The organism is Bacillus sp. NSP9.1 (assembly GCF_000465465.2).
Lineage (GTDB): Bacteria > Bacillota > Bacilli > Bacillales > Bacillaceae > Bacillus > Bacillus sonorensis_A.
Map to the genome: position 1 here is coordinate 1,952,280 of NZ_CP048273.1, position 57,671 is coordinate 2,009,950.

General features: G+C 45.7%; 61 protein-coding genes (2 of these 61 cut by a window edge). 40 read left to right on the plus strand and 21 right to left on the minus strand.

Annotation, left to right across the window (positions count from 1 at the left end; translation table 11 throughout):
• The 6 genes from M654_RS10135 to lepB all read left to right on the plus strand — a co-directional run.
• Positions 1–852 carry the 3' portion of an ABC transporter permease gene (locus M654_RS10135; protein ID WP_026586792.1) on the plus strand. The gene continues 342 nt to the left of window position 1, outside the view, so the window shows 852 of its 1,194 coding nt (coding positions 343–1,194); its start codon lies off the left edge, out of view; it ends in the stop codon at positions 850–852.
• Positions 853–1,060: 208 nt separating this feature from the next.
• Complete coding sequence (locus M654_RS10140) at positions 1,061–1,708, plus strand: YknW family membrane protein (RefSeq protein ID WP_026586793.1); 648 nt, start codon at positions 1,061–1,063, stop codon at positions 1,706–1,708.
• A gap of 281 nt (positions 1,709–1,989) precedes the next feature.
• A complete protein-coding gene (locus M654_RS10145) occupies positions 1,990–2,745 on the plus strand; it encodes a DeoR/GlpR family DNA-binding transcription regulator (RefSeq protein WP_026586794.1) in 756 nt (251 codons plus the stop codon).
• The gene (gene pfkB / locus M654_RS10150; RefSeq protein WP_026586795.1) at positions 2,742–3,653 is read left to right on the plus strand and encodes a 1-phosphofructokinase; all 912 of its coding nucleotides are present in this window, start codon (positions 2,742–2,744) and stop codon (positions 3,651–3,653) included. Before M654_RS10145 ends, pfkB begins: the two co-directional genes overlap by 4 nt.
• A gap of 13 nt (positions 3,654–3,666) precedes the next feature.
• A complete protein-coding gene (locus M654_RS10155) occupies positions 3,667–5,559 on the plus strand; it encodes a PTS fructose transporter subunit IIABC (RefSeq protein WP_026586796.1) in 1,893 nt (630 codons plus the stop codon).
• 164 nt (positions 5,560–5,723) lie between these two features.
• Positions 5,724–6,284 (plus strand): signal peptidase I, encoded by a 561-nt coding sequence (gene lepB, locus M654_RS10160; protein WP_026586797.1) that lies wholly within the window; start codon positions 5,724–5,726, stop codon positions 6,282–6,284.
• 37 nt (positions 6,285–6,321) lie between these two features.
• Here lepB and M654_RS10165 read toward each other — a convergent pair whose 3' ends face one another.
• Together M654_RS10165 and M654_RS10170 are read right to left on the minus strand one after the other, a co-directional pair.
• Positions 6,322–6,480 (minus strand): hypothetical protein, encoded by a 159-nt coding sequence (locus tag M654_RS10165; RefSeq protein ID WP_163170532.1) that lies wholly within the window; start codon positions 6,478–6,480, stop codon positions 6,322–6,324.
• Positions 6,481–6,653: 173 nt separating this feature from the next.
• A complete protein-coding gene (locus M654_RS10170; protein ID WP_026586798.1) occupies positions 6,654–6,923 on the minus strand; it encodes a hypothetical protein in 270 nt (89 codons plus the stop codon).
• 419 nt (positions 6,924–7,342) lie between these two features.
• Between M654_RS10170 and M654_RS10175 the strand changes: the two genes are divergently transcribed.
• Complete coding sequence (locus tag M654_RS10175) at positions 7,343–8,962, plus strand: ABC-F family ATP-binding cassette domain-containing protein (protein WP_026586800.1); 1,620 nt, start codon at positions 7,343–7,345, stop codon at positions 8,960–8,962.
• A gap of 55 nt (positions 8,963–9,017) precedes the next feature.
• Positions 9,018–9,392 carry a YybH family protein gene (locus tag M654_RS10180; RefSeq protein WP_026586801.1) on the plus strand — a complete coding sequence of 125 codons (375 nt, stop codon included), beginning with the start codon at positions 9,018–9,020 and terminating at the stop codon, positions 9,390–9,392.
• 162 nt (positions 9,393–9,554) lie between these two features.
• Here the strand turns inward: M654_RS10180 and M654_RS10185 are convergent, their stop codons facing one another.
• The 3 genes from M654_RS10185 to mreBH all read right to left on the minus strand — a co-directional run bounded on the left by M654_RS10185 (position 9,555) and on the right by mreBH (position 12,086).
• Positions 9,555–10,787, minus strand: a complete 1,233-nt coding sequence (locus M654_RS10185) for an aminopeptidase (RefSeq protein WP_026586802.1) — start codon at positions 10,785–10,787, stop codon at positions 9,555–9,557.
• Between the two features lie 89 nt (positions 10,788–10,876).
• Entirely contained in the window at positions 10,877–11,005 is a 129-nt protein-coding gene (locus M654_RS10190; RefSeq protein WP_142246127.1) for a protein YkpC, read from the minus strand.
• 73 nt (positions 11,006–11,078) lie between these two features.
• Entirely contained in the window at positions 11,079–12,086 is a 1,008-nt protein-coding gene (gene mreBH / locus M654_RS10195; RefSeq protein ID WP_026586803.1) for a rod-share determining protein MreBH, read from the minus strand.
• A 296-nt stretch (positions 12,087–12,382) separates the two neighbouring features.
• Here mreBH and M654_RS10200 point away from each other — a divergent pair, with 296 nt between their 5' ends.
• The 4 genes from M654_RS10200 to ade all read left to right on the plus strand — a co-directional run bounded on the left by M654_RS10200 (position 12,383) and on the right by ade (position 16,762).
• Positions 12,383–12,670 (plus strand): transcriptional regulator AbhA, encoded by a 288-nt coding sequence (locus M654_RS10200; protein WP_026586804.1) that lies wholly within the window; start codon positions 12,383–12,385, stop codon positions 12,668–12,670.
• A 188-nt stretch (positions 12,671–12,858) separates the two neighbouring features.
• The gene (locus M654_RS10205) at positions 12,859–14,190 is read left to right on the plus strand and encodes an ATP-binding protein (RefSeq protein ID WP_051290363.1); all 1,332 of its coding nucleotides are present in this window, start codon (positions 12,859–12,861) and stop codon (positions 14,188–14,190) included.
• Positions 14,191–14,260: 70 nt separating this feature from the next.
• Positions 14,261–14,923, plus strand: a complete 663-nt coding sequence (locus M654_RS10210; protein ID WP_026586805.1) for a potassium channel family protein — start codon at positions 14,261–14,263, stop codon at positions 14,921–14,923.
• Between the two features lie 120 nt (positions 14,924–15,043).
• On the plus strand, positions 15,044–16,762 hold the full coding sequence (gene ade / locus M654_RS10215; protein WP_026586806.1) for an adenine deaminase: 1,719 nt from the start codon (positions 15,044–15,046) through the stop codon (positions 16,760–16,762).
• Between the two features lie 36 nt (positions 16,763–16,798).
• On the opposite strand, the gene rnjA is transcribed toward ade, so the two are convergent.
• Together rnjA and M654_RS10225 are read right to left on the minus strand one after the other, a co-directional pair.
• A complete protein-coding gene (gene rnjA / locus M654_RS10220) occupies positions 16,799–18,466 on the minus strand; it encodes a ribonuclease J1 (RefSeq protein WP_026586807.1) in 1,668 nt (555 codons plus the stop codon).
• Between the two features lie 4 nt (positions 18,467–18,470).
• The gene (locus M654_RS10225; RefSeq protein ID WP_026586808.1) at positions 18,471–18,680 is read right to left on the minus strand and encodes a DNA-dependent RNA polymerase subunit epsilon; all 210 of its coding nucleotides are present in this window, start codon (positions 18,678–18,680) and stop codon (positions 18,471–18,473) included.
• A gap of 395 nt (positions 18,681–19,075) precedes the next feature.
• Between M654_RS10225 and M654_RS10230 the strand changes: the two genes are divergently transcribed.
• On the plus strand, positions 19,076–19,849 hold the full coding sequence (locus M654_RS10230) for a Cof-type HAD-IIB family hydrolase (RefSeq protein WP_026586809.1): 774 nt from the start codon (positions 19,076–19,078) through the stop codon (positions 19,847–19,849).
• 36 nt (positions 19,850–19,885) lie between these two features.
• Here M654_RS10230 and def read toward each other — a convergent pair whose 3' ends face one another.
• The gene (gene def, locus M654_RS10235; protein ID WP_026586810.1) at positions 19,886–20,440 is read right to left on the minus strand and encodes a peptide deformylase; all 555 of its coding nucleotides are present in this window, start codon (positions 20,438–20,440) and stop codon (positions 19,886–19,888) included.
• Between the two features lie 118 nt (positions 20,441–20,558).
• Positions 20,559–20,693, minus strand: a complete 135-nt coding sequence (locus tag M654_RS10240; protein WP_035428051.1) for a YjcZ family sporulation protein — start codon at positions 20,691–20,693, stop codon at positions 20,559–20,561.
• A gap of 261 nt (positions 20,694–20,954) precedes the next feature.
• On the opposite strand from M654_RS10240, the gene M654_RS10245 reads away from it, so the two are divergent.
• The 5 genes from M654_RS10245 (at position 20,955) to lpdA (ending at position 26,980) form a co-directional block, all read left to right on the plus strand.
• On the plus strand, positions 20,955–21,623 hold the full coding sequence (locus tag M654_RS10245) for a YkyA family protein (RefSeq protein ID WP_026586811.1): 669 nt from the start codon (positions 20,955–20,957) through the stop codon (positions 21,621–21,623).
• A gap of 402 nt (positions 21,624–22,025) precedes the next feature.
• Positions 22,026–23,141 carry a pyruvate dehydrogenase (acetyl-transferring) E1 component subunit alpha gene (gene pdhA / locus M654_RS10250; protein WP_026586812.1) on the plus strand — a complete coding sequence of 372 codons (1,116 nt, stop codon included), beginning with the start codon at positions 22,026–22,028 and terminating at the stop codon, positions 23,139–23,141.
• Between the two features lie 3 nt (positions 23,142–23,144).
• A complete protein-coding gene (gene pdhB / locus M654_RS10255) occupies positions 23,145–24,122 on the plus strand; it encodes a pyruvate dehydrogenase complex E1 component subunit beta (protein ID WP_026586813.1) in 978 nt (325 codons plus the stop codon).
• A 145-nt stretch (positions 24,123–24,267) separates the two neighbouring features.
• Positions 24,268–25,563, plus strand: coding sequence for a dihydrolipoamide acetyltransferase family protein (locus tag M654_RS10260; RefSeq protein ID WP_026586814.1), 1,296 nt, complete (start codon positions 24,268–24,270; stop codon positions 25,561–25,563).
• A gap of 4 nt (positions 25,564–25,567) precedes the next feature.
• Positions 25,568–26,980 carry a dihydrolipoyl dehydrogenase gene (lpdA, locus tag M654_RS10265; protein ID WP_026586815.1) on the plus strand — a complete coding sequence of 471 codons (1,413 nt, stop codon included), beginning with the start codon at positions 25,568–25,570 and terminating at the stop codon, positions 26,978–26,980.
• Between the two features lie 91 nt (positions 26,981–27,071).
• Here lpdA and M654_RS23890 read toward each other — a convergent pair whose 3' ends face one another.
• On the minus strand, positions 27,072–27,302 hold the full coding sequence (locus tag M654_RS23890; protein ID WP_236251229.1) for a hypothetical protein: 231 nt from the start codon (positions 27,300–27,302) through the stop codon (positions 27,072–27,074).
• A 561-nt stretch (positions 27,303–27,863) separates the two neighbouring features.
• On the opposite strand from M654_RS23890, the gene M654_RS10275 reads away from it, so the two are divergent.
• Positions 27,864–27,983 carry a GapA-binding peptide SR1P gene (locus tag M654_RS10275; RefSeq protein ID WP_077736891.1) on the plus strand — a complete coding sequence of 40 codons (120 nt, stop codon included), beginning with the start codon at positions 27,864–27,866 and terminating at the stop codon, positions 27,981–27,983.
• Positions 27,984–28,026: 43 nt separating this feature from the next.
• Here the strand turns inward: M654_RS10275 and M654_RS10280 are convergent, their stop codons facing one another.
• On the minus strand, positions 28,027–29,499 hold the full coding sequence (locus M654_RS10280; protein ID WP_026586817.1) for an aminotransferase class I/II-fold pyridoxal phosphate-dependent enzyme: 1,473 nt from the start codon (positions 29,497–29,499) through the stop codon (positions 28,027–28,029).
• Between the two features lie 230 nt (positions 29,500–29,729).
• Between M654_RS10280 and M654_RS10285 the strand changes: the two genes are divergently transcribed.
• Positions 29,730–30,002, plus strand: coding sequence for a UPF0223 family protein (locus M654_RS10285; protein ID WP_026586818.1), 273 nt, complete (start codon positions 29,730–29,732; stop codon positions 30,000–30,002).
• A gap of 25 nt (positions 30,003–30,027) precedes the next feature.
• On the opposite strand, the gene M654_RS10290 is transcribed toward M654_RS10285, so the two are convergent.
• Entirely contained in the window at positions 30,028–30,669 is a 642-nt protein-coding gene (locus M654_RS10290; RefSeq protein WP_026586819.1) for a YktB family protein, read from the minus strand.
• Between the two features lie 245 nt (positions 30,670–30,914).
• Here M654_RS10290 and M654_RS10295 point away from each other — a divergent pair, with 245 nt between their 5' ends.
• From M654_RS10295 to M654_RS10315, 5 genes are all read left to right on the plus strand, one after another.
• A complete protein-coding gene (locus tag M654_RS10295; RefSeq protein WP_026586820.1) occupies positions 30,915–31,103 on the plus strand; it encodes a hypothetical protein in 189 nt (62 codons plus the stop codon).
• A 135-nt stretch (positions 31,104–31,238) separates the two neighbouring features.
• On the plus strand, positions 31,239–32,033 hold the full coding sequence (locus M654_RS10300; protein WP_026586821.1) for an inositol monophosphatase family protein: 795 nt from the start codon (positions 31,239–31,241) through the stop codon (positions 32,031–32,033).
• Complete coding sequence (locus M654_RS10305; protein WP_026586822.1) at positions 32,026–32,490, plus strand: GNAT family N-acetyltransferase; 465 nt, start codon at positions 32,026–32,028, stop codon at positions 32,488–32,490. The genes M654_RS10300 and M654_RS10305 overlap by 8 nt, the downstream gene beginning before the upstream one ends.
• Positions 32,491–32,696: 206 nt before the next feature.
• A complete protein-coding gene (locus M654_RS10310) occupies positions 32,697–33,059 on the plus strand; it encodes a transposase (RefSeq protein ID WP_035428053.1) in 363 nt (120 codons plus the stop codon).
• Between the two features lie 212 nt (positions 33,060–33,271).
• Positions 33,272–33,526 (plus strand): hypothetical protein, encoded by a 255-nt coding sequence (locus M654_RS10315; RefSeq protein WP_026586823.1) that lies wholly within the window; start codon positions 33,272–33,274, stop codon positions 33,524–33,526.
• 102 nt (positions 33,527–33,628) lie between these two features.
• Here the strand turns inward: M654_RS10315 and M654_RS10320 are convergent, their stop codons facing one another.
• Positions 33,629–34,003: an ROK family protein gene (locus tag M654_RS10320; protein ID WP_236251230.1), complete on the minus strand. Its 375-nt coding sequence runs from the start codon at positions 34,001–34,003 to the stop codon at positions 33,629–33,631.
• Between the two features lie 95 nt (positions 34,004–34,098).
• On the opposite strand from M654_RS10320, the gene M654_RS10325 reads away from it, so the two are divergent.
• Entirely contained in the window at positions 34,099–34,653 is a 555-nt protein-coding gene (locus M654_RS10325; protein ID WP_277692907.1) for an MFS transporter, read from the plus strand.
• 439 nt (positions 34,654–35,092) lie between these two features.
• Here the strand turns inward: M654_RS10325 and M654_RS10330 are convergent, their stop codons facing one another.
• Positions 35,093–35,278 carry a YlaF family protein gene (locus M654_RS10330; protein WP_026586825.1) on the minus strand — a complete coding sequence of 62 codons (186 nt, stop codon included), beginning with the start codon at positions 35,276–35,278 and terminating at the stop codon, positions 35,093–35,095.
• A 157-nt stretch (positions 35,279–35,435) separates the two neighbouring features.
• Here M654_RS10330 and typA point away from each other — a divergent pair, with 157 nt between their 5' ends.
• Complete coding sequence (typA, locus tag M654_RS10335; protein WP_026586826.1) at positions 35,436–37,274, plus strand: translational GTPase TypA; 1,839 nt, start codon at positions 35,436–35,438, stop codon at positions 37,272–37,274.
• Between the two features lie 56 nt (positions 37,275–37,330).
• Positions 37,331–37,648, plus strand: coding sequence for a YlaH-like family protein (locus M654_RS10340; RefSeq protein ID WP_026586827.1), 318 nt, complete (start codon positions 37,331–37,333; stop codon positions 37,646–37,648).
• 246 nt (positions 37,649–37,894) lie between these two features.
• Here the strand turns inward: M654_RS10340 and M654_RS10345 are convergent, their stop codons facing one another.
• The 4 genes from M654_RS10345 to M654_RS10360 all read right to left on the minus strand — a co-directional run bounded on the left by M654_RS10345 (position 37,895) and on the right by M654_RS10360 (position 41,045).
• Entirely contained in the window at positions 37,895–38,392 is a 498-nt protein-coding gene (locus tag M654_RS10345; RefSeq protein WP_026586828.1) for a MarR family transcriptional regulator, read from the minus strand.
• Positions 38,393–38,463: 71 nt separating this feature from the next.
• The gene (locus tag M654_RS10350; protein ID WP_026586829.1) at positions 38,464–39,960 is read right to left on the minus strand and encodes a monooxygenase; all 1,497 of its coding nucleotides are present in this window, start codon (positions 39,958–39,960) and stop codon (positions 38,464–38,466) included.
• A 141-nt stretch (positions 39,961–40,101) separates the two neighbouring features.
• Positions 40,102–40,308 carry a YlaI family protein gene (locus tag M654_RS10355; protein WP_035428057.1) on the minus strand — a complete coding sequence of 69 codons (207 nt, stop codon included), beginning with the start codon at positions 40,306–40,308 and terminating at the stop codon, positions 40,102–40,104.
• A 125-nt stretch (positions 40,309–40,433) separates the two neighbouring features.
• On the minus strand, positions 40,434–41,045 hold the full coding sequence (locus M654_RS10360) for a YhcN/YlaJ family sporulation lipoprotein (RefSeq protein WP_026586831.1): 612 nt from the start codon (positions 41,043–41,045) through the stop codon (positions 40,434–40,436).
• 154 nt (positions 41,046–41,199) lie between these two features.
• On the opposite strand from M654_RS10360, the gene M654_RS10365 reads away from it, so the two are divergent.
• On the plus strand, positions 41,200–42,528 hold the full coding sequence (locus M654_RS10365) for a PhoH family protein (protein WP_026586832.1): 1,329 nt from the start codon (positions 41,200–41,202) through the stop codon (positions 42,526–42,528).
• 80 nt (positions 42,529–42,608) lie between these two features.
• On the opposite strand, the gene M654_RS10370 is transcribed toward M654_RS10365, so the two are convergent.
• Positions 42,609–43,091 (minus strand): hypothetical protein, encoded by a 483-nt coding sequence (locus M654_RS10370; RefSeq protein WP_026586833.1) that lies wholly within the window; start codon positions 43,089–43,091, stop codon positions 42,609–42,611.
• Between the two features lie 117 nt (positions 43,092–43,208).
• On the opposite strand from M654_RS10370, the gene glsA reads away from it, so the two are divergent.
• The 4 genes from glsA (at position 43,209) to pyc (ending at position 49,611) form a co-directional block, all read left to right on the plus strand.
• On the plus strand, positions 43,209–44,138 hold the full coding sequence (gene glsA / locus M654_RS10375) for a glutaminase A (RefSeq protein WP_026586834.1): 930 nt from the start codon (positions 43,209–43,211) through the stop codon (positions 44,136–44,138).
• A 118-nt stretch (positions 44,139–44,256) separates the two neighbouring features.
• Positions 44,257–44,538: an Fpa/YlaN family protein gene (locus tag M654_RS10380; protein ID WP_003181465.1), complete on the plus strand. Its 282-nt coding sequence runs from the start codon at positions 44,257–44,259 to the stop codon at positions 44,536–44,538.
• 336 nt (positions 44,539–44,874) lie between these two features.
• Positions 44,875–46,086, plus strand: coding sequence for an FtsW/RodA/SpoVE family cell cycle protein (locus M654_RS10385; RefSeq protein ID WP_026586835.1), 1,212 nt, complete (start codon positions 44,875–44,877; stop codon positions 46,084–46,086).
• 78 nt (positions 46,087–46,164) lie between these two features.
• A complete protein-coding gene (gene pyc / locus M654_RS10390; RefSeq protein ID WP_026586836.1) occupies positions 46,165–49,611 on the plus strand; it encodes a pyruvate carboxylase in 3,447 nt (1,148 codons plus the stop codon).
• A gap of 76 nt (positions 49,612–49,687) precedes the next feature.
• On the opposite strand, the gene M654_RS10395 is transcribed toward pyc, so the two are convergent.
• Positions 49,688–50,602, minus strand: coding sequence for a COX15/CtaA family protein (locus tag M654_RS10395; RefSeq protein ID WP_026586837.1), 915 nt, complete (start codon positions 50,600–50,602; stop codon positions 49,688–49,690).
• Between the two features lie 399 nt (positions 50,603–51,001).
• Here M654_RS10395 and cyoE point away from each other — a divergent pair, with 399 nt between their 5' ends.
• From cyoE to ctaG, 6 genes are all read left to right on the plus strand, one after another.
• Positions 51,002–51,928 carry a heme o synthase gene (gene cyoE, locus M654_RS10400; protein WP_077736885.1) on the plus strand — a complete coding sequence of 309 codons (927 nt, stop codon included), beginning with the start codon at positions 51,002–51,004 and terminating at the stop codon, positions 51,926–51,928.
• A 276-nt stretch (positions 51,929–52,204) separates the two neighbouring features.
• Positions 52,205–53,272 (plus strand): cytochrome c oxidase subunit II, encoded by a 1,068-nt coding sequence (gene coxB / locus M654_RS10405; protein WP_077736884.1) that lies wholly within the window; start codon positions 52,205–52,207, stop codon positions 53,270–53,272.
• A gap of 32 nt (positions 53,273–53,304) precedes the next feature.
• Positions 53,305–55,173, plus strand: coding sequence for a cytochrome c oxidase subunit I (ctaD, locus tag M654_RS10410; RefSeq protein ID WP_077736883.1), 1,869 nt, complete (start codon positions 53,305–53,307; stop codon positions 55,171–55,173).
• Positions 55,173–55,796 (plus strand): cytochrome c oxidase subunit III, encoded by a 624-nt coding sequence (gene ctaE, locus M654_RS10415; protein WP_026586840.1) that lies wholly within the window; start codon positions 55,173–55,175, stop codon positions 55,794–55,796. The genes ctaD and ctaE overlap by 1 nt, the downstream gene beginning before the upstream one ends.
• Before the next feature lies 1 nt (position 55,797).
• On the plus strand, positions 55,798–56,127 hold the full coding sequence (gene ctaF / locus M654_RS10420) for a cytochrome c oxidase subunit IVB (RefSeq protein WP_026586841.1): 330 nt from the start codon (positions 55,798–55,800) through the stop codon (positions 56,125–56,127).
• A gap of 22 nt (positions 56,128–56,149) precedes the next feature.
• Entirely contained in the window at positions 56,150–57,043 is an 894-nt protein-coding gene (gene ctaG / locus M654_RS10425; protein WP_026586842.1) for a cytochrome c oxidase assembly factor CtaG, read from the plus strand.
• A 53-nt stretch (positions 57,044–57,096) separates the two neighbouring features.
• Here the strand turns inward: ctaG and M654_RS10430 are convergent, their stop codons facing one another.
• A complete protein-coding gene (locus tag M654_RS10430; protein WP_026586843.1) occupies positions 57,097–57,456 on the minus strand; it encodes a YugN family protein in 360 nt (119 codons plus the stop codon).
• Between the two features lie 172 nt (positions 57,457–57,628).
• Between M654_RS10430 and M654_RS10435 the strand changes: the two genes are divergently transcribed.
• Positions 57,629–57,671: the 5' end (the start) of a CBS domain-containing protein gene (locus tag M654_RS10435; RefSeq protein ID WP_026586844.1), read on the plus strand. Its footprint extends 404 nt past the window's final position; only the first 43 of its 447 coding nucleotides appear in the window; it begins with the start codon at positions 57,629–57,631; its stop codon lies off the right edge, out of view.

A 57,671-nucleotide genomic window follows, 5' to 3' on the forward strand; every position in this document is an offset into this window, starting at 1 on the left:
GAGGAAACCGATTCATCAATTATCGGCATCAACAGCGGCTATATGAGTGTCAATTCATTACATATAAAAGAAGGCAGAGGCTTCACTGAAAATGATTTTCTGTCCGGAAAAAGAGCGGGGGTCATTTCCGAAAAATTCTCTGAAGAGCTATTTGACAAAAAATCACCGCTCGGCCAAGTTGTATGGGTCAACGGACAGCCGGTCGAAGTCATCGGCATCCTCGAAAAAGAAACCGGTCTGCTTTCGCTTGAGCAAAGTGAAATGTATCTGCCATTTACGATGATGAGATCGTCTTTTGGCAGCAGCAACTACAGCACGGTCTCCCTTCAGGTTGAATCGGCCGATGATATGAAGGCGGTAGGGCAAGAGGCTGCTCAACTGATGAATGATCATCATGACACCGAAGATTCTTATCAGGTGATGAACATGGAGGAAATTGCAAAAGGCATCGGCCAAGTCACAACGATTATGACGATGATCATCGGTTCCATTGCCGGCATTTCTCTATTGGTCGGCGGAATCGGCGTCATGAATATCATGCTTGTCTCTGTGACCGAACGCACAAGAGAAATCGGGATCAGAAAATCGCTGGGGGCTACGCGGGGGCAGATTTTATTGCAATTTTTAATTGAGTCCGTCGTTTTGACACTGATTGGCGGTCTTATCGGAATCGGGCTCGGGTACGGCGGAGCATCGCTTGTGTCTGTCATAGCCGGGTGGCCGTCGCTTGTATCCTGGCAGGTTGTCATTGGCGGGGTCTTATTCAGCATGGTGATCGGAGTCATTTTCGGCATGCTTCCGGCCAACAAAGCGGCCCGCTTGGATCCGATCGATGCATTGCGCTATGAATAGATTTGTCATTTGCAAAAATGTTTGGCTGGGATGCTGTGAACCCAAGGTCATGTGGTGGTTTCAATCTAAAGACCGATTTGATATCGGTCTTTTTTATTTACTTCCTTTCCAGTTTGGTAAAAATTTAAGCTAATTTTAATCAATCTTAAGTATGCGAAATGGTAAACTTGACATTGTGTAATTTTGAAAAAATGGAGGAATTTAAAAAGTGGAAGCAAATGTAGAAACAGTACAGAAACAAAAAAAGCCGTCACTGCTCGGCATCATCATAAGCCCTGTCCGGCAGTTTGAGAGGATGAGAGAAAGACCAGCCATTTGGCTGGCGCTGATCATTTCGCTGGCATTATCAGCCTTTTCTGTTTACTTGAGCTATTGGAAACTGAATGAGGAGTTGCTTTTTGAATTTAATCCTGGAATGTTGGCTGCTCGCGATATTTTTCGATCGATTATCTTCTATGTCCTCAGCGGATTGGTATTGTGGCTGATCGCCAAAATTGGCGGCGGAAAAACCAATTTTGCCTGCATGGTCTCATTGTCTGTATTTGGTACGTTTGTCGTCGTTATCAGAGATGTCATCATCAGTTTGATTTACTATTTTACAAATTCAGATATCGCGTTTTCGTTCTCATCCCTTGATGGATACATTCCGGCAGAGGAGCCGTTATCGAGTGTCCTGGCGTTGTTTGACATCTTTACAATCTGGGCGTTTGTATTGGTTGCTATCGGACTGCAAAAAGCAGCCGGCGCTTCAAAACGGGCGGCATGGATCGGCGTTTCTGTTTTATTTGTAGTATTTCTTTTGTTCTCTTATCTATTAGGCCTGTTTTTTTTATTTTTACAAAACCTTCCGAACTAAGCGGAACAGATATGAAAAACCTCATGCATCTGAGCATGGGGTTTTATTTTTTGGTTCGAATGAATATTCATCGAATAGATAATAATAATGTCACATATTTTTGCGGATTTTTATCGTTTATACAGTTTACAAATGATACATATCACGTTAAGATGTTGAAATGTGAAAGATTTTGATGGTTATTGAATGAATTTGAAAGATTTTTGTTGAGTTTTGTCGAAAAAGCGTTTACAATGAAATTGTAAGTTGAATGAAGGCGTTTTCAAAAAAGGGGTGATAATGTGTTGACTCCTGAACGGCATCAGCTGATCATCGACGAAATCGAAAAGCATGATGTCGTGAAAATCCAGTACTTAATGAATTTAACAAATGCCTCAGAGTCAACGATCAGAAGAGATTTGTCGACGCTCGAAGCCCGCGGATATTTAAAGCGCGTTCATGGAGGAGCATCAAAGCTGTCCGACATTCGAATGGAGCCGGACATGCTTGAAAAATCATCCAAAAACCTTCATGAAAAAAGAAAAATCGCCCAGGAAGCCGCCTCTCTGCTTAAAGAAGGCGATTGCATTTTCCTTGATGCCGGAACGACTACTTTGCAAATGATCGATTTTATCGATCAAGAGAAGGATATCATCGTAGTTACGAACGGAGTTATGCACATTGAGGCATTAATGAAAAAAGGGATTCCATTTTATTTATTGGGCGGATATGTGAAGCATAAAACCGGGGCGATCGTGGGAGGCTCCGCCTTATCGGCCATCAGCCAGTACCGGTTTGACAAAAGCTTTATCGGTGTGAACGGGATTCATACAGAAGCGGGATTTACAACCCCCGATCCCGAAGAAGCGCTCTTGAAAACAAAGGCTGTCAAACAGGCAAAAAAAGCTTTTGCACTCGCTGATGCTTCCAAATTCGGAGAGATGTCTTTTTCTGCCTTTGCAAGTTTAGACGAAGCAACTATCATTACAGCAGGATCTGCAAAACATTCATTTGATAACTATCAAGAAAAAACTGTCGTAAAGGTAGTGAAAACATGATATACACTGTAACACTCAACCCATCGGTCGACTACATCGTTCACGTAGAAGAATTTACTTTAGGCGGGTTAAATCGTTCAGCTTATGACACGAAATACCCTGGAGGCAAAGGAATCAATGTCTCGCGGGTGCTGAACAGACACCATGTGCCTTCTAAAGTTCTCGGTTTTATCGGCGGTTTTACAGGGGGTTACATCAAATCTTTCTTGGAAGAAGAAAAACTTGAGACGGCCTTTAATGAAGTAAACGGGGATACCCGAATCAATGTCAAATTAAAGACCGGTGATGAAACGGAAATCAACGGACAAGGCCCTGTCATCAGTGAAGACGATTTCGCGGCGTTTTTAGCCCGATTTTCCGCGATGAAAGAAGGAGATATCGTCGTATTGGCAGGCAGCATCCCGGCTTCAATGCCTCAGGACACCTATGAAAAAATTGCCGAAGCGTGCAGCCGGCAACATGTCCGTGTCGTCCTTGATATTTCAGGCGAGGCCCTCTTGAAAGCGGCTCAAATGCGCCCGCTTTTAATGAAGCCGAACCATCACGAGCTGGGAGAAATGTTCCAAACGACGATTACCACTCCAGAGGAAGCGGTGCCATACGGCAAAAAACTGATTGAACAAGGAGCGGAAAACGCGATCGTTTCAATGGCGGGCGAAGGCGCTCTCTTATTCACAAAAGACGGCGTATATCATGCGAATGTCCCTAAAGGAAAGCTCGTCAATTCTGTCGGAGCAGGGGATTCGGTGGTTGCCGGTTTTCTCGCAGGCATTGAAAAACAGCTCGACATCAAAGAAGCTTTTCGCTTAGGCGTTGCCTCAGGAAGTGCGACAGCTTTTTCTGAGGAGCTCGGAACAGAAGAGCTGGTTCACAAACTTCTTCCGGAAGTTCAAGTCAAAGCGATATAAAGGAGGAAAGGTTATGAAAATAACAGAGCTACTAACGAAGCATACGATCAAGTTAAACCTTGAGAGCAGCCAGAAAGAAAACGTGATTGAAGAGCTTGTAACCGTTTTGGACCAGGCCGGAAAATTAAATGATAAAGAAGGCTACAAAGACGCCGTGATCAATCGCGAAAAACAAAGCTCGACAGGAATCGGCGAAGGGATTGCCATTCCTCACGCGAAAACGGCGAGCGTTAAAGAGCCGGCCATCGCATTTGGCCGTTCAAAAGAAGGTGTCGATTACGAATCTCTGGACGGACAGCCGAGCCATCTCGTCTTCATGATCGCTGCAACGGATGGCGCAAACAACACACACCTTGAAGCGCTCTCAAGACTATCCACTCTATTGATGAGGGAAGAAATCCGCAAACAGCTGCTTGATGCGGAATCAGCAGAAGAAATCATCGATATTATCAACGAGCATGATAAAGACGATGAAGATGAAGAGCAAGGGGAAACGCCTCAAGCGCCGTCAGCCAAAGGAAAAATCCTTGCGGTGACAGCATGCCCGACAGGGATCGCCCACACGTTCATGGCTGCCGATGCTTTGAAGGAAAAAGCGAAAGAGCTTGGCGTTGATATCAAAGTTGAAACGAACGGTTCAAGCGGTATTAAAAATGGTCTGACAGCGCAGGAAATCGAAGATGCGGTTGCGATCATCGTCGCCGCCGACAAGCAGGTTGAAATGGATCGTTTCCAAGGTAAACACGTCATTGAAGTACCTGTGACAGCGGGAATCAGACGCCCGAAAGAATTGATTGAGCAAGCCTTGAAGCAAGATGCGCCAATCTATCAGGCGAAAGGCGGCGCTGCATCCGATTCTGAAGACGGAGCTGCCAAAGGAAAAGGCGGCGGCTTCTACAAACACCTGATGAGCGGTGTCAGCAACATGCTGCCATTCGTCGTCGGGGGCGGGATTTTAGTTGCGCTTTCATTCTTCTGGGGAATTAACGCAACCAAACCGGGAGATCCTACTTATAATGAGTTTGCAGCTGTTTTAAACAATATTGGCGGAACCAATGCCCTTGGATTAATCGTCGCTGTATTGGCCGGATTTATCGCTATGAGTATTGCAGACCGTCCTGGATTTGCGCCTGGTATGGTCGGCGGTTTCATGGCGACGCAAGCTGGCGCCGGTTTCCTAGGCGGGCTGATTGCCGGTTTCTTAGCTGGTTATATCGTTGTTCTCTTGAAGAAAGTATTTGCCGGACTTCCGCAAGTGCTTGACGGCTTAAAGCCTGTGTTACTTTATCCGCTGTTTGGGATCTTCTTTACCGGAGTCATTATGCATTATGTTGTCAACACGCCTGTCAAGATGATCATGGATGGCATGACACATTGGCTTGAAGGGCTTGGTACAGGAAACCTTGTTGTCATGGGTATTGTTTTAGGCGGTATGATGGCGATTGATATGGGAGGACCGATCAATAAAGCGGCCTTCACATTCGGTATCGCGATGATTGAAGCAGGAAACTTTGGACCGCATGCGGCAATCATGGCTGGCGGTATGGTGCCTCCGCTAGGAATCGCGCTTGCGACAACATTCTTTAAAAATAAGTTCTCAAAACGTGATCGTGAAGCTGGAATTACCAACTATGTGATGGGACTGTCATTTATCACTGAAGGTGCGATTCCGTTTGCGGCGGCAGATCCGGCCCGCGTCATCCCTGCATGTATGATTGGGTCAGCAGTCGCTGGCGGTTTATCCCAGTTTTTCCATGTCACACTGCAAGCACCGCATGGCGGAATATTCGTTCTCTTCTTTACCACAAATCATGCGCTGCTGTATCTCCTCAGTATCTTGATTGGTGCGGTTGTGACAGCTTTGATTCTCGGCGTTTTGAAAAAGCCGGTTCCAACTGAAAAATAAATGCTGAAAGTGCCACGGGGGAAACCTTGCGGCACTTTCTTTTTTCCTGTTTTCGGGTCTGGGCGTACACTGATTATGAATTCTCCCAAGACTTGTGATAAAGTATAGGAAAGCTTTATTTTCAACTTGTACATTGCAACAGACTGTTTTTAGGAGGAAGCGTTTTGACTGAAGAAAAATCCAAGAAAAAGAATAATTCTCTCTTTGAATGGGTAAAAGCCATCATTATCGCAGTCGCTCTGGCTTTATTGATCCGGGCGTTTTTATTTGAACCGTATTTAGTTGAAGGCACTTCGATGGATCCGACACTGCATGACGGGGAACGTTTGTTCGTTTATAAAACGGTTAAATACATTGGGGAGTTTGAACGCGGGGATATCGTCATCATTGACGGAGATGAAAAAAATGTCCACTATGTTAAGCGTCTGATCGGTCTGCCGGGAGATACCGTGCAAATGAAAGATGACACGCTTTATATTAACGGGAAGAAAGTCGCCGAGCCGTATCTGGCGGAAAACAGAAAAGAGGCGAAAGCGGTCGGCGTCAAACTGACGGGTGATTTTGGCCCTGTTAAAGTTCCGGAAGGCAAGTATTTCGTGATGGGGGACAACCGGCAGAGATCGATGGACAGCCGCAACGGACTCGGGCTGATCGATAAAAAACGGGTTGTCGGAACATCGCAATTCGTGTTTTTCCCGTTTAATGAAATCCGAAAAACAGACTAAAAAAAAGCCTGGCGTCCCCCGGGACGTCAGGCTTTTTTTAAGACATCACGGACGCCAGCACCGCGATAAACAGGACGGTGACGAACACTGACGCCATGATGACAAAGCCGGTCAGGCATCCCGCAGAAAACAGACCGAGTAATAAGGTGAGCGCAGCCAAGTACGCTAATGCTCCGATAAGTCGCTGTTTAAACATCCGAGCCACCTCCTAATTCATCCTTATATCGTTCATGCAATGTGTCTGCGAGTTCCTTAGCGTACACAAGAAACGCATTGACAAAATCAGCCTCTTCCTGCGTTATTATTTCATTTTCTTTACCTTGCTTAGCTTGAATTTGGCGAGTTAAAGCAGGACGGTCAGGCTTTTTTTTAAGACATCACGGACGCCAGCACCGCGATAAACAGGACGGTGACGAACACTGACGCCATGATGAGAAGAACGCTGTAAAGGGTTTTGATTTGCGCGGTTTCTTTTCCTTTTTTCGCAAGGATTCTTTTGGCATAGATATGAACAAACGCGTAAATCAGAGCAATCCCGATGTAAAGGCCTAAATCACGCGCTGTAAAACCGGTTACTGCCAGATATACACCGGCAAAAAAAATAAACATGCAGTATTCTGTCAGAGTGATAAGCTTCATGTTTTCCTCCGTCTAACGATCCGTGTTTTCTTCAAATATCACCTTTTTATAATATATCTTTTGTAGCCATCCTACAAGAAGGCCGAACCCTATCAAAAGACACGCGAATACAAAAAAATCAAAAGTCCACATATTATATCCTTTGAAAAACCCGATCGCCAACGTAGCGATGACCATGGTGAGTGATAGAAAAGCCGCGTGCCGGGGCCTTGTGTTTACCCATCTGATAATATCCGGGTCATCTTTTATATTCATTTATCCTTCCCCCATTCTTCATTAATTGTAACATATTGTCACAATGAACATACAAAAAAAGCGCATGTCGGCTTTGCGCTTTATAGCTTCATCACATCAGAGCATTTCTCTTATAGGTCATTCGTGTTATACTCTTTTTAATGAAGGAATATGGAGGATATTAAATGATAGCTGTTCATAATGTAAGCTTGCGGTTTGCAGACCGGAAGTTATTTGAAGATGTCAACATTAAATTTACGCCCGGAAACTGCTACGGGCTGATCGGGGCCAATGGCGCCGGGAAATCTACATTTTTGAAAATTTTGTCAGGGGAGATTGAGCCGCAGACAGGCGATGTTCATATGAGCCCCGGCGAGCGCCTCGCCGTTCTGAAGCAAAACCACTTTGAGTATGAAGAATATGAAGTGCTGAAAACGGTCATCATGGGCCATAAGCGCCTTTATGAAGTGATGCAGGAGAAAGACGCCATTTACATGAAGCCTGACTTTTCCGATGAAGACGGGATTCGCGCTGCCGAGCTGGAAGGCGAGTTTGCCGAGCTGAACGGCTGGGAAGCGGAAGGAGAAGCGGCGATATTATTAAAGGGGCTTGGCATTCCTGAAGAGCTCCATACGAAAAAAATGGCCGATCTCGGCGGATCTGATAAAGTGAAAGTGCTTCTTGCCCAGGCGCTCTTTGGAAAGCCTGATGTGCTCCTTCTCGATGAGCCGACGAACCATTTGGATATTCAGGCGATTCAGTGGCTTGAGGAGTTCTTGATCAATTTTGAGAATACGGTGATCGTTGTGTCTCATGACCGTCACTTTTTAAATAAAGTCTGCACACACATCGCTGATTTGGATTTTAATAAAATCCAAATCTATGTCGGAAACTATGATTTCTGGTATGAATCAAGCCAGCTCGCTTTGAAAATGGCACAGGAAGCCAATAAGAAAAAAGAAGAGCAGATCAAGCAGCTTCAGGAGTTCGTCGCCAGATTCAGCGCCAATGCCTCCAAATCAAAGCAGGCGACATCAAGAAAAAAACTGCTTGAGAAAATTACGCTGGATGATATTAAACCGTCGTCACGCAAGTATCCTTACGTCAATTTCACGCCTGAGCGTGAGATTGGAAATGATGTGCTTGTCGTCAAAGACCTGTCCAAAACGATCGACGGTGTCAAAGTTCTTGATTCGGTCAGCTTTATGATGAACAAGGATGATAAAATCGCGTTTACGGGACGCAATGAGCTTGCTGCGACAACGCTCTTTAAAATCCTCGCCGGGGAAATGGAGCCTGACAGCGGGACATTTAAGTGGGGTGTGACGACATCCCAGGCGTTTTTCCCGAAAGACAACAGCGAGTATTTTGAAAACAGCGATTTGAACCTTGTCGACTGGCTCCGCCAATTTTCCCCGCATGATCAAAGCGAAAGCTTCCTGCGCGGATTTTTAGGCAGAATGCTGTTCTCTGGAGAAGAAGTGCTCAAAAAAGCAAGCGTCCTCTCAGGGGGAGAAAAAGTCCGCTGCATGCTGTCGAAAATGATGCTCTCCGGAGCGAATGTGTTAATGCTGGATGAGCCGACAAACCATTTAGACCTTGAATCGATTACAGCTTTAAACAACGGCTTAATCAGCTTTAAAGGCGCCATGCTGTTTACATCCCATGACCATCAGTTTGTCCAAACGATCGCCAACCGGATCATCGAGATCACGCCAAACGGCATCGTAGACAAGCAAATGAGCTATGACGAGTTTTTGGAAGATAAAACGGTACAGGACAAGCTTGCCGAACTTTACGCATAATTCCAGAAACCCCGCCTGAAAAAGCGGGGTTTCTTATATCAAGGAGATGGTCGCTATGTCATGCCGAAAGGCTCTTGAGCAATATATTCAAGCAACAAACACGCATGTGTTTGCAAATGTCAAAAAGCTTCTTGACGCCGACGCGGTGTATTGGTTTTCGGATCAGACGTGTTCGGGCTTTGAGGAGATTCAGCGTTACTTTGAAAACGCCTGGAAGCAAATCGAAAACGAAGTATACAGCGCCGAGGATGTCAGCTGGATCACGGAAACAGACGAACAGGCCGTTTGCCTGTATACGTACAAATGGAAAGGGTATTATCAAGGCGAACCGGTTTCCGGGGCAGGCCGTGCGACAAACGTATTTATAAAGGACGAGTCGGGAAGCTGGAAGCTGAAGCACGAGCATTTAAGCAGCTTGCCGAAATCGTGATGAACCGGAGTGTGCTTTGCCGGGATCATTGGACGCTTTTTTAGCCGTTACAGTCACAGGCTGAAGCGTGCAAGGGTCGGAAGTTTTTGGGAGCGGGCATTCGTCTTCGATACCATATAAAAGGACCTCAGAGACTTTCTGAGGTCCTTTTTTAGGCGGATCTTAAATCGCCCAGTTGCCGTTTCTGAAAATCGGCTCTCTCTTTCCGTCGGCCGTGATGCCGTCGATATCCATTTCTCCTGAGCCGATCATAAAATCAACGTGTGTGATGCTCTCATTTAAACCTTCTTTTGCAAGCTCTTCACGCGTCATGTTTTTGCCGCCTTCGATGTTGAAGGCATAAGCGCTTCCGATGGCGAGATGGTTTGACGCATTTTCGTCAAACAGCGTGTTATAAAATAAAATATTGGATTTGGAAATCGGTGAATCGTGCGCGACCAAAGCGACTTCACCTAAATAGTGCGAGCCTTCATCCGTTTCGATCAGCTCTTTTAAAATCTCTTCGCCTTGTTCGGCAGTTACATCGGTGATCCGGCCGTTTTCAAATGTCAGTGTAAAACCGTCGATGAGATTGCCGCCATAGCTTAACGGTTTCGTGCTGGAAACGGTTCCGTTCACACCGTCTTTTTTCGGTGCGGTAAAGACTTCCTCCGTCGGCATGTTGGCCATAAACTCATCGCCTTGTTCGTTTACACTGCCGGCTCCGACCCACAGATGTTTTTCAGGAAGCTCAATGGTCAAATCGGTCCCGTCGGCTTGATAGTGAAGGGCCTTATAGTGTTTGTCATTTAAAACACTTACTTTTTCGCGGAGCATCTGGTCGTGGTCTTTCCACGCCTGAACAGGGTCATCGCGGTCGACCCGCGTCGTCTTGAAAATTTCATTCCATAGCTTTTGAACCGCTTCTTCTTCGCTCATGTCCGAAAATACTTTTTGCGCCCAAGCTGGTGAAGGGGCAGCCACAACGGTCCAGCTGACTTTATCGGACTGAATCATTTGCCTGTATGTATGCAAAGCTTTTCCGGCCGCTTTCTGCTGTGCTGCAATTCGCTTCGAATCGATTCCTTTTAAGAGGTCCGGGCTTGATGAGACAATCGAAATAAAGGCAGCGCCTTCCTTAGCCATCGTCTCCACCCCTTTGGCTTCCCATTCCGGATACTCTGCAAACGCTTCGAAAGGGGCGAGCTCGTATTTCAGCCTTGTGACTTCATCATCCTGCCAGCGGACTGTCACATGCTTTGCACCTCGCTCATAGGCGCTTTTCACAAGCAGACGGGCAAAATCGCGGACTTCCGTCGAAGCGTTGATCACGACCTTTTGGCCCTTTTGGACATTGACGCCGACTTCTGTGACAAGCTGTGCGTATTTACTCAGTTTATCGGTAAACGAATTCATTGGCAAAACCTCCTTTATTGTCGTAAACATCATACCAAAAATTGAATTGAAAAGAAAAAAAAGACGCAGCGGCAGGGCTGCGAATTTTTTTAGCGGTTTAATTTGGCTGTTTGTTCAGGAGGGGATGGCATATGCATGAGCGAAATGCTCATTCCCCCGAGAATGATGCCGCTTAAAATGACGGTAATAGCCACGCGTCTTCCCAAATCTCTGAGCATGTTTTTCCTCCTTATCGTTTATCCATTCCTCACGATATGAAGGAAGCCGGCAAAAAAGACGTGGAAAACAAAATTATTTTGCGGCTTTTTGCAATTTATCAATCACATCAAGCGAACGTCCTGTCCCGATGGCGACAGATTCAAGCGGATTTGCGGCGACATGCACCGGTACGACGATTTCCTGTGAAAGCCATTCTTTGATCCCGTTTAAGAGGGCGCCGCCTCCCGTTAAAATCACGCCGCGGTCGACGATGTCCCCGCTCAGCTCGGGAGGGCAGTCCTCAAGAGTAGCTCTGATGGCTTCAATAATGTGAAGAAGAGATTCGCGCATGGCAGCCTGGATTTCATTTGATTCAAGGGTAATCGTTTTCGGCAGGCCTGTGACAAGATCGCGCCCTCTGACTTCCATCGTCTTTGTTTCATGCTCGATCAGAGCGTAGCCGATCTCAATTTTGATTTCCTCTGCCGTCCGTTCTCCGATCAGCAGGTTGTATTTTTTTCTGACGAATGTCACGATGTCTTCGTCAAGCTGATCGCCGCCGATCCGGATAGAATGGCAGGATACCACGCCTCCGAAAGAAATAATGGCCACCTCTGTCGTTCCCCCGCCAATATCGACGACGACATTTGCGACGGGCTCATCAACGGGCAGATCAGCGCCGATCGCCGCAGCGACAGGCTCTTCGATCAAATGCACCTGCTTGGCTCCGCAATTTTTCACGGCATCGCTGATGGCCCGTCTTTCAACAGCGGTGGAACCGGATGGCGTACACACCACAACACTCGGCTTTCTGAATGTAAAGCCGATATTTTTGCCCGCTTTTTTCATGATCTGTTTGAGAAGGTCTGTCGTCATGTCGTAATCGGCAATAACGCCGTCTTTCATTGGGCGTACCGCAACGATTTTGCCCGGCGTTTTTCCGATCATGTTTTTAGCCTCGGTGCCGACCGCCAACACGTTCTTTGTTTCCGTATCCACGGCGACAACGGAAGGCTCGTTTAAAATGATTCCTTTATTTTTGCTGTAAACCAATATGTTCGCTGTTCCTAGATCAATTCCGATCTCGGTCGTTTGAAACATGTTTTCACCCAATCTCTATTTAAAATTTTTTTCGAAAATCTTCGTGCTGAAAAAAGAATTTCATTTAAATTTTCTCATGAAATCATCGATTTATGGGGGGTTGTGACGGTTTTGAAAACAACCTGTAAAATGATGACCTCATATTTACATCACAAGAACATTATTTCATTTTTGTGTCTAATTTTTTTGCTGAAGAAAGGTGAAACAGGGAAACCTTTCATGCTTTTTGTACGTCTATCGTTATACTAAGACATTATCTTAGAAAAATAGAAACAAAGAGGAAGTAGGCGAAAGTTTTGAAAGCAATAGGAGTTGTAAGAAAAGTGGACGAACTCGGCCGCATCGTGATGCCGATTGAATTGAGAAGGGCTCTTGATATCTCGATCAAGGACAGCATTGAATTCTTCGTCGATCAGGATAAAATCATCCTGCAAAAGTATAAACCGCACGGCGTCTGCTTGATTACCGGTGAGATAACCTCTGAAAACCGCGCATACGGAAACGGGAACATTACGCTCAGCCCTGAGGGTGCTGAATTGCTGTTGGAGGAAATTAAAACCAAATTGAATCAGGAGAAAGCTTAACATCAAGCGCCCTTCTTACAGAAGGGTTTTTTTTCATCATTGTCGAAAAAAAGCCCTCTCACAAAACGAATCCGTCTATCACCTGAAAGATTCATCAATTTTAGACGATAAATACTTCGAACAATCCTCTCAAAGATGCTGTAAAGAATGTTACAATTGACTGAGAAATAGAAGTGGCAGGTGGGGGCATGAAAAGGTATCAAGGACGGATCATTTCAACCGTACTGGCAATGACTTTCATTATGTTTTGGAATTATTTATTTTACGGAGTATTGGGAAACAAAATTAACTGGACGGTTGATGTGCTGTTTACACTGGTGACATTGATCAGTGTATGGTGGCTTACGCTTTACATCGATGAGTCGAATCAGCTCGTCTATAAGCTGAAGGAAAGCGAGAAAAAATACAAACAGCTATCAGCAGAAACCAACCGTATCATGGATAACCTGCAGGAGATCGTCTTTCAGACCGACCGGAAAGGGATCATCACCTTTTTGAACCAGGCGTGGACCACCCTGACAGGCTACAGTGTCGAATCAAGCCTCGGGACGATGTATAACGATTACTTTGATCATGAAGAGCGCATTTCAAATCATCTGAATCAGCAGCTGAAGAACAAGGAGCATGAAGGAAGAATCGAAGTCTTATATCATCGAAAAGACGGAAGCAAGTTTTGGGGCGAAGTCCACTATAAATTATATTATACAAACGGCCAATTTACGGGAAGCCTGGGGACGCTGACAGATGTTACAGAGCGGAAAAAAGCCGAAATGGAGCTGTTTAAATCAAATCAGCGGCTTGCCATGCAGTCGCAAAAGCTTGCGATGGCGGGGCAGCTTGCCGCCGGGATCGCCCATGAAGTCAGAAACCCTCTGACCTCTGTTAACGGTTTTTTGCAATTGATGAAAACCGAGTATCCAGACAGATCCAGCTACTTTGACATTATTTTTTCCGAGATCAAAAGAATCGACTGTGTGCTTGGCGAACTGCTTGTGCTGGCCAAACCCCATCAGGTTCAATTTAAGAAAATCAAAATCAATTCAGTGCTTCGTCAGGTCGCGACCTTGCTTGAAACCAATGCCGTGCTTTCCCGCATCAAAATCGAAAAAACGTTTGAAAACGGGAAAGAATGGGAAATCAACGGTGATGAAAATCAAATTAAGCAAGTGTTTATTAACTTAATCAAAAATGGAATTGAAGCCATGCCTGATGGAGGGAAAATCACCATTTCCACTGAACAGGAAGATGATTTCGTAAAGGTAAGCATCAAAGATGAGGGCGGCGGCATTTCCCAAGCCGATTTGGCAAAGCTGGGCGAACCTTTCTTTTCTACGAAAGAAGAAGGGACAGGACTCGGTCTGACAATTTGCCTGAACATCATCGGTGCTCATAACGGGGAAATGAAGATCGACAGCAAATTGGGTGAGGGGAGCACCTTCCACATTCTGCTGCCGATCGATAAAGATGAACCGCTTGACAAGCAGTATGCTGAGGAAACATATTGCGGTCACACGACGTAAAAATAATAGAGGAAAAATATGATGTCGTATGATAGAATTTGTTAAAGATTGACCGATGGAGGAATAACCGATGAAAAAAGAATTTGCAGTAATTGGACTCGGCCGGTTCGGCGGCAGCATTTGCAAGGCGCTGAGCGAGGAAGGCTTAGAAGTGATGGCGATCGATGTCGATGAGGATCGGGTGAACGAATACGCCAAAATCGCTTCACATGCTGTAATAGGAGATACAACTGACGAATCTGTGCTTAAAAACCTCGGACTCCGCAATTTTGATCATGTTATTGTGGCAATCGGGGAAAATATTCAGGCGAGCATTTTAACGACGCTGATTTTAAAAGAGCTCGGCGTTAAAATGATCACGGTGAAAGCGCAAAATGACTACCACGAAAAGGTGCTGTCCAAAATCGGAGCCGACCGGATCGTTCATCCGGAGCGTGAAATGGGCAAAAGAATTGCTCATAATATCGTCTCCAACAATGTGCTCGACTATCTTGAACTCTCAGATGAACACAGTCTCGTCGAAATCGCGGCGAACGGCAAACTGGCCGGAAATACGCTGCTTGATCTTGATATTCGCGCCAGGTACGGCATTAATATCGTCGCGATTAAGCGCGAGAAAGAAGTGATTGTTTCCCCGCTTGCAACGGAGGAGATTCAAAAAGACGATATCTTAATCGTCATCGGCTCGAACCCCGACATTGAAAGGTTTGAAAAAAAGGTGTTTCAACGATGATCAAACAAGCCGTAAGCGTTTTGCGCTTACGGTTTTTTTTATCTTTTCATTGACTGTTGAGAGCGATTCGGCTACGATATTGAACCATATACATCAGAAAAAGAGAGGGGTTATCAACCTTTGGATAAAGAGGTGCTCATCAATCGGCTCGGCGCTGCCAGTCATCGCAAAAAAGCTGATACAGTCATCAAAAACGGAAAAATCATGGATGTTTTCAATCAGGAATGGTTGGAGACGGACATTGCCATTGAAAACGGAGCCATCGTCGGTTTAGGCGATTATGAGGGAGAGAACATCATTGACGCAAAAGGGCAGATGATTGTTCCCGGATTTATTGACGGACATGTTCATATCGAGTCTTCGATGGTGCCGCCGGCCGAATTTGCCAAAGCGGTGATTCCTCATGGTGTCACAACCGTAATCACAGACCCCCACGAAATCGCCAATGTCTCAGGAATCAAAGGGCTGACATTTATGATGGAACAAGCCCGCCGGACGAAGCTGAACATTCATTTTATGCTTCCTTCATGCGTTCCTGCTGCAGCGTTTGAAAAGTCCGGAGCGGTGTTGAATGCAGAGGATCTGAAGCCTTTTTACAACCGCAATGAAGTGCTCGGCCTTGCCGAGGTGATGGATTATGTTGCGGTGGAGGCGGCCGAAAGCGATATGACGCAAAAGCTTGCTGACGCTCATCTCGCCGGCAAGCGGATCGACGGGCACCTGGCCGGTCTTCCGCCCAAGCTTGTCAACGTCTACAGGGCCGCAGGCGTGCTGACCGATCATGAGGTGACAACCCCGGAAGAAGCGCTTGAAAGAATCAGAAGGGGAATGTACGTCATGCTCAGAGAGGGGTCTGTTGCTAAGAATGTACGGCATGTACTGCCTGCGGTCAATGAGAAAAATGCAAGGCGTTTCTTTTTTTGTACGGATGACAAACATTTGGATGAGCTGATTGATGAAGGGAGTATCAATCATCAGGTTAAACTGGCCATTCAATCCGGACTTGATCCTTTTCTCGCATATCAAATGGGTAGTCTTCATGCAGCGGAATGCTACGGCTTGAAAACGAAGGGAGCTGTTGCCCCCGGTTATGATGCAGACCTTCTGTTCATCAGCGACTTAACAAATGTGGACATCACACAGACGATGATCGGCGGTGTGATCTATAAAGAAGCCGATACATGCCTTTCCAGCAGCAAACTTGACGCCGCCTTGCTTCAATCCGTGCACCTGCCCAAGTTCGAGCTATGCGACCTTGAGATTCCGATTGTTCAAGACAGGGATATCCGTGTCATCGAAATTATTCCCAACCAGCTTGAAACAAGGCTTTTTTTGACCAAGCCGGATGAAGAACCGAATTTTCAGGCCGATACAGAAAACGATTTGCTGAAGATCGCGGTGATAGAACGTCACAGCGGCAAAAAGGAAATCGGTCTTGGCATTGTCAAAGGATTCGGATTAAAAGAAGGGGCGATTGCGACGACCATTTCCCACGACTCTCATAATCTGATTGCTGTCGGGACAAACGATCGGGATCTGTTGAAAGCGATCGAACGACTCGGGGAAATCGGCGGAGGTTTGACCGTGGCCAAAGCAGGGAAAGAACTTCATTCCGTCGCCCTGCCAATAGCGGGGCTATTGTCCGACAAGCCGATTGACACCGTCAATGAAAGCTTGCTGTCACTTCATGAAGCATTGCAGCAAACCGGGTTTTCAGGTGATTTTAATCCATTTTTAACCCTTTCATTTCTGGCGCTTCCCGTCATTCCCGATATCAAGATGACGACGGAAGGACTGTTTGATGTGAAGGCCTTTCAGCATATTCCGATTCAATCCTAAAAAAACGGATACACCTATTGGTGTATCCGTTATTATTTACACTTCCATAATGATCGGCAGGATCATTGGGCGGCGCTTCGTTTTTTCGTATAGGAAAGGTGCGAGTGTGTCCGTGATTTCGTTTTTGATTTCAGACCACTGCGTTGTTTTGCGCTCCATCACTTTTTGAAGGTGGCTTGCGATCAGGTCTTGCGCTTCATTAATCAAATCGCCTGATTCCCTCATGTAGACAAAGCCTCTTGAAATTAAGTCAGGTCCTGCGGACACTTTGAATTCTTTCATATTGATGCTGACTACGACAATGACGAGCCCTTCTTCAGAAAGGATGCGGCGGTCGCGAAGCACAATGTTGCCGATATCGCCGATGCCGCTTCCGTCAATATAAACATTGCCGGAAGGGATTTTTCCCGCGACAGATGCTTCATCACTTGTCAAAGCAAGCACTTCACCATTATCCATGATAAAGCAGTTTTCCTCCGGAATCCCGCAATCTGTCGCCAGTTTCACGTGCATTTTCTGCATTCGGTATTCACCGTGAATCGGCATGAAGAATTTCGGCTTGATCAAACGAAGCATCAGCTTTTGTTCTTCCTGCCCGCCGTGTCCGGACGTATGAATATTCGTCACGGCTCCATGGATGACATCTGCACCCGCCCGGTAAAGCTGATTGATCGTGCGGCTGACACTGATCGTATTGCCCGGGATCGGAGAAGATGAAAATACGACCGTATCCCCGGGGTTGATGGAGATTTGCCGGTGGGTGCCGTTTGCAATCCGTGATAGCGCGGCCATCGGTTCACCTTGGCTTCCGGTACAGAGAATCGTTACCTTTCCGGCAGGCAGCCTGTTGATTTCATTCCCTTCAATAAACGTGTTTTTCGGGCATTTAATATATCCGAGTGTTTGTCCGATTTCAATGGCATTCTCCATGCTTCGTCCAAAAACGGCAACTTTTCGCCCGTTGGCAACAGCCGATTCGATCACCTGCTGCAGACGGTGAATGTTTGAAGCGAAGGTCGCAAAGATGATCCGGCCTTCAACTTTGCGGAAAATATCATCAATGCTTTCACCGACTTTGCGTTCTGACATGGTGAAGTCAGGGATTTCACTGTTTGTGCTGTCAGACAGCAGACAAAGTACGCCTTCTTTGCCGATTTCGGCCATCTTGGTTAAGTTGGCTGGTTCGCCTACCGGAGTAAAATCAAATTTAAAGTCACCGGTATGTACGATGTTTCCTTGCGGCGTTTTGACGACGATCCCGTATGAGTCAGGAATGCTGTGGGTCGTCCGGAAGAAAGAAACAGCTGTTTTTCTGAATTTGACAATATCGTCCTCTTCAATAATATGAAGTTTTGTCTGGCGCAGAAGGCCGTGTTCTTCAAGCTTTTTTCTCAAGAGGCCGATCGCCAGCTGTCCGCCGTAAACAGGGATGTTGACCTGTTTCAAAAGGTATGGGATGCCTCCGATGTGGTCTTCATGTCCGTGCGTAATGAAAAGGCCTTTGATCTTTTCTTCATTTTTGACTAAATAAGTGTAATCTGGGATGACATAATCGATTCCGAGAAGCTCGTCCTCGGGAAACTTAATGCCTGCATCGATCAGCACAATCTCGTCCTGAAATTGTACACCGTACGTGTTTTTGCCGATTTCCCCAAGTCCGCCAAGGGCAAATACAGCCGTTTGGTCATTTTTAACAAATTTCATTCATTCATAACTCCAATACTTTAAAATTTTCGCTTTGCTTTTCGTATTCTAAAAAAGCGCCTTCAACTTCCTGTATAAACTCAATGTTGTAATTGTATTGTTTTAATTTAGATCTGACTTCACGTTCAGATTGAGCTTCCACAAAAATTGAATCTGTTTTTTCACGAACAGGTACTTCGTCATTACTGCCCTGAAAAAATACCTTATAAATCATCCAAATCTCTCCTTAACTGCCGATTGTTAGACTCATCTTTCTATTATATGCGAAATTGCTTTATAAGAAAAGCGCCTGAGAAAAAAAGGACCCTTCCACATGTGTGAAGGTCCTTTTTAAGCAATCGACTTTCTGCGCATCATACCATTCAGCTGTTTTTTTAATTTCTTCCGCAGACGGCGAAGCATTCGGTTTCCTCCTTTCTCTGACTTGTCCCCATGCCGGTCTTGTTTCTTTAGTTCTATTATATGATGAATTTGTCTATTGTTACATGGTTATTATTGGCATGTGGATTTTGTTTTGGTTTTCAAGTGAAAAGGTTTTCTCTGGACGTTAGTTTTTGTATGATGGAACAGGAGAACGATAAATGATACAAGCTAAGGAGACCTGCAATCATGGATAAAAAGCTGATTTTTTTTGATATCGACGGAACCATTTATGATCATGATAAAAAGATTCCCGCGAGTACAAAACGGGCCATTTCCGATTTGAAAGCGCACGGACACCATGTTTTCATCGCGACAGGAAGGGCTCCGTTCATGGTTGGTGAAGTTCTCGAAGAACTGGACATCCATTCATTTGTCTCATATAACGGACAGTATGTCGTATTCGAAGGTGAGGTCATCTATAAAAACCCGCTATCTGCCGCCTCCCTGGAAAGTTTGCTGGAACATTCGGATCAATGCGGCCACCCGATCGTTTTTATGGGAGAAGAGGGAATGCGCGCTTCGATCGGGGATCATCCCTCTATTCTTGAAGGGATCGGCAGCTTAAAAGTGGCACCTCCGCAGCCTGACCGCTCCTATTATCAAGGAAGGGACATTTTTCAAGTGCTTCTCTTCTGTGATGAGAAGGATGAAGAGCAGTACCGCCGGTTTCGGGAATTCAATTTCATCCGCTGGCACGAGCGTTCGACAGATGTTCTGCCTGCTGGAGGCTCAAAAGCGGAAGGGATCAAAAAGGTCATCGAAAAGCTGCCGTTTGCAAGAAAGGATACATATGCGTTTGGAGACGGTCTGAACGATCTGAAAATGATCGAATTTGCGGGGACGGGAGTTGCGATGGGCAACGCTGTCGAAGAGCTGAAAAAGATCGCCGACTTCGTCACGAAACCGGTTGATGAAGATGGGATTGCATATGCGGTTGAAGCGCTTGGCCTTTTAAAATAGCTGAAGCGGATCGAACTTTCGATCCGCTTTTTGCCGCTATCTGCCGACAGGTATTGCGTTTTCTGGCTCTTTCAGCGGATTTTCTTTGTCGATATGGTCATAGAACATAATGCCGTTTAAGTGATCGATTTCGTGCTGGAAGACGATCGCAGGGTAGCCCTTTAAACGGATGTCAATGTTTTCGCCTTCAAGCGTCGTCGCTTTTACTCTGATCCGCGCATAGCGCGGGACGAAGCCCGGGATCGGCTCGTCAACCGACAGGCAGCCTTCACCGCTTGTCAAGTAGCTTTTCTGGACGGAGTGGCTGACAATCCGGGGATTAAAAAGCGCGTAGCTGTATAATGTGCCGTCTTCGCCTTCGGCATGGACGGCGATCATTCTTTTATTGACATTAATTTGCGGAGCGGCGAGGCCCACTCCTGGACGAAGATTGTATTTTTGAGCGATCTCGGGATCCTGACTGTTTTTGACAAACTCGATCATTTCAGTCAGCTGCTTTATCTCCGTTTCATTTGCTGGCAATTGCACTTCTTCGGCGACGGTTCTCAAAGCGGGATGACCGTCGCGGACAATGTTTTCCATTGTAATCAACTTCTTCACTCCCACTGATTAATATGTAAAGTATAGCGGATGTTCTCCCCGGCGTGCAATGTCTCTGCATCATAAATGACCAGCCAAAAAAGCGGCTGGTCTTGTTGATTTCACTGAACTAGCAGCCTAAATATGCCGCACCTACAATAATCAGCAATATAAAGAGAACAACGATCAAAGCGAATGTGCGGCCGTAGCCATATCCACCGTATCCGCCGCCGTACCCGTATCCAGGGCAGCAATAACCGTACATATGAAGACCTCCTCCGTAGTTTTACGCAAAGCCTTTTTTCTTTAGTAGGCATAGCGTCTAATATAAATTATGTAAAAGTCGGATGGTTGTATAGTCGAATGCCCAACATCACGTAAATTTCCCAAATTGTTTTTGTTCTAAAACCGTCCCTCCATACATACCGATCTTGTATCGGCATGTCCAAAAACACCGGGATTTTTTGTTGTCAAACATACGAATAAACTTTATAGTGGAATTTGTCTAGATTGGGGGAAAGTCAGAGTGAAATCATCAACATTGCGTGTGCCGGCCGTCCTTGCCGTTTTTTGTGCGGCGATATTTTTACTGGCGGGCTGCTTATGGAAAGATCCCGTAAGTTCTTTGCACGGCTCTCTGGAAAAGATCGTCGAATTGGAAAAGCCGTTTAAAAAGGAGCAGGCATCTCTGAAAAGCTTGGAAAAAAACGAATCGAAGCTTTATGAAGAAATGATCAGGCTGAATATGGATGATTTTGATCAGGTTGTGAAGCTTTCCAATCAGGCGCTGAAAAACGCAGACAAACGCGAAGCGCATTTACAAACGGAAAAGGAAAGCATTGAAAAGGCAAAGCGCGAATTTGAAGCGAATAAAGAGACCGCCGAAAAGATCGGCGATGAAAAGGTGAGGAAAAAAGCGGAGAATGCCGCTTCTTATATGGAGAAGCGCTACAAGGCGTACGGGACGCTTTATGCAGCATATAAAAGCGCCATCGGACTTGACAAAGAATTGTACAAGCTCCTGCAAAATAAGGATCTCGAACTGAGCAAACTCGAAGCCCAGCTGAAGAAAATCAACAAATCGTATGATGATGTATTGAAGCGGAGCAAAGACTTCAACGCTTATACAAAAGATTTTAATCAAGCCAAAAAAGAGTTTTACAAGGCGGCAGGATTTAATGTGAAGGAGAGCTGATTTGAATCGGCTCTCCTTTTTTCGACAAAATCTGTATTGCTATTGTAATACAGATTCTTATCTATACTAGCACAGTTTTATCCCGTTCTGAAGACCGTTAAAACGGGAATTGAATAAAGCGAATACATTTATTGAAATTCGGGAATGAAATCGATTGACGTGTCACATTCGCTGGTGTAAACTTAGCCTTGGTGGAACTTGTTGTATTAGTTTGTTGCAAAAGATAAATGATACAGTTTTAGAACGCGTTGTATTGTCCTTACATAAAAGTTTCGACAACCATCAAAGCGGCTAATATGAAATAAATATGAGTTGCGCCCGTCAATTTAGGACACCCTAATTTTGTATGTATAAGGGATAAACGTCTATGACTGTTAAAAGAAAGGAAGAGGTGACTTGAATATGGCTGCAAAAACGAAAAAAGCAATCGTTGATAGCAAAAAGCAATTTGATGCCATTAAAAAGCAGTTCGAAACGTTTCAAATTTTGAATGAAGAAGGCGAAGTCGTAAATGAAACGGCAATGCCTGATTTATCAGACGATCAATTAAAAGAATTAATGCGCCGCATGGTGTTTACGCGAATTCTGGATCAGCGTTCTATTTCTCTGAACAGACAAGGCCGCCTCGGATTCTATGCGCCGACTGCCGGACAGGAAGCTTCTCAAATAGCAACGCATTTTGCGCTTGAGAAAGAAGACTTCGTCCTTCCGGGCTACCGTGACGTTCCGCAGCTGATCTGGCACGGGCTTCCGCTTTATCAGGCGTTCTTGTTCTCCCGCGGACATTTCCGGGGAAATCAAATGCCGGATGATGTTAATGCGCTTTCACCGCAAATCATCATCGGTGCGCAGTACATTCAGACAGCCGGTGTGGCCCTCGGTCTGAAAAAACGCGGCAAACAAGCAGTAGCGATCACTTATACAGGTGACGGAGGCGCTTCACAAGGGGATTTCTACGAAGGAATCAACTTTGCGGGTGCTTATAAAGCTCCGGCTATCTTCGTCGTCCAAAACAACCGCTATGCGATTTCTACACCTGTAGAAAAACAATCAGCAGCACAAACCATCGCTCAAAAAGCAGCGGCCGCCGGTATCGTCGGCATTCAAGTTGACGGAATGGATGCGCTTGCTGTGTACGCTGCTACCCGTGAAGCTCGTGAGCGCGCTGTTAACGGCGAAGGTCCGACACTGATTGAGACGCTTTGCTTCCGTTACGGTCCTCATACAATGGCGGGCGATGACCCGACGAAATACCGCACGAAAGAAATCGAGAATGAGTGGGAGCAGAAAGATCCGCTCGTACGTTTCCGCAAGTTCTTGGAAAACAAAGGCCTCTGGTCTGAAGAGGAAGAAAACAAAGTAATCGAAGAAGCAAAAGAAGAAATCAAACAGGCGATCAAGAAAGCCGACGAAGAGCCGAAGCAAAAAGTGACCGACCTGATCGACATCATGTATGAAGAGCTTCCTTACAACCTTGCAGAACAAAAGGAAATTTATAAAGAGAAGGAGTCGAAGTAAGCCATGGCGCAAATGACAATGATTCAAGCAATCACTGATGCGTTACGCACAGAACTGAAAAATGACGAAAATGTCTTAGTTTTCGGAGAAGACGTCGGTGTTAACGGCGGCGTGTTCCGTGCGACTGAAGGATTGCAAAAAGAGTTTGGTGAGGATCGCGTATTTGACACTCCTCTTGCCGAATCTGGTATCGGCGGTCTTGCACTCGGTATGGGCTTACAAGGTTTCCGTCCGGTAATGGAAATTCAATTTTTCGGATTCGTGTATGAAGTAATGGATTCAGTTTCCGGCCAAATGGCGCGGATGCGCTACCGTTCCGGCGGCCGCTGGACTTCTCCTGTTACAATCCGTTCCCCGTTTGGCGGCGGTGTTCATACACCAGAGCTTCACGCGGACAGCTTGGAAGGACTTGTTGCACAGCAGCCTGGACTTAAAGTCGTGATCCCTTCAACTCCGTACGATGCAAAAGGACTTTTGATTTCCGCGATCCGCGACAACGATCCGGTCGTCTTCCTTGAGCATATGAAGCTTTATCGTTCATTCCGCCAGGAGGTTCCTGAGGAAGAATACACAATTGAAATCGGAAAAGCCGATGTGAAGCGTGAAGGTACAGATCTTTCCATCATCACGTATGGAGCGATGGTTCACGAATCATTAAAAGCAGCTGAAGAACTTGAAAAAGAAGGCGTATCAGCTGAGGTTGTCGATCTTCGCACAGTCAGCCCGCTTGATATTGACGCAATCATCGCATCTGTTGAGAAAACAGGCCGTGCAATCGTTGTTCAAGAAGCGCAAAAACAAGCAGGTATTGCAGCGAACGTTGTAGCGGAAATCAATGACCGCGCCATCTTAAGCCTTGAAGCACCGGTGCTTCGCGTGGCAGCGCCTGATACTGTATTCCCATTCTCTCAAGCTGAAGGCGTTTGGCTTCCAAACCATAAAGACGTGCTTGAAACTGCAAAAAAAGTATTGGAATTTTAATCTAATCAGATATGAAGGAAGGGGAAAGTTGACGTTTGTCTTTTCCCTTCATGTATTTCCACAGTCAGGCGGGAATTTTCAGCCGTATAACTGACAGTCTGTGAAACAATAACAACTACGTAAATATCTTAGGAGGTCGAAAACTGTGGCATTTGAATTTAAACTTCCGGATATCGGGGAAGGAATCCACGAGGGCGAAATCGTAAAATGGTTCGTCAAGCCAAACGATGAGGTAAACGAAGATGACGTTTTGGCAGAGGTGCAAAACGATAAAGCTGTTGTAGAAATTCCTTCACCTGTTAAGGGAAAAGTATTAGAATTAAAAGTTGAAGAGGGAACAGTCGCAACCGTCGGGCAGACAATCATTACATTTGATGCACCAGGGTACGAAGATCTTCAATTTAAAGGTAGCGACGAATCATCAGAAGCTAAAACTGAAGAGGCTAAAGCAGAAGAAGCTGAAGCACCTGCACAAGAAACAGCAGCCAAGCAGGATGATGCAGACGCAGATCCGAATAAACGCGTCATCGCAATGCCTTCCGTTCGCAAATATGCTCGTGAAAAAGGCGTTGATATCGCGAAGGTTGCCGGTTCCGGCAAAAACGGACGGGTTCTCAAAGAAGATATCGACAGCTTCTTAAACGGAGGTGCAGCAGTAGAAGCTCCAGCTGCTCAAGCTGAAGAGAAAGCAGAACCTGCTCAACAGCCGCAAGCTGCAGTACAAGTTCCGGAAGGCGAGTTCCCTGAAACACGCGAAAAAATGAGCGGAATCCGCAAAGCCATCGCAAAAGCTATGGTGAATTCCAAACATACCGCTCCACACGTTACACTAATGGATGAAGTCGATGTAACAAACCTTGTCGCACACCGTAAGCAGTTTAAACAAGTTGCGGCTGACCAAGGCATTAAGCTGACTTACCTGCCTTACGTGGTAAAAGCTTTAACATCAGCTCTGAAAAAATATCCTGTACTTAACACATCAATCGACGATAATACAGATGAAGTGATTCAGAAGCACTACTACAACATCGGTATTGCAGCAGACACCGACAAAGGACTGCTTGTGCCGGTTGTTAAAAATGCGGACCGCAAAGCTGTGTTTGAGATTTCCAATGAAATCAACGAACTTGCGACAAAAGCGCGCGAAGGCAAGCTTGCTCCTGCTGAAATGAAAGGCGCTTCTTGCACAATCACCAACATCGGTTCTGCCGGCGGCCAATGGTTCACACCGGTTATCAACCATCCTGAGGTTGCGATCCTTGGAATCGGCCGTATCGCTGAAAAAGCGATTGTGCGCGACGGCGAAATTGTCGCTGCACCTGTTCTGGCTCTTTCTCTAAGCTTTGACCACCGTATGATCGACGGGGCAACTGCACAAAACGCGTTGAATCACATCAAGCGTTTACTGAACGATCCACAACTAATTTTAATGGAGGCGTAATGTCATGGTAGTAGGAGATTTCCCTATTGAAACAGATACTCTCGTCATTGGTGCGGGTCCTGGCGGCTATGTAGCTGCCATCCGCGCCGCTCAGCTTGGACAAAAAGTAACCATCGTTGAAAAAGGCAATCTTGGAGGCGTATGTCTGAATGTCGGATGTATCCCTTCAAAAGCGCTGATCAATGCAGGCCACCGTTATGAGAATGCAAAGCATTCTGAAGATATGGGGATCACGGCTGAAAACGTAACAGTAGACTTTACAAAAGTTCAAGAATGGAAAGCCTCTGTTGTGAAAAAGCTTACCGGCGGTGTTGAAGGCCTTCTGAAAGGCAACAAAGTCGATATCGTAAAAGGTGAAGCATATTTCGTAGACAGCAATTCTGTTCGCGTGATGGATGAGAATTCAGCTCAAACCTACACATTCAAAAATGCGATCATTGCAACGGGTTCACGTCCTATTGAATTGCCAAACTTTAAATATAGCGACCGCGTCTTGAATTCAACCGGTGCATTGGCGCTGAAAGAAATTCCTAAAAAGCTCGTTGTCATCGGAGGCGGCTACATCGGTACAGAGCTTGGAACAGCCTATGCCAACTTCGGTACAGAAGTGGTTGTTCTTGAAGGCGGAGACGAAATCCTCCCAGGCTTTGAGAAGCAAATGAGCTCTCTTGTCAAACGCAACCTTAAGAAAAAAGGCAATGTTGAGATCCATACAAATGCGATGGCAAAAGGCGTCGAAGAAAAAGCAGACGGCGTAAGCGTGACGTTTGAAGTCAAAGGTGAAGAGAAAACCGTTGATGCTGACTACGTACTTGTAACGGTCGGACGCGTGCCGAACACAGATGAGCTTGGTCTTGAGCAAGTCGGCATTGAAATGACAGACCGCGGCATCATCAAAACAGACAAACAATGCCGTTCAAACGTTTCCAACATTTATGCAATCGGCGATATCATCGAAGGACCGCCGCTTGCCCACAAAGCATCTTATGAAGGCAAAATTGCTGCTGAAGCGATTGCTGGAGAAGCTGCGGAAATCGATTATCTCGGAATTCCAGCAGTTGTCTTCTCTGAGCCTGAGCTGGCATCAGTCGGCTACACTGAAGCACAGGCTAAAGAAGAAGGCCTTGAAGTGACAGCTGCCAAATTCCCATTTGCAGCTAACGGACGTGCGCTGTCATTAAATGAAACTGACGGTTTCCTTAAACTTGTGACACGCAAAGAAGACGGACTTGTCATCGGTGCGCAGATCGCCGGTGCCAGCGCTTCTGATATGATTTCTGAGCTGAGCTTGGCAATCGAAGCAGGAATGACTGCAGAAGACATTGCGATGACGATCCATGCTCACCCGACATTGGGAGAAATCACAATGGAAGCTGCGGAAGTAGCTATTGGAATGCCGATTCACGTCGTAAAATAAGCAGCTAAAAATCCCCCGTTAAACGGGGGATTTTTGTTTGAAGAAGATGTACCGCCGGAGGCCGGAGATTCCCTGAAACAGAACAGCGCTTTTATGGTTTTAATTGCTCCTTAAGAAGCTTGACGATTTTTTCCTTATCTTTGATTTTTCCTTCAATTTTAACTAGTACTTTTTTATCATTGACAAGCAGCAAACATGGAAATATATGAACGTCCTTTTTCCACTTTCCCTTCTCCTCTAAAATTTCCATATTTGCAACCTGCTTGGGATATTCTTTTTTTAAATCCATCAGTGCATCATAATAAGCAATTTCACGATCCATATGCTCATCGTCGGAAAAAAAGATCAGTTTAACGTGAGGCTGTTCGTCACTTTGATGTTCGTCTTCAGTGTCTTGGGAAAACGAACATCCGCTCATGAAACATAAGAAACAAATGGCGGTGAAAATAGCTCGAAACAACATGACGTTTCTTCACCTCTCTATAAAATGCAAGCCGATTTTCCTGGTTCTGTTATTTCCATTCATTAGTAAACAATTCCTATTTTATCATTGATCCTCTAAAAAATGATCACTTGTTACCCATTTGTTACATAAATGAAAACTCTTGTTTTTTCTTGATCCGTACACAGATGAGGTTTGCTTATAGGAATAAAGACTTACTCGTCAAATCGGCTGAAAATTGCTCTCCTAAAAGAAAATGTGTTGAATACACTTGATTGAGGGAAGGAGCGATTTTCCTGTCTGCCCGTTTTTTGAAAAATGAGCAAAATAATATAAATGTGTTATACAATTTACCGTTGACAACGACAATGTGACATCATATTATAAAAGTAACCAAAGAGATAAACCGCTTCCATTTTGAAACGAAAAGGGGAATGAAAAATGGGCACGATCGTTTGTCAGGACTGTAATGAGCCGATTCAGCATTTTGAAGATGAGAAAGTGACGATCCTTTACGGTACGTGTGGAAAGTGCAACTGCCATTTGGAAGAGAAGGAGTAGAAAAAAAGCATGCGGCTTTTAAACGGCCGCATGCTTTTCATTTTTAAAGGATGGCTTGCTGTTCTTTGATGACGCGAATCATGTGCAGTGTGTCATCTTCCGGCCCCTGAACGGGCAGGCCCGCTTCAAGGTTCTTTTCAATGTAGTTGATATTGTCTTCTGTAATAATTTCTCCCGGAATGAAAATCGGAATCCCCGGCGGATATACCATGACAAACTCGGCGATAATCCTTCCGGCCGCTTTTTTGAACGGTACGACTTCCGTGTTGGCGTAAAACGCATCACGGGGTGTCATGGCGAGCGCCGGTATATTCGGCAGCAGCACCTCCGGTGTACGTTTACTTTCTTGAGATGAAACCGCCTGATGAACGATATCGGTCAGCGCTTGAACGAGTACGTCTGCGTCTTCTTTGCGGTCTCCCGGCGTAAAAATGCAAAGGATGTTGTATAAATCGGAAAGTTCGACTTCAATATGATACGACTCGCGCAGCCACTTTTCCACATCGTGTCCCGTCAAACCAAGATTTTTGACAGAAATAATCAGCTTTGTCGGATCATAATCATAAGCTGCCTTAGTGCCGAGAATATCCCTGCCCACACAAAAGATGCCTTTGATGCCGTTGATGCGCTTCCTTGTTTCTTCGGCCAGCTTGATCGTCTGTTCAATTAATTCGTGCCCTTCCGTCGCCAAACGCTTTCTGGCGACATCGAGGGAAGCGAGAAGTAAGTAGGATGTTGATGTTGTCGTCATCATGCTTAAAATCGATTGAACCCTCTCTTTTGATACAAGTCCTTCTCTGATATTCAGCACTGAGCTTTGTGTAAGCGAACCTCCGAGTTTATGGACGCTCGTTGCCGCCATATCGGCCCCCGCCTGCATGGCTGATAGGGGGAGCTTTTCATGGAAATGGATATGAACACCGTGTGCTTCATCAACGAGCACAGGGACGTCAAATGAATGGGCGAGCTCTACGATGCTTTTTAAATCGGCAGCAATACCGAAGTAAGTCGGATTGATGACGAGAAGACCTTTGGCATCCGGATGCTCCTCGAGCGCTTTTTTCGCGGATTCGGGCGTAATGCCGTGTGAGATCCCCAGTTCATCATCGATTTCCGGATGAATGAAAATGGGAACGGCTCCTGAAAAGACGATCGCGGACATCACCGATTTATGGACGTTCCTCGGTACGATAATTTTGTCTCCAGGCCCGCAGACAGCCATGACCATCGTCATGATGGCGCCGCTTGTTCCTTGGACGGAAAAAAACGTATAATCGGCTCCGAACGCTTCGGCAGCCAGGTCTTGCGCCTCTTTGATGATTCCTTTTGGAGCATGCAGATCATCAAGCGGCTCAATATTGATCAAATCTATGCTTAGAGCGTTTTCTCCGATAAAGCTTCTGAATTCAGGGTCCATCCCGGATCCTTTTTTATGGCCGGGAATATGGAATTGAATCGGATTTCGGGCGGCGTGCTTCTTTAATCCTGTGTATAGGGGTGTTTCCTGCTGCAACAATTAATTTCCCACCTTCATTAAAATGCCTGTTAATGTCTATTGTTTATCAAAATTCGTCGGGTTATTTTTCAGTTTTTCCTTGATGGCATAAAACAAATGAATTATATTATGATCTTGAAAGAATGTAAAGTACAATTTATGATCTTTCCCGCCCGGGGATAGACGAAAAAAAGAAAACGAATACTAAACAAAAAGCCGTCTGATGGCGAACGTACAAGGAGATGAGTCAAATGGAAGGATATCAATATCCGATGAATGAAGACTGGACGACAGAGGAAGCGATAGATGTCATTTCGTTTTTTCAAACGGTTGAACTGGCATATGAGAAAGGCATTGAACGCGATGTATTATTGAGCGCATACCGGCGCTTTAAAGAAATTGTTCCGGGAAAGGCGGAAGAAAAAAAGCTGTGCAGCCAGTTTGAAGAAGCGAGTCATTATTCTCCGTATCAAGTCGTAAAAAAAGCGAAAGAACAAGCGGAGGATCAGAAAATTAAAATGTAAAAAGGGAATGCCTCCGCATCCCTTTTTAAACCGATTCTCCTGCTTTTTGCGTCAGCCTGTAAAGAAAAGCAAGCTTTTCAAAAGAAGCTTCAATTTCTGATAGAAATTCATCTTCACTCATTTGCAGCACCTGATCTTTGGAAAGCTGAATTCCACAGAGCGCTTCGGCTTTTTTGACATTGACCAGCCTGTCAAACAGCTGTTTTAGGTCTTCGTCTGTCATATCAGACGCTTTGCGCGCTTCCGGCTTCGTATGATCCGGCGACCAGACAAAGCTGTTAGGAATCCGGTTCTTGATGTCATCCAGATGTTCTTTAAAAAGCCGTCCGTAGTCCGTTTTGAGCGGAGACTCATAAATCAGTGCAAACCAGACGAAAACATGGGTCTTCCATAAGCCGATTTGGAAATGGGGCAGCTTTTTATAGCCCCGCTTATTGTTTGCAAAAGCGACCCAGCTGTCATCTGGCGGATTGACTGAACGGCGCGCATGCTTTGCAACATGAACGAACATTTCATCACCTGTCAGAGCGGACAGAGCAGGCGCAAAATGATCTCCAAGCCCCTGAAGCTTGGGGCGTACCGTCTCTTTCAGAACCTCCATCCGCGCATCTAAACCTTCTATTGTAAATGTATTAAAATCTTCTTCAGTAAAACGCAGATTGTTCATGTTTTTCCTCCTTGATCCGATCAGTAATGATATTTTATCACAGTTGCTTTTTTAAACAAAAAAATACGTTTCAACATAAGGTTTTTCGGGAATCGTTAGGTAAACACACAATTTTGCGAATGATGTTACGAATGGTTTAGCGATTCATACGATATGAATAAGAAAATTAATATAAATGCCGCGGGGAGCTATGACCAGAAGGATGTCTCCTAAAAATCAATTTTCTCTGGAAGGAGCGTAGGCAAATGAAACCAATCGTGAAGCAGGGGATGAAGGAAGAAAAGGACAATCGGGCCGCTGTCTGGAGGCTTGAGGTTGATTATGAATTGGCGACGCTTTTTGAAGCTATGGAACAAAACGATGAAACCCAAATTGAGCTGAGTAAACGCAAGCTGGAACGCTTAAGAAAAGAATGGATCAGATTACATGGTTGAAACCATAATAAAAACGAACCGTCAGTCAGGTTCGTTTTTATCTGAGCGTCCTGGGCTTTTTTTCTTGATTTTCCCCGTTTAAAATCAGTATGCTATGAATAAATCAATAGGTATACATAGAAAAGAGGTTGTGTGATGACGAACTGGAAGGAAATCGACCGCCTGGCGAAAAGCTGGGTGAAAGAAGCAGGCGAGAAAATCAAACAGTCGATGAAAGAAAAGATGACGATTGAAACAAAATCAAATCCTAATGACCTTGTGACAAACATTGATAAAGAGACAGAGCGTTTTTTTATTGACAAAATCCAATCGGTATTTCCTGATCATCGTATACTCGGCGAAGAAGGCCAGGGAGACAAGCTCACGTCATTGGACGGGATCGTCTGGATCATCGATCCGATCGACGGAACCATGAATTTTATTCACCAAAAACGTAATTTTGCGATTTCGATCGGTATTTTTGAAAACGGGAAAGGCAAAATCGGCCTGATTTATGATGTGACACATGATGAGCTGTACCATGCGTTCCAAGGCGAGGGCGCTTATATGAATGATACAAAGCTTGGCAAGATGAAAGACGTGCCGCTTGAGGAAGCGATTCTTGCGATCAATGCGACTTGGATCACAGAAAACAGACGGATTGATCCAAGCGTTTTATCTCCGCTCGTTAAACGTGTCAGAGGGACGCGCTCATACGGATCAGCGGCGCTAGAGCTCGCTTATGTGGCGGCTGGAAGAATGGATGCCTATGTGACGATGAGACTTGCCCCTTGGGATTATGCTGCCGGCTGCGTCCTGCTTGATGAAGTGGGGGGAACATATACAACGCTTGACGGAAAACCGATCAACTTTCTCGAAAACAACAGCATCATCGCCGGCAACCCGGTCTGTCACCAAACGATTTTCAAAGACTATCTGCCGCATGCATAGCAGGCCGTTTTCCCCCGCCGATGCGGCGTTTTTTGAAGAGGTGATTGAAGAAAGTCCGGAATGGGCCGAAGAAGAGCTGAACGGACAAAGCGTTGAACAATATATGCGCTCCTATCAGATGTACAGCGGACACTGGCTCATTTGGGAAGAGGGCAGCCGCCCGGAGGCTGTCAGCTTCCACCTCGACTGGGCGCCTTCCAATGGCAAACCGTGGCTTGGAACATTGCTGGTTCATCCCGATTTCCGCCAAAAAGGCCGGGCCAAAGAAGTGATTGAAGCAATTGGAGAACACTTGTATGAAAAGGGACATAAAGCGCTTTTTGCCGCTGTGCCTTATGAGAGGGACGGATGGCTGAACATGCTGGCTCGTACAGGATTTGAACAATTGAAAGCAGAACAAGATGAGAAGGGGGAACAATATCTGATTATGGTTTTACCCCTAGCTCCTGGGAAATGATACGAAAGAGGGGGCTGTCCAGAAAGTCAGCTTTTGCTGACTTTCTAATAGCCTTTTTATTTTTTGAAAAAATACAAAAAAATCGTCCTTTTAGTAAAATGGAGTTGCCAGAACACATTTACGAAATAACACGCAAATGACACTTCTGCCAGACATAAAGGAAAAATAGAAGTCTAAAAGACAATTGGCTCCTACGTTCAAACCTTATGACAATCGGTCAAATTCAAGCGATTTATGACCTTGAACAACTCATTCCAGAACATCATGTGGCACGTGTGGTAGACGAAATGGTCGAAGCTGTTCCAGATGAGCAACTGTTTTCTCATCATACTGGTGGAGGCCGAAGTTCCTTTCATCCGAAAATGATGCTTAAATTTGGTTATTTCCAAAAAGTCTATTCTTGCCGAGGTATTGAGAAATTAACAAAAGAAAACATCCCTGCTATATGGTTGGCTGCCCTGCAACAACCTGATTTTCGCACAATCAATGAATTCCGTGGTGTACCAATGAAGGCACTCATGAATGCGTTATTTGAAGCGATGATGTTAAAACTGATCGAACAAAAATAAGTGACAATGGAAAACTGCTTTTTAGATGGTACCAAAATCGAAGCCAATGCCAACAAGTATTCTTTCGTATGGAAAAAGTCTACTGCGACATGGGAAGCAAAGTTAAAAGAAAGGATTCAGGAAGCCTTTCAGCACATTCATGAACTCACACAATTAGAATCTGGACAGAAGAAAAAGCACAACATCTAGAGACTTAAGAAAACCTGGAGACAGTGGTCAGTCAAATCGAAGAAAAAGTAGATCGATTAACAGACAAAATAGATGAGGAAACAGACACAAAGATTCGCAAAGAGAAGCGCCAAGAACGCAGTCAATGGAAGAAATCTTTGAAGCTGATTCGAGAAAATTATAGAAACAAAACAGTATATTTGCCGATAGGAACAGCTATTCCAAAACAGCCCATGATGCCGCTTTATGCGAATGAAAGAAGATCATACGAAAAACGGCCAACTAAAATCTGGATATAATGTGCAAATGAGGACGGAAAATCAAGTTCATCAACGACATACGGACACACGTTGTTTTATACCGGTTTTATAATGGTGTCAGTCATAAATACGAACAGCTTCCTATGGTAAGTTCTCTTCAGTGAAATAATCCAGTATCATACATCCCGCTCCCTGTGCTACGATATTGTAAGCTGCGGTTGACTTAACAATCTGAACATGATTATTTGGAAAGTGTATGAGTCGCTTTTGTGCTGTTTCAGAGGCTACTTCATAAAAAAGAGGTTTTGGAACTAAGGTTCCTCCACATATCACAATATCTGGGCGTAAAAGGAAAATCAAATTACTAAGACCGATACCAAAAAAATAAGCTGCTTCCTTAACGACTTCCAGACAAAGAGGGTCTTCTTTCTCTATTCCATTTAAAATATGGTGAAAATCTATATCTTCTACATCATGAATTTTATCTTCAAGTAAAGAAACATGACCACGCTTCATTCGTCGGACTACTTCATCACGAATAGCTGGCAAACTGCTATACGCTTGTAGACAACCATGCAGATCGCTGGATAAAAGCAAATAGATTATACGGGATTTGCCACTTTTTTGGAGCTGTCGCATTATTTGTAGCTGCACAGATTTCAGATCCTATCATCATGTTTTGGGTTATGCTTTTTAATGCAATCGTTTATATGCCAACAATTGCTTTATCTAATGTCATTTCTTACGTTTCTTTAGAAAAAACAGGGCTCGATACAGTAAAAGACTTCCCGCCTGTTCGTGTTTTTGGAACAGTCGGTTTTATTCTTGCAATGTGGACGATTAGTTTTTTGAAGCTTGAATTGAGCAACATTCAGTTATATGTTGCTTCTGGTGCTTCACTTTTACTTGCGCTGTATTCATTGACACTCCAAGATTGTCCGACATCGAAAGCGAAGAAGGATAAGTCGCTTGTTAGTCTTTTAGGCATTGATGCTTTCGTCCTATTTAAACAAAAGAATATGGCTATCTTTTTCCTTTTTGCGATGCTGTTAGGAGCTGCACTCCAGATTACTAATACTTTTGGGAATCCATTTCTACATGATTTTGCATTGGATCCTCATTATAAGGATAGTCTTGTTGTTAAATATCCAGCTGTCCCATCATGATTCACGATGACGGTAATGTAGTGAAGGAGACAGGGGATGATGAAGAACAAAAGTTTAGGAAGACATACTATCGGCGGCTGATCCTCACCGGGGCTGCACTGTTTGGCGGCGGGTACTTTCTGATGCTTTTCATTTATCTTTTCCTTCTTTAAAAAAACTGGCGGCTTGGCCGCCGGTTTTTTAATCTGATTTCAAGTTCTGAGTCCGCGCTTCTCCCTCCGAATTTTTTGCTGCAGTTTAATGATAACGAGAGAAAATTCGAGAAAAAATAGGGGAAAGGAAGAGTGATACCATGATCCGATAGTGCTTGCCGGGCCGGCTGGGCAAAAAGATAAAAACGGGCTACCGTTTGTTCTAATCATTTTATCATCAGGCTAAAAAATGGTCGGTTTTTCGTCAGGAAAAAAGCTCCTTTAGCCGTAAAGGAGCTTCGCGTTTACTAAAGTACGCCTTTTTCGCGCATTCGTTTTTTGAGGGTGAATCCGGTTCCCATGATAACAATGAGAATCGCAAAGGCGAGCCCGACCCCGAGCAGGCTTTTTTCGGCGATGGCCACTCCGACCATCATGATGCTGATAACCGCGGCTAATGCGAGCAATAAGAACATCCATTTGATTTGTTTCATTCGTCTGACATCCCCTTTTTCAGTCTACTGTTAGTTTACAGAAAAACGCCGGGAAGATAAAGGGCTTTCACAGCTTGAAATGCGGAAACAAATTGAAATAACTTCATTCCTCAGTTATAATATGAAAGATTATCTAAATTTTTTAGGAGATGAAAACGTGAAACTTCGAGAAGATCTTCGCAATATCGCTATTATCGCCCACGTTGACCATGGAAAAACGACGCTTGTGGATCAGCTTCTCCATCAGGCCGGTACATTCCGTGCCAATGAAAATGTGGCGGAACGCGCCATGGATTCCAACGATTTGGAAAGAGAGCGCGGCATTACGATTTTAGCGAAAAACACAGCGATTAACTATAAAGATACACGCATTAATATTTTGGATACTCCAGGACACGCAGATTTTGGCGGTGAAGTAGAGCGGATCATGAAGATGGTTGACGGCGTTCTGCTTGTCGTTGACGCCTATGAAGGCTGCATGCCGCAGACGCGGTTTGTATTGAAAAAAGCGCTTGAGCAAAATTTGACGCCGATCGTTGTCGTCAATAAGATCGACCGCGATTTCGCCCGTCCCGAAGAAGTCGTCGATGAAGTGCTCGATCTTTTCATTGAGCTTGATGCAAATGAAGAACAGCTGGAATTCCCGGTGGTCTATGCTTCAGCGATCAATGGCACGGCATCAGCGGATCCAAAGCAGCAGGATGAAAATATGGAGGCTTTATTTGAAGCGATCGTCAACCATATCCCAAGTCCTGTCGACAACCGTGAAGAGCCGCTTCAGTTCCAGGTGGCACTGCTTGATTACAACGACTATGTCGGACGTATCGGGATCGGCCGCGTATTCAGGGGAACGATGCAGGTCGGACAGCAAGTAGCTTTAATGAAGCTAGACGGCTCCGCCAAACCGTTCCGCGTCACAAAAATCTTCGGCTTCCAAGGATTGAAAAGAGTCGAGATTGAAGAAGCAAAAGCAGGGGATCTCGTCGCGGTGTCCGGAATGGAAGACATCAATGTCGGCGAAACGGTCTGTCCGATCGATCATCAGGAAGCGCTCCCTGTGCTTCGTATTGATGAGCCGACGCTTCAGATGACATTTGCCGTGAATAACAGCCCGTTTGCAGGACGCGAAGGCAAATATGTGACGGCAAGAAAGATCGAAGAACGTCTTGAACAGCAGTTGCAGACCGATGTGAGTCTGCGGGTCGACCCGACGCCGTCTCCGGATGCTTGGATCGTTTCAGGGCGCGGTGAGCTTCATTTGTCGATTTTAATTGAAAACATGCGCCGCGAGGGCTTTGAATTACAAGTGTCAAAACCTGAAGTCATCATCAAAGAAATCGACGGTGTCCGCTGTGAACCTGTCGAGCGTGTTCAAATCGATGTGCCTGAGGAGCATACTGGATCTGTCATGGAATCGATGGGTGCGCGCAAAGGCGAGATGATCGACATGATCAACAGCGGAAACGGGCAAGTCCGCTTGATTTTCAATGTACCTTCTCGCGGTTTAATCGGCTACTCAACAGAGTTTCTTTCCCTTACACGCGGATTCGGTATTTTGAATCACACGTTTGACAGCTATCAGCCGGTTGAGCCTGGGCAAGTCGGCGGCCGCCGTCAAGGGGTCCTCGTCTCAATGGATACAGGAAAAGCTTCAGCTTACGGTATTCAAGGCGTTGAGGAACGAGGCGTCATTTTTGTTGAGCCGGGGACAGAAGTGTATGAAGGCATGATCGTCGGCGAACACAACCGCGAAAACGATCTTGTCGTCAACATCAACAAAATGAAGCAGCAAACAAACGTCCGTTCAGCGACAAAAGATCAAACGGTCAGCATGAAAAAACCGCGCATCATGTCGCTTGAAGAGTCGCTTGAATACTTGAACGAAGATGAATATTGCGAAGTAACGCCTGAATCGATCAGGCTGAGAAAGAAAATTCTTGATAAAAACGAACGCGAAAAAGCAGCGAAAAAGAAGAAGTTGGCAGGATTGTCGTAAAGTTTGCAGAACTTAAAAAAGAGCAACCCAACTAGATAAAGGGGAGGGGGATCTTTTTGCCTGATGTAAGTGAACGGCTTTCATTTTTTGCCGCTCTTTATAAAGTGGATCAGCATCCCGAAGCGGGAATGTGGTGGCTTTATGCCACCATCTTGCTTCTGTCTGCCATCGTTTTTAAACTGGGGTTTGCCAAACGGCTGCCGATGTTAAAAAGTGCGATTATTTATTTCTTTCTCGCTTTGGGATGTACATTTCTGACGTTTTTCGGGGTGTTTCTGCCGGTCGGGGAAGGGTTGATCGTCGCGGTCCTTATTTTGACGATCTACAAGATCCGGCTGCACCGCTCTAAAAAAGGACAGGAGACCGGAACATAAGCGGTTCGGTACGTAAAAAGACACAGCTTTAGCTGTGTCTTTCAGCGTGTCGACAAACCTTCGCATTCGTTGTCAGGCCTGCGCTTCGGTGCTCACGAATTGCAACATTCGCTGTGCTCCGATGCTCGGCCTTCCTAGACTGCAAGGGTTTTTAATCACGCTGAAAGGATGACAAAATCGTAAAACTTTAAACCGTTTTACGATTTTGTCAATAATCTGAAAGACACAGCCTTAGCTGTGTCTTTTTTACGGTTCCGCCAAAAAGTCATTCATGAGCAAGTCGTTGAACAGCCGTCTGGCAAAAAGGATTTCCTCCGCTGAGTAGCGGTCTAAAAATGCTTTAAAACGTCTTTCAATTTTTTCGTGTTCCCGCTGATGAATGGCATAGACGGTTTTTCCTTTCCCTGTTAAGCGAAAATAGATCTCTTTCTTATTGTCGCTAAGCTGGGTTTTGCCGGTGAGGTTTTTTTTGATCAGCTTCGCTGTGATTCTTGACACGGTCGCTTTTGACAGGTTCATCTTCCCTGCGATTGATGTGACATTAATCGGTTCGTGATCCCCAATGCAGGCGATGGTATGAATGTCAGACATGGTCAGATTCAGCTCTGAGCCCAATTCCTGCTCCATGATCTCGATTTCGGCCGATATTCGCTCCTTCATCGCGCTTTCCTGCTGTTCTTGCTGATGGATGAGTGCAATGTACATGTCAAAAATCTCATGTTTGGCGTATGTCAAATGTTCCATGCAGAAAACAGTCTCCTTTTGGTCGATTTCCTGCTTTATTATATCATTTTGTTTCAGCTGAAACAAAATGATTATAAGGAGGGCATTTGAACATTTCCGCACCAGCGGCGAATGCCTTGTGATATGAGCGCTTCCGGGTCTTGGTGCGATTTGCTGACGGCCCAGGCAACATGGCCGTCCGGACGGATCAATGCTGCTTTGACATCGTCCCATTCCGGCCGCTCCGGCACAGCTTTTGCTTTTACCGTTTTCAGATGCGGATGGCAATGGGGGGATGTTTGCTCTTCCTCAAATGCGATGTATAAAAAGCTTGCGGAATGAAGAAACGAATAGAGCTGCTTAGCTGAGCCGTCTTTCAGCGTAATCTCCAGGTCGGGCAGCCGCTTTCCATTCAGTTGGTGCTTCGGCATCGTTTCATCTGCCGGATAGTTGATGCTCAGGGCGGCGATTTGCTCTGCGAGATAGCGATTGACCTCAGGGAATGTGAGAAGGTCTGAAAGCAGCTCGCGCAAATACAGTCCCTCCCGGGTAAAATCAAACAGCTTTGTCTGGATTTGCGTATTGCGGAGAAGTTCTTTGCCGACGGGATGCCTTTCCGTGTGATAGCTGTCCAGGAGCCATTCGGAAGCCCTGCCTTTGACGGCTGAAGCAAGCTTCCAGCCGAGGTTCATCGCATCCTGAAGACCGACATTTAACCCTTGTCCGCCGGCAGGAAAATGAATGTGCGCTGCATCCCCCGCCAGGAAGATTCTTTTCGATCTGTAGCGTTCCGCCAATCGGCTCGCATTGCCGAACCGGGACATCCAAACCGGATCGTATGTGCCGAAATCGGTGCCGCAAACCTGTATCAGGCCTTTTTGTATTTCTTCCAATGTCACCGGTTCATGCAATAGGCGCTGAGGTTTGTGCGGCGACACGATGAGCACGCGGTAAACACCGGGTGACAAAGGAACGATGACGACGGCGCCTTCTTCATTCATACACGTATAAAAACTGGAGTTAGGCGGAGAGTGAAGGGCTACATCCCCAAGCACGGCGGTCAGGCTTGCATCGCTTCCGTGAAACGCGATTCCCGTCTGTTTGCGGACGGTGCTTCCCGCTCCGTCGGCACCGACAATGTAGGCTGCCGTTAAAAAGGACATGCCGTCAGGGCCTTGGACGACGAGCTCTGCATGGTCATCGTTTTGCCGGACGGCCAGGACATCATGACCGCGAAGAATAGAGACGCCTAAGCTGTACGCATGCTTTTCAAGCAATTCCTCGGTATCGGTCTGAGGAAGAAACAGCGTATAGCTGGTGCCGGTGTCAAGTGCAGAAAAGTCCAATGCCGTGTCAAGACCTGCGAAATGTCCGTACGGCAGCGGTTTCCCCCGCTCTTTAAACAGATCAAACAGGCCGCGCATCTCCAAAATTTCGATTGACCGCGGATGAAGCGTCAGCGCTTTTGAATGGGGAGAAGGCTGCCTCAGGCGTTCAACGATGCACGTACGCACGCCGGCCAGCGCCAATTCGCAAGCCGTCATCAGACCGACCGGGCCGCCTCCAACGATCATAACATCAAAATCCATTACAAATCACTCCTTTTTTGTTACGTATGAAACAATTTAAAAATACTATAAATGATAACTTTTATCAATAAAATTTCAATATTTTGTTTCGTTTGTAACAAAAAACACAAAAAAGACATGGAACGTTTGTCCATGTCTTTTTTATGTTTTGACCTGTTCTTTATCTTTTCTGTGCGGATATAGTTTGAAACGGCCCGTTTTGATCCGATTCTCGGTTTTGACTTTGATGCGTTCGTAACAGTCGTTGCACAAATACGTATGTATGGGCCGGTTTCGAAGCCGTTTGGCAATGAGTGTGTCATCATCGATTTTGTCGATTTTGTCGCACAATGAACATTTTACCCTCACATCGTTCACCTCGCTTAAAGATCATTATATCACGAATGAAAGGTACAATTACATTTTCTTAAGGCGAAACAAAGGAAAAAGCTCATGCCGTCAAGAAAGGTAAAGGCACAAGCTTTTTATGGCTTTTACTGTCTGTTTTTCATATGTTTGTTTGATTGATCATTCTGCTCTTTTTCAAGCTGTTTTTGCCGGTTGCCGTTCAGCTGGTCATTGTTTGACTTTGTCGGATTTGTTTTTTGATCATCTGTTGCATCATTCGGTACTTCCGGCATAACGCGTCCGACAATTGCCGCCAGCTCATCAAGGATGCCTTTCACAGGTCTGCCCGCCTGAATTTCTTTTCCTATTGTCCTGAGGCGGTTCACGGTGTCGGGGTCTGCGACAACGGCCGCGTTTGCGCCGTAAGGATCATTTTGCAAAGCTTCGGCGACAGAGTATTTGATCGATTCGACCTTGCTGCGCTCCAAATTATCTTCGACATCAATGCCGACGACGGCGAGCCTCCCGAGGACGATGGCTGTCGCGTCATTGACACCTGGAACACGCTCGGTGATTTTGACGAGACGCTTTGAAATCGCTTGTCCGTCTTCCCTGTTCACAGGCTCCTGGGCGGTGTTTTTCACATGAATCGGTTTGTTGCCCGGCAGTTCATTTGCCTCGTTTTGAGCATTATTTTGAATGCCGCAGGCTGAAAGCAGCATAACGGTTTGAATGAAGATCAAAAAGAAAATTCGCACTTGAGGTTGCCTCCTTAGAAATGCTTTCATTATTTTTATTGTTGAATTAACCTTCTATCTTTATTCACAAAAACATATATTTTAGCGGGCGCTCCATCAGCTTTTAACCCGCATAAGAATAAAAGGCTAAAAATCCTGATCAGGAGGCGAAAGATTGAGTAAAATTTATGTGCTAGATACGAATGTGTTATTGCAGGATCCGAATTCAATCTTTTCTTTCGAGGATAATGAGGTTGTCATCCCCGCTGTCGCATTGGAGGAAGTCGATTCAAAGAAACGCTATATGGATGAAATTGGGAGGAATGCAAGGCGCGTATCTAAACTGATAGATGATTTACGTTTAAAAGGAAGGCTGTATGAAAACGTGCCTCTTCCAAACGGAGGAAGCCTCAGAATCGAGCTCAACCACCGCTCATTTCAGCAGCTTCAGGAAATTTTCATTGAAAAAACAAACGACAACCGTATTTTGGCCGTGGCGAAAAACCTGAGCCTTGAAGAAGAAACGAAAGAAGGCGGGCGCCCGGTCATCCTTGTCTCAAAAGACATGCTGATCCGCGTCAAAGCCGATGCGATCGGTTTATTGTCCGAAGACTTTCTGCATGACAGGGTGGTTGATCATGATGATATATACAGCGGATTTACCGAATTGTTTATCAATGCCGACCAGATGAATGCATTTTATGAAAACAACTGCTTGCCCCTTGAAGAGATCAGCCGTGAGCCGCTTTGCCCCAATCAGTTCGTCGTCATGAAGGATGCGCTCGGCGGTTCTTCCTCTGCGCTCGGCATCGTTGATCAAAACGGAAAAGCCGTTAAAAAGCTGATTTTTGATCAGGAACAGGTCTGGGGCATCCGGTCGAGGAATGTGCAGCAGACGATGGCGCTTGAGCTTCTTTTAAGACAAGACATATCGCTTGTGACGCTCATCGGGAAAGCCGGAACGGGAAAAACGCTGTTGGCCCTGGCAGCAGGTCTTTTGCAGACGGAGGACTTGGGCCATTTTAAAAAGCTGGTCGTCACAAGGCCGATTGTACCTGTCGGAAAGGATATCGGCTATCTCCCGGGGGAAAAAGAAGAAAAGCTTCGGCCTTGGGTGCAGCCGATTTTTGACAACCTGGAATATTTGTTCAACGCCAAAAAGCCGGGAGAGCTTGACGATATTTTAGCGGGGATGGGCTCCATTCAAGTTGAGGCGCTCACATATATTCGGGGGAGAAGCATTCCTGATCAGTTCATCATCATCGATGAGGCCCAAAACCTGACCAAGCATGAGGTAAAGACGCTTTTAACCAGAGTCGGGGAGGGGAGCAAAATCGTCTTAATGGGCGATACCGAACAAATTGATCATCCGTACCTGGATGCGATGAATAACGGCTTGGCTTATGTTGTAGAGCGCTTTAAAGAGCAAAAAATTTCCGGGAATGTGAAGCTGTTAAAAGGGGAGCGTTCCGGACTGGCAAGGCTTGCGGCTGATTTGCTGTAACGAAAAAAACCTGGAATAGCGTCCAGGTTTTTGTGGCTTGTCCCCTGCGTTCACCGGTAATTGGCGGGGGTTTTTTTCGATTAGTTGATGCGGATTTTTTTGACATGTTTAATCGGATTCGCACGGTTTGATCCGTCCGCAAAATAAACGTGTACAGGCCCGTCTTCCGTCAGAGGTTTTCCTTTTTTACTGAAACAGAGAAGCGCTTCGTAAGCTTCGCTAATCGGGATGGAAACCTCATCGTTTTCTGTGACAAAGACGCACTCACTGGCGGAGTCGGACGCTTCCGCGTTTTTTAAAAACGGTTCAAGCTTGATCGCGAATGTCCCGTCAAGCAGCTTTTCCTTTTCATATTTTTTCTCTGATTTTAATGTCGGAGGTGAGACCGCTCCCTCCCTGATCAGGCGTTCCCGGTCAATCTCCAGGTCGCTGGTTTCCTCAGGAACCGCTCCGAGATGTGAAAAAAATTGATCCAGCTCGAATTTTCGGTCATCAAAAATCCAAACGCTTGGATCGAGTGTAATCGGGTATTTGACTTTCCCTGTAATCGTCACGATATTCATTTCTCTACCACTCCCTCACAGAAATTATAAGCGCTTTCTTTGGAATTGTCACTTCTCATAACAGCGCCTATTGCAGGGAAAGCTAAAGAAAAGACGCCTGGGATGGAGGGAAAGAACGTGAATTGCCGGCATAATGAGGAGCTCGAATATTTTGTCGCGGAAGCAAAAAAAGTAACTGAAAAAGGGAAAGTGGCATCTTACATCCCGGCTTTGGCTGAAATATCTGAAGATGATTTGTCAGCAGCTGTCTATTTTACTGACGGGACGTGTGTATCGGCGGGAGATGTAGAAAAAAAATTCACGCTCCAAAGTATATCAAAAGTGCTGTCCCTCGCTCTTGTGCTGATGGACCACGGCCCGGAAAAAGTGTTTCACTACGTGGGGCAGGAGCCGACAGGTGACCCGTTTAATTCCATCATCAAACTTGAAACCGTCAACCCGGGAAAGCCGCTGAATCCGATGATAAACGCCGGTGCATTAGTGGTGACAAGCATGATTAAAGGAGCGACAACATCCGAAAAAATCGGGCATCTCCTCGGCTTTGTCAAAACGCTTGCCAACAACAGGGGCATTACCATTTGCGAGAAGGTCGCAGAATCGGAGTTTCGAACGTCGATGGTCAATCGGGCGATGTGCTACTATATGAAAGAGCACGGCATTTTTCAGGCGGAAGTCGAAGATGTCATGGATGTTTATACAAAGCAATGCGCCATTGAAATGAACAGCCTTGACCTGGCGAAAATCGGCTGTGTCTTTGCCTTGAACGGCAAGCATCCCGAAACGGGGAAGCAGATCATTCCGAAAGATATCGCGAGAATCTGCAAAACATTCATGGTGACTTGCGGTATGTACAATGCCAGCGGAGAATTTGCGATAAAAATCGGAATACCGGCGAAAAGCGGTGTGTCAGGAGGAATCATGGGACTGTCCCCATACCGCTTTGGCATCGGCATATTCGGTCCGGCTTTGGATGAAAAAGGAAACAGCATTGCCGGAATCCGGCTGCTCGAACTTCTGTCCGCGAATTACAGCTTAAGCATTTTTTGAGAGGCTTTCGCCTCAGAAACAATACAGTGAAACGACAGAAATAGCTTGCTTTTTTTCCGCTTAGGCTTTATTATAAATAGAAGAATTAGGTACTCGCCTGGGGAACGGAGGGATACTTTTGGCGTCTGAGATTGTAGTCGACCATCGTGAAAAAGCACTTGCCCTGTTAAAACGTGATGCGGATAAAATTTTAAAGCTGATTCAAGTGCAAATGGACAACTTAACGATGCCTCAATGTCCTCTTTATGAAGAGGTTTTAGATACACAAATGTTCGGACTCTCTCGTGAAATTGACTTTGCTGTCCGCCTTGGATTAGTAGACGAAGAAGAGGGAAAAGAACTGCTTTACAGGCTGGAGCGAGAATTGTCTGCATTGCATGATGCATTTACAAAAAAATAAATGAATACTCAGGATCTACTGTAGCCTGAGTCAGCTTGTCGATGATGTGTCTGTGAAAGCAGACTGCCGGCAGGCTTTTTTTATTATATTCGGCACTATCAATGCATTCATTTTACGTTTTTTGGAGGAATGAGCATTGTTCATGACGAATAAACGAAGACACATACTTAGCCGATAAAAAAACTAAAGCTTTAATTCGAAAAAGACGGACTTTTCTTTTCCGGGAAGCTCGAAGTTTTAATAAAAGGGTATCCTTCGTTCTTTTTAAGAAAGTGTAGTAAAATAACGAAGGAGCCATCACAACTATTTTGAAAGGCAAGTAAGGAAGAGGATAATATGTTAAAAAGAATGCTCAAATCCTATGATTATTCACTAATCTTTGCTGTATTCCTTCTCTGCGGTTTCGGCCTCGTCATGGTATACAGCTCAAGCATGATCACAGCGGTAACAAGATATGGAAAGGACAGCGATTTCTTTTTTGACAGGCAGCTCATGTTCCTGGCGTTCGCAACGGTCATCTTTTTGTTCGCGGCCATATTTCCGTATAAGGCGTTCGCCAATCAAAAATTCCAAAAGATGTTACTGCTTGTTTCCGTCATCGCCTTGTTCGGGCTGTTTGTTGTCGGTCATGTGGCCGGGAATGCCCAGAGCTGGTTCAGGATTTCCGATTACGGGATCCAGCCGGGGGAGTTTGTCAAGCTGACCGTCATCTTGTATCTTTCTTCCGTCTATGCCAAAAAACAAAGCTATATTGACAACTTGGGAGCGGGAATCGCCCCCCCTGCGATCATCACGCTCGTCATTTGCGCTTTGGTTGCCGTTCAGCCCGATTTCGGGACGGCTTCCATCATCGCACTGATCGCTTTGTGCATCATTCTGTGTTCGGGATTCAGCGGAAAAACATTGCTTAAGCTCGTCCTATTGACAGGTATTGTTCTTGTGCTGGTCAGTCCGCTGATTCTTTTAAATCTGGATGACATTTTAACGGAAGGGCGGATGAACCGGTTTGAAAGCTACCAAAACCCGTTCTTAGATTCAAAAGGCTCAGGGTTTCAGGTCGTAAATTCCTACCTTGCGATCGGTTCCGGAGGGCTGTTTGGCCTCGGTCTCGGCGAGAGTGTGCAAAAGTATGGATATTTGCCTGAATCACACACCGACTTTATTATGGCGATCATCGCCGAGGAGCTCGGGATTTTTGGTGTCTTGTTTGTCGTGCTGCTGCTCGGCTTCATCGTCCTGAAAGGCTTTTATATTGCCAGGAAATGCGATGATCCGTTCGGCAGCCTGCTGGCGATCGGAATATCGAGCATGATCGCCATTCAGTCATTTATCAACTTGGGCGGCATCTCCGGCCTGATTCCTTTGACAGGTGTAACGCTTCCATTCATCAGCTATGGAGGTTCATCTCTTGTTGTCCTCATGGCAAGCGCGGGGATATTGGTCAATATCAGCATGTTCAACGACTATTTTGACCGGTACAAACGAAAACAGCCTGTTAATACTACAAAAACGAAAGAAAATCAATATAAAAAAAGTATAAATTTTTAAAAAACTAAGCGTGTACAGTGATGCTGGATTCATTTAGAATAGATACATACTTAAAACAAGCGGATAAGGGGGAACGACATGTCACAGCAGTCTATACAAAAAGTACTTGTCGCGAACAGAGGGGAAATCGCCATCCGCGTTTTTCGCGCATGTACAGAACTGAATATCCGCACGGTTGCGGTCTATTCTAAAGAAGACAGCGGGTCATATCACAGATATAAAGCGGATGAAGCATATTTGATCGGCGAAGGGAAAAAACCGATCGATGCGTATCTCGATATTGAAGGGATCATTGAGATTGCCAAGCGCAACCATGTTGACGCCATCCATCCCGGATACGGCTTTCTATCTGAAAACATACAGTTTGCCAGGCGCTGTGAAGAAGAAGGGATCATTTTTATCGGACCGACTTCAAAGCACTTGGATATGTTCGGAGACAAAGTCAAAGCCCGCGAGCAGGCTGAAAAAGCCGGAATCCCTGTCATACCGGGAAGCGACGGACCTGTAGCGGGAATAGAGGATGTCAAACGCTTTGCCGAAGAATACGGCTATCCGTTCATTATTAAAGCGTCCCTTGGCGGCGGAGGCCGCGGCATGCGGATTGTCAGAGAAGAGTCTGAGCTTCAGGAATCCTATAACCGTGCGAAATCAGAGGCGAAAGCCGCTTTTGGAAATGATGAAGTCTATGTTGAAAAGCTGATCGAAAAGCCGAAGCATATCGAAGTTCAGGTGATCGGAGACAAAGAAGGCCATGTGGTGCACTTATATGATCGGGACTGCTCTGTGCAAAGGCGTCATCAAAAGGTCATTGAAATAGCGCCGAGCGTTTCACTTTCCGATTCACTCAGGGAAGAAATTTGCGAAGCCGCCGTCAAGCTTGCGAAAAACGTCAATTATATCAATGCCGGAACGGTCGAATTTTTAGTTGCAAACGATGAATTTTTCTTTATTGAAGTCAATCCGCGCGTTCAGGTTGAACATACCATCACGGAAATGGTGACAGGTGTTGATATCGTGCAGACACAGATTCTGATAGCCGCGGGATTCAGTCTGAAAAGCAGTGAGATCAGCATTCCGAACCAGGATGCCATCACGCTCCACGGATATGCGATCCAGTCGAGGGTCACGACAGAAGATCCGTCAAACAACTTCATGCCTGATACCGGAAAAATTATGGCTTACCGCTCCGGAGGGGGATTCGGGGTTCGCCTTGATACGGGGAACAGTTTCCAGGGGGCCGTGATTACGCCTTACTACGATTCACTGCTCGTGAAGCTGTCAACATGGGCGCTGACGTTCGAACAGGCCGCGGCTAAAATGGTGCGAAATCTTCAGGAATTCCGGATTAGAGGCATTAAGACCAACATTCCGTTTCTCGAAAATGTCGCCAAACATGAAAAATTCTTGACCGGACAATACGATACATCCTTTATCGATACAACGCCAGAGCTTTTTGTGTTTCCGAAACAAAAAGACCGCGGCACCAAAATGCTGACGTACATCGGCAATGTCACGGTAAACGGCTTTCCTGGAATCGATAAAGGGAAGAAGCCTGAATTTGACAAGCCGCAGATCATCAAAACGGATGTCGATCAGCCGATTGCCTCCGGAACAAAACAGATCCTTGACGAGCGGGGAGCTGAAGGTCTTGTCAAATGGGTTCAGGAGCAAAAAGAAGTGCTTCTTACCGATACGACATTCCGCGATGCCCACCAGTCATTGCTCGCCACAAGGGTGAGGACGAATGATCTGAAGAAAATCGCCAATCCGACAGCAGCGGTCTGGCCTGAACTGTTCAGCCTCGAAATGTGGGGCGGGGCTACGTTTGACGTGGCATACCGTTTCTTAAAAGAAGACCCTTGGAAAAGGCTTGAGGAGCTGCGGAAAGAGATTCCGAACACGATGTTTCAAATGCTCCTGAGGTCATCAAACGCTGTCGGCTATAAAAACTACCCGGACAATCTGATTAAAAAGTTCGTCAGCGAATCGGCGGCAGCCGGAATCGATGTATTCCGTATTTTTGACAGTCTGAACTGGGTGAAAGGCATGACGCTTGCGATAGACGCGGTGCGCGATTCAGGTAAGCTCGCTGAAGCGGCAATCTGTTACACGGGTGACATCCTTGATCCGAACAGAACAAAGTATAACCTTGACTATTACACTTCGCTGGCCAAAGAGCTTGAAGCGGCCGGAGCCCATATTCTCGGCATTAAAGACATGGCCGGACTATTGAGGCCTCAGGCGGCTTATGAACTGGTGTCCGCATTGAAAGAGACAATCGACATCCCGATCCATCTGCACACGCATGACACGAGCGGAAACGGAATCTATATGTATGCAAAGGCGATTGAAGCTGGCGTCGATATCGTCGATGTAGCGGTCAGCTCGATGGCCGGATTAACGTCACAGCCAAGTGCAAGCTCGCTTTATCACGCGCTTGAAGGCGATGAGCGCCGTCCGCGTTTAAATGTCGATGCAGTCGAGTCTTTGTCCCAATATTGGGAGTCTGTAAGAAAGTATTACAATGAGTTTGAGAGCGGAATGAACGCACCTCATACCGAAATTTATAAACATGAAATGCCTGGCGGACAGTACAGCAACCTTCAGCAGCAGGCTAAAGGAGTCGGCCTCGGCGACCGCTGGAATGAAGTAAAAGATATGTACAGCCGGGTCAATCATCTGTTTGGAGATATCGTAAAAGTTACGCCGTCTTCCAAAGTGGTTGGCGATATGGCGCTATATATGGTACAAAATAAACTGACTGAAAAAGATATTTTTGAACGGGGAGAATCCCTGGATTTTCCGGATTCAGTCGTCGAGCTTTTCAAAGGCTACCTCGGCCAGCCGCACGGCGGCTTCCCGGAGAAGCTGCAAAAGCTGATTTTAAAAGGGCAGGAGCCGATTACCGTCCGCCCCGGAGAGCTGCTTGAACCGGTTTCTTTCGCTGATTTGAAAGCCGAGTTCTTGGAAAACCACGGTGTGGAGCTGACTGATCAGGATGTCGTCGCATATGCGCTTTATCCGAAAGTCTTTACGGAGTACGTTAAAACGGCAGAGCTGTACGGGGACATCTCTGTGCTCGATACACCGACCTTTTTCTACGGCATGACGCTCGGAGAAGAAATCGAAGTCGAAATTGAACGAGGAAAAACGCTGATCGTGAAGCTTGTCTCAATCGGAGAACCTCGTCCCGATGCGACAAGGGTCGTCTACTTTGAACTGAACGGACAGCCTCGTGAAGTGGTCATCAAAGATGAAAGCATTAAATCGTCCGTTCACCAAAAGGTGAAAGCCGATCGTTCAAACCCGAACCATATCGCGGCTTCCATGCCGGGTACGGTCATTAAGCTTCTTGTCGGAAAAGGCGATAAAGTCAATAAAGGCGATCATTTGATGATCAATGAAGCGATGAAAATGGAGACGACGGTCCAGGCTCCGTTTACAGGGACGGTTGAAAGCATCCATGTCGCAAACGGAGAAGCGATTCAAACCGGTGATCTTCTCATTGAAATGAAAAAAATATGATATTTCAGGCCGCTGACATTTTGTCGGCGGCTTTTTTCATCAAAAAACCCCTGCATGAAAGCAGGGGCCATAGCGTTTATTTTTGAGTTTTTGCCTGCCGGCGGTAGCGGACAACGAGCAGCAGGAAATAGCATAAAATGCCGAACACACCTGAAATAAAGAATGCGTGTGCAAGCGCAAAACTCAGATCCAACCGGGTCATGACGACCAAAATGCCTGACACCGCCTGAAGTGTGATCAGGATCAGAGATGCGATCCAGCCCCAGAATATCCGCTTCTGATTGTGATAATGTCTGACAGCGTGGATCATGGCGACGACAATCCATGCGAAAAGAAGGAGTGCTGCCGCTCTGTGGCCCATCTGCACCCATTCATGAAAGGTCGACGGAAACCAGCCGTTCGCCGTGCTGCACATCGGAAAGTCAAGGCAGGCAAGGCTCGATGTCGTGTGGCGGACATAGGCTCCTGTATAAACAACGAGATATGTGTATATAATGGTTCCTATCATATGAAACTGCATGGTTTTTCCTATATAAAAAGACTCGGCTTTTTCGCTTTTGTCTGCTTCGAAAATGAGAAATGTCAGAAGCAGAACCGATGCGAAGGAAATGAGCGAAATCCCGAAGTGCAGAGCCATGATTAATGCCGAGGATCCGAATACGACGGCGGCAGCTCCCAACAGCGCCTGAAGAATAAGAAAGACAACCGACATAACCGCGAGAAATTTTGTTTCCTTGACATGGCCGATTTTTCTCCAGGACCAAATGGCGAGAGCGAGCACGAGTATCCCGGATGTTCCGCTGACAAACCTGTGGCTCCATTCGATGATCGATTCCAGATTGAGGGCGGGAAATATGCTTCCGTTGCACAGCGGCCATGACCTGCCGCATCCCATTCCGGATCCCGTCTTCGTGACGAGGGCGCCGCCGATCAGCACGAAGAGCATGGCGATGGTCGTAATAATTCCCAACCCTTTTAATGCTTTATTCATACATTTAATTCTCCTTTTAATACAAACTGACTAATTAAAATAATGATCCATCTTCAAGTTTAAGCGAATTGGTGTTCTTTCTGCAATTCATTATCATGAATGTTCACAAAAATGCAATAGACGGCGTTCACATTTTTCTTGGATTTGAAGTCTTGATTATTCTGGTGTCGTTTGATAGAACTATATTAGAATGAGGATGTTTTTCTGCTCTTGTTCACATTATTTCCTTCATCTGTAATGAAAGTCATAAAAAGTTCACAAATATAAACCGGTTTGTCGATTAATATTTAATAGGCTGTTTTTTTCCAACCGGTAATCTTGTATGATAGAGTTGTAGGTTTTTTATGAATATACCGCTTCTCTTCACGTGATGAAGGTTTGAGTAAGGGGGGTAACATTATGGCTGAATCCAGAATTACAGCTGATACAGCAATGAATGGACAAATAGAAGAAACGACAGCGTGGAAGGATTTCCTCGCCCTTATCAAAGTCGGGATTGTTTACTCAAACCTGATAACAACTTTTACGGGTATGTGGCTCGCTTTTTATTTATCAAACCTGAGCTTTTTAGGAAACCTGGATACCGTGCTGTTTACTTTAGCGGGATCCTCGCTGATTATCGCGGGATCATGCGTCATCAACAACTACTATGACCGCGATATTGACCAGCTCATGCAGCGGACGAAAACAAGGCCGACTGTGACTGGCAAAATCCAGCCTTCCCAGGCGTTATGGTTTGGCATTTTGCTGATTGCACTCGGTTTTATCATGTTGCTTATGACCACATTGACGGCTGCGTTAGTAGGATTTGTCGGTGTTTTTACGTATGTTTTTCTCTATACGATGTGGTCGAAGCGCCGCTATACGATCAATACGATTGTCGGAAGCATTTCGGGAGCCGTTCCTCCTCTGATCGGGTGGACCGCTGTCCAAGGCACGATCGGTGTTGAGGCATGGGTGCTGTTTTTAATCATGTTTATTTGGCAGATTCCCCACTTTCTCGCGCTTGCGATTAAGAAAACGGAGGAATACAGAGCGGCAAACATTCCGATGCTGCCTGTCGTACACGGTTTTGATATCACAAAAAGGCAAATCATCATTTGGATCGCCTGCTTGATGCCGCTGCCGTTTTTCCTGGGCGGACTAGGTTTGCCGATCGTCATTCTGGGAACAGTATTAAATATAGGCTGGCTCGTTTGCGGCCTTATCGGATTTAGAAGCAAGGATGTCATGAAGTGGGCAACACTCATGTTTGTATATTCATTAAATTACTTGACCATCTTCTTCGTGGCCATGGTCGTTTTTACACTTTTTAAAATTGGATAAAGTAAAACTCTATATTCATCACATTGAAGGCTGTCACTTAACACTTCAAGCAGACAACAATCATGTAAAAGCCGCCTTATCGATTTTTCGATTATGTTATATGGGCGGCTTTACGTTCATACATAGATGGTATTTTGAGTAAAAAAACTCATTATTTAAGAAAAGAGGAAATGTAAGTGCTTTATTTTAAGTGTAGAGTCAGATGGATGAATGAGTGTCCTATAAAAGCTTAAGCAGGAAGTTCCAAAAGGATTGATTGAAAAGGGGTTGGGTTGAATGTTTAAAAAGTGGCGTCTGATTTCGCTGTTCGCTGTTTTGACGCTCGTTTTAACAGGGTGTGGAGAACCGTTTTTATCTACGCTGACGCCCGCTGGGGAAGTGGCGGATAAGCAATATGACCTGATGGTTCTCAGCACGCTGATCATGGTGGTTGTCGTTGTCGTGGTAAGCTTCATCTTCGTGTTTGTCATCGTCAAATACAGAAGGTCTCGTCTAGGTGAAGACCACATTCCGAAACAGGTTGAAGGAAACCGAAATTTAGAAATTTTATGGACTGTTATTCCGATTCTTCTTCTTCTCATCCTTGTCGTACCTGTTGTCGCGCAAACATTTGATTTAGCTGATACGAAGCCGATGAATAAGAAAAACAGAGACCCGGAAAAAGCGCTGGTCGTCAATGTCCGGGCAAACCTGTACTGGTGGGAATTTGAGTATCCGGACTACGGTGTTGTGACAAGCCAGGAGCTGGTTGTGCCGACAGATGAACGGGTTTATTTCAAACTGAAGGCTTCCGATGTCAAGCATTCATTCTGGGTTCCTGCCGTTGGCGGAAAAGTTGATACGAATACTGAAAATGAAAACGAATTTTATTTAACGTTCGATTCGGAACGGGCCAAAAAGGCGGGGGAATATTTTTACGGCAAGTGCGCCGAGCTTTGCGGACCTTCACACGCTTTGATGGACTTTAAGGTTAAAGCGGTTTCGAAGGATGATTTCAAAAAGTGGATGAGCAAAATGGAAAACTATGATGCAAAGCCGACAACAGACCTTGCTATCGAAGGTGAAAAGGTTTTCAAACAGAAAAACTGCCTGAGCTGTCATGCGACAGATACGAAAGACCAAAGGGCTGAAGCGGCTAGAACCGCACCGAATCTCGCGACCTTTGGAGAAAGGTCCAAAATAGCCGGTGTCAAGGAGTTTAACGATGAAAACCTGAGAGCATGGCTCAAGGACCCTGAAAGCATCAAGCCGGGCAACAAAATGACCGGAACATACCCTGATTTAAACGACAGGGAACTCGATGCACTGACTGAATACTTGAAGGGGTTAAAAACCGAAGACTAACGCTTCAAAGGGAGAATGAGGGAGGTTACATTGTGAGTACGCTTAAACAAAAGCAAGGTTTTGGGGCTGTATTATGGGATTACTTAACAACTGTCGATCATAAAAAGATTGCCATACTTTATTTAGTTGCCGGCGGGTTTTTCTTTATCCTCGGAGGCATTGAAGCGATGCTGATCCGGATTCAGCTGATGTTCCCGCAGAACGATATCGTAAGCGCCGGCGTCTATAATGAGATTATGACAATGCACGGCACAACGATGATTTTCCTGGCGGCCATGCCGCTTCTGTTTGCCTTGATGAACGCCGTTGTTCCGCTGCAGATCGGAGCGCGTGATGTCGCATTTCCATTCTTGAATTCACTTGGGTTCTGGCTGTTCTTTTTTGGCGGCATTTTCCTGAACTTAAGCTGGTTTCTGGGAGGGGCGCCCGATGCCGGCTGGACGTCTTATGCTTCGCTTTCTCTTAATTCGGAAGGGCACGGGATTGACTTCTTTGTGCTCGGTCTGCAAATATCGGGGATCGGTACACTGATTGCGGGGATCAACTTTTTGGCGACGATCATTAACATGAGGGCGCCGGGAATGACCTATATGAGACTGCCGCTTTTCACATGGACGACGTTTGTGGCTTCCGCACTCATTCTGTTCGCTTTTCCTCCTTTAACGGTCGGAATTGCGCTATTGATGTTTGACAGATTGTTCGGCACAAGCTTTTTTAATCCTGAATTAGGCGGTAATACGATCATTTGGGAACATCTGTTTTGGATTTTCGGTCATCCTGAAGTTTATATTCTCATTTTGCCGTCGTTCGGAATCTTTTCAGAGATCATACCGGTTTTCTCCAGAAAAAGGCTGTTTGGCTATTCATCTATGGTTTTTGCGACCGTGCTGATCGGCTTTTTAGGCTTCATGGTATGGGCTCACCACATGTTTACGACAGGCCTCGGACCTGTGGCAAACGCGATATTTGCAGTGGCAACGATGGCCATCGCCGTTCCGACGGGGATCAAAGTCTTCAACTGGCTTTTGACGGCCTGGGGCGGAAGCATTAAGTTCACGACACCGATGCTTTATGCGGTATCGTTTATTCCGTCTTTTGTCATGGGCGGGGTGACAGGGGTTATGCTGGCCGCTGCACCTGCCGACTATCAATTCCATGATACGTACTTTGTCGTTGCCCATTTCCATTACGTCATCATTGGCGGTGTCGTTTTGGCCCTGTTGGCAGGCGCCCATTACTGGTGGCCGAAAATGTTCGGCAAAATGCTCAGCGAATCTTTAGGGAAAATTACTTTTGTGCTCTTTTTCATCGGCTTCCACCTGACATTCTTCATCCAGCATTGGCTTGGATTGTGGGGGATGCCGAGACGCGTATTCACGTACTTGCCGAATCAGGGCCTTGACGCGGCGAACCTGGTCAGCTCAATTGGGGCATTGTTTATGGCGGCCGCTGTCATTATACTGGTGTTCAATATCATAGTGACGGCAGCCAAAGGGAAGAAAGTCGGAAGCGACCCTTGGGGAGACGGAAGAACGCTCGAATGGGCCGTTTCATCTCCGCCTCCGGAATACAACTTTAAGCAGCTGCCGCTTGTCAGGGGTCTTGATGCTTTATGGATTGAGAAAAGAGCCGGCAAGCAAACGATGACGGCTGCCGAGCCTCTTCAGGATGTTCATATGCCGAACGGCTCGATTCTTCCTCTCATTATGTCCTTTGGGCTGTTTGTTTCGGCGTTTGGCTTTATGTATCGGACGGAGTTTGCCTGGGGGCTGCCTGTCATCCTGATCGGGCTGGGAATCACATTCCTGTCGATGCTCCTGAGATCTGTGATTGATGATCACGGATACCATATTCATAAAGAAGATCTGATGGATGACGATGACAAAGGGGTGAAGGCATAATGCATACAGAAGAGAAATTAACGGCTGAAACCTTCCCGGCTTCTCCTGAAAAAGCAACTTTAGAAGGAAAAAATAAGTTTATCGGATTTTGGCTATTTCTCGGAGGAGAGACCGTACTGTTCGCGTCTCTCTTCGCGACTTATCTCGCGCTAAAAGGGTCAAATGCAGGCGGGCCGAAAACGAGCGACATGTTCGACATCAGCCTTGTGTTTGCGGCGACGATGCTCCTGCTCACAAGCAGTTTGACGAGCGTTTATGCGATGCATCACATGAAGAACTTCGCTTTTAAAAAGATGCAGATCTGGCTGGGAATTACCGTTTTGCTCGGCGCCGGCTTCCTTGCACTGGAGATTTACGAATTCAACCATTACGTGCACGAATATGACTTTACCATTACAAGCTCCGCTCTCGGATCGGCTTTTTACACGCTCGTCGGTACACACGGAGCACACGTTACCTTCGGGCTTCTCTGGATCATCACATTGATGATCCGCAACATGGGACGCGGCTTGAGCCTGTACAACGCCCCGAAATTTTTTGTTGCGAGTCTTTACTGGCACTTTATCGACGTTGTCTGGGTGTTTATCTTTACCGTTGTATACTTGATGGGGATGGTGGGATAGAATGGTGAATAATGAAAACAGAGGAAACCCCAAAACAGATCTTGCTTACCGCAGAAAGAAAAACGCGGAGGACATGAAATACCAGCTCATTTCTTTTGGTTTGATGATCGGTCTGACCATTGTCGCTTTTTTGACGGTGGCTTCAGATGCCGGCATATGGTTTACGGTTCCGTTCATTTTGCTGCTGGCGATCATTCAGGTTGCGTTTCAGCTCTATTATTTTATGCATATGAGTCAGCGGGGGCATGAAGCGCCTTCTTTATTCCTCTATTCAGGAGTTTTGGTCGCGTTTGTTACCGTTTTGGCCTTTATGACGCTGATCTGGTTGTAATTCAGAAAGGAGGATGCTCACGATGGGCAGCCTTGAGATCTTCGGTTTTCGTGCGCTTTGGAGCCCCTATTTCCTAGGGGCTGTCCTTGTCGTCACGGCTCTTTATTTTTTTCTGGTCACTCGTTTAGGATCTGAAAACGAACGGGCTTCAAGAAAAGAAATCAGTTTGTTTCTGTCCGCCATGGTTCTTGTCTATATGTCAAAAGGCAGTCCGCTTGATTTGCTTGGACATATCATGTTCAGCGCACATATGGCACAGATGGCGATTTTATACTTGGTGGTGCCGCCGCTCATCATCCTTGGGGTGCCGGCATGGTTATGGAAGAAATTCATTTTTCGGCCGGTTGTTAAACCGCTCTTTCGGTTTTTGACAAAGCCTTTGATTGCCATTATCGTGTTTAACGGCTTATTTTCGATGTATCATGTTCCGCTTGTGTTTGATTTTATTAAGACAGATGCTGTTTACCATGCGGCGGTAACGGTTTTGCTTTTTATTGCCGGGTTTTTCATGTGGTGGCCGCTGATTCATCGGATCGAGGGGCTTCCGCAAATGAACGGACTTTTGAAAATGGGTTACATTATGGCTGACGGAATATTGCTCACACCTGCCTGTGCTTTGATTATGTTCAGCGGTACGCCTCTGTATGCGACATACTCTGATCCATCCGCTTGGGTGGAAGCGATGAAATTGTGTGTACCTCTTGATATGCTGAGCGGCATGTCTCTCACAGGTCCGGAAATGTTCAGCAGCATGCCGGTTTTGGAAGATCAGCAGCTCGGAGCAATCGTGATGAAAATTATCCAGGAAATTGTGTATGGAACATTTTTGGCGATCGTCTTCTTCAGCTGGGCTAAAAAGGAAAGGGCAAAGGATGAAGAAGAATTGGAAGATTACTCTCCATCAACGGTCCATTGAGATGAAAAAGGGTACAGCCCCTAACCGGCTGTACCCTTTTTATGTAAGGCTTGTTACACTTCGAGCGCGGAAACTTTTTCCTTGACGGCTTTTAAAACAGAGCGGCTTGTTTGAAGCAGCTGCTTTGGAAAATGCTCATTTTCTCCGTATTCAACCCCATGCGGATAATAATATTTTCCTAAAAGCGGCGTCATCAGCTTAATCACTGCGCGTTTTGCGCCGACATCGCCTTCAATCGCATATCCGAAAACCCGCAGATAATATCTTCCTTCCACCATGTCAAATTTGCGGTCATAGGTCACCCGTTCATAATCCCATTGGCCGGCCCTGACAAACCCCTCATTTTCCATGATATCGTCCAGTCGATTAAGATCAGCAGTCAGCCCTTCAATACCGGATTCTTCAAATTTCATCCCTTAAAGCCCCCTTTTTAAAAAATTACCTTTACTGACAATCATAGTATGAAAGCGTTAAACTTTCAATCCTGGCAGGAGCGATATATAAATATTTTTGTGAAAAGTATGAATCGCGCATGGCTTGACGACAATATGAACAAAGTCTAAAGACAAGAGGGAGGTCTTTTTGTTGACGCGTGTGAAAGACATCATGACAAAGGACATTTTATATT

Excerpts from the sequence above, each read along its gene's own strand:
- M654_RS10165 (WP_163170532.1), bottom strand. The coding sequence starts at position 6,480 with ATGTTTAAACAGCGACTTATCGGAGCATTAGCGTACTTGGCTGCGCTC.
- M654_RS10205 (WP_051290363.1), top strand. The coding sequence starts at position 12,859 with ATGAAAAGGTATCAAGGACGGATCATTTCAACCGTACTGGCAATGACT.
- M654_RS10275 (WP_077736891.1), top strand. The coding sequence starts at position 27,864 with ATGGGCACGATCGTTTGTCAGGACTGTAATGAGCCGATTCAGCATTTT.
- pfkB (WP_026586795.1), top strand. The coding sequence starts at position 2,742 with ATGATATACACTGTAACACTCAACCCATCGGTCGACTACATCGTTCAC.
- pyc (WP_026586836.1), top strand. The coding sequence starts at position 46,165 with ATGTCACAGCAGTCTATACAAAAAGTACTTGTCGCGAACAGAGGGGAA.
- M654_RS10225 (WP_026586808.1), bottom strand. The coding sequence starts at position 18,680 with ATGATTTATAAGGTATTTTTTCAGGGCAGTAATGACGAAGTACCTGTT.
- M654_RS10190 (WP_142246127.1), bottom strand. The coding sequence starts at position 11,005 with ATGCTCAGAGATTTGGGAAGACGCGTGGCTATTACCGTCATTTTAAGC.
- M654_RS10210 (WP_026586805.1), top strand. The coding sequence starts at position 14,261 with ATGAAAAAAGAATTTGCAGTAATTGGACTCGGCCGGTTCGGCGGCAGC.
- M654_RS10175 (WP_026586800.1), top strand. The coding sequence starts at position 7,343 with ATGATAGCTGTTCATAATGTAAGCTTGCGGTTTGCAGACCGGAAGTTA.
- cyoE (WP_077736885.1), top strand. The coding sequence starts at position 51,002 with ATGGCTGAATCCAGAATTACAGCTGATACAGCAATGAATGGACAAATA.
- M654_RS10345 (WP_026586828.1), bottom strand. The coding sequence starts at position 38,392 with ATGGAACATTTGACATACGCCAAACATGAGATTTTTGACATGTACATT.
- pdhA (WP_026586812.1), top strand. The coding sequence starts at position 22,026 with ATGGCTGCAAAAACGAAAAAAGCAATCGTTGATAGCAAAAAGCAATTT.
- pdhB (WP_026586813.1), top strand. The coding sequence starts at position 23,145 with ATGGCGCAAATGACAATGATTCAAGCAATCACTGATGCGTTACGCACA.
- M654_RS10290 (WP_026586819.1), bottom strand. The coding sequence starts at position 30,669 with ATGAACAATCTGCGTTTTACTGAAGAAGATTTTAATACATTTACAATA.
- M654_RS10350 (WP_026586829.1), bottom strand. The coding sequence starts at position 39,960 with ATGGATTTTGATGTTATGATCGTTGGAGGCGGCCCGGTCGGTCTGATG.
- M654_RS10295 (WP_026586820.1), top strand. The coding sequence starts at position 30,915 with ATGAAACCAATCGTGAAGCAGGGGATGAAGGAAGAAAAGGACAATCGG.
- ctaE (WP_026586840.1), top strand. The coding sequence starts at position 55,173 with ATGCATACAGAAGAGAAATTAACGGCTGAAACCTTCCCGGCTTCTCCT.
- M654_RS10300 (WP_026586821.1), top strand. The coding sequence starts at position 31,239 with ATGACGAACTGGAAGGAAATCGACCGCCTGGCGAAAAGCTGGGTGAAA.
- M654_RS10180 (WP_026586801.1), top strand. The coding sequence starts at position 9,018 with ATGTCATGCCGAAAGGCTCTTGAGCAATATATTCAAGCAACAAACACG.
- M654_RS10285 (WP_026586818.1), top strand. The coding sequence starts at position 29,730 with ATGGAAGGATATCAATATCCGATGAATGAAGACTGGACGACAGAGGAA.
- M654_RS10185 (WP_026586802.1), bottom strand. The coding sequence starts at position 10,787 with ATGAATTCGTTTACCGATAAACTGAGTAAATACGCACAGCTTGTCACA.
- rnjA (WP_026586807.1), bottom strand. The coding sequence starts at position 18,466 with ATGAAATTTGTTAAAAATGACCAAACGGCTGTATTTGCCCTTGGCGGA.
- M654_RS10170 (WP_026586798.1), bottom strand. The coding sequence starts at position 6,923 with ATGAAGCTTATCACTCTGACAGAATACTGCATGTTTATTTTTTTTGCC.
- M654_RS10305 (WP_026586822.1), top strand. The coding sequence starts at position 32,026 with ATGCATAGCAGGCCGTTTTCCCCCGCCGATGCGGCGTTTTTTGAAGAG.
- M654_RS10395 (WP_026586837.1), bottom strand. The coding sequence starts at position 50,602 with ATGAATAAAGCATTAAAAGGGTTGGGAATTATTACGACCATCGCCATG.
- ctaF (WP_026586841.1), top strand. The coding sequence starts at position 55,798 with ATGGTGAATAATGAAAACAGAGGAAACCCCAAAACAGATCTTGCTTAC.
- M654_RS10240 (WP_035428051.1), bottom strand. The coding sequence starts at position 20,693 with ATGTACGGTTATTGCTGCCCTGGATACGGGTACGGCGGCGGATACGGT.
- mreBH (WP_026586803.1), bottom strand. The coding sequence starts at position 12,086 with ATGTTTCAAACGACCGAGATCGGAATTGATCTAGGAACAGCGAACATA.
- M654_RS10385 (WP_026586835.1), top strand. The coding sequence starts at position 44,875 with ATGTTAAAAAGAATGCTCAAATCCTATGATTATTCACTAATCTTTGCT.
- M654_RS10155 (WP_026586796.1), top strand. The coding sequence starts at position 3,667 with ATGAAAATAACAGAGCTACTAACGAAGCATACGATCAAGTTAAACCTT.
- ctaG (WP_026586842.1), top strand. The coding sequence starts at position 56,150 with ATGGGCAGCCTTGAGATCTTCGGTTTTCGTGCGCTTTGGAGCCCCTAT.
- M654_RS10330 (WP_026586825.1), bottom strand. The coding sequence starts at position 35,278 with ATGAAACAAATCAAATGGATGTTCTTATTGCTCGCATTAGCCGCGGTT.
- M654_RS10430 (WP_026586843.1), bottom strand. The coding sequence starts at position 57,456 with ATGAAATTTGAAGAATCCGGTATTGAAGGGCTGACTGCTGATCTTAAT.
- lpdA (WP_026586815.1), top strand. The coding sequence starts at position 25,568 with ATGGTAGTAGGAGATTTCCCTATTGAAACAGATACTCTCGTCATTGGT.
- M654_RS23890 (WP_236251229.1), bottom strand. The coding sequence starts at position 27,302 with ATGGATCGTGAAATTGCTTATTATGATGCACTGATGGATTTAAAAAAA.
- M654_RS10370 (WP_026586833.1), bottom strand. The coding sequence starts at position 43,091 with ATGAATATCGTGACGATTACAGGGAAAGTCAAATACCCGATTACACTC.
- M654_RS10230 (WP_026586809.1), top strand. The coding sequence starts at position 19,076 with ATGGATAAAAAGCTGATTTTTTTTGATATCGACGGAACCATTTATGAT.
- coxB (WP_077736884.1), top strand. The coding sequence starts at position 52,205 with ATGTTTAAAAAGTGGCGTCTGATTTCGCTGTTCGCTGTTTTGACGCTC.
- M654_RS10310 (WP_035428053.1), top strand. The coding sequence starts at position 32,697 with ATGACAATCGGTCAAATTCAAGCGATTTATGACCTTGAACAACTCATT.
- M654_RS10320 (WP_236251230.1), bottom strand. The coding sequence starts at position 34,003 with ATGAAGCGTGGTCATGTTTCTTTACTTGAAGATAAAATTCATGATGTA.